At 41.1% G+C, this 57,671-nt stretch carries 52 protein-coding genes and 1 tRNA gene (1 of these 53 running past the window's edge); 22 read left to right on the top strand and 31 right to left on the bottom strand.

The genetic code is table 11. From position 1 onward, the window contains the following. The 6 genes from BGP15_RS23715 to BGP15_RS23690 form a co-directional block, all read left to right on the top strand. Positions 1-830, top strand: the 3' portion of a protein-coding gene (locus BGP15_RS23715; protein ID WP_112376359.1) for an acyl-CoA reductase. The gene continues 184 nt to the left of window position 1, outside the view; 830 of the gene's 1,014 nt are visible here — the last part of the coding sequence; its start codon lies beyond the left edge, outside the window; its stop codon occupies positions 828-830. Between the two features lie 55 nt (positions 831-885). Then, entirely contained in the window at positions 886-1,089 is a 204-nt protein-coding gene (locus tag BGP15_RS23710) for a fructose-6-phosphate aldolase (protein ID WP_070561119.1), read from the top strand. Between the two features lie 5 nt (positions 1,090-1,094). Further along, positions 1,095-1,775 carry a cell division ATP-binding protein FtsE gene (locus BGP15_RS23705; protein ID WP_070561120.1) on the top strand — a complete coding sequence of 227 codons (681 nt, stop codon included), beginning with the start codon at positions 1,095-1,097 and terminating at the stop codon, positions 1,773-1,775. A gap of 151 nt (positions 1,776-1,926) precedes the next feature. Continuing rightward, positions 1,927-2,478 (top strand): nucleotide exchange factor GrpE, encoded by a 552-nt coding sequence (locus tag BGP15_RS23700; RefSeq protein ID WP_112376358.1) that lies wholly within the window; start codon positions 1,927-1,929, stop codon positions 2,476-2,478. 10 nt (positions 2,479-2,488) lie between these two features. Continuing rightward, entirely contained in the window at positions 2,489-3,643 is a 1,155-nt protein-coding gene (gene dnaJ, locus BGP15_RS23695; RefSeq protein ID WP_286770846.1) for a molecular chaperone DnaJ, read from the top strand. A gap of 314 nt (positions 3,644-3,957) precedes the next feature. Next, the gene (locus tag BGP15_RS23690; RefSeq protein ID WP_115049011.1) at positions 3,958-4,545 is read left to right on the top strand and encodes an outer membrane beta-barrel protein; all 588 of its coding nucleotides are present in this window, start codon (positions 3,958-3,960) and stop codon (positions 4,543-4,545) included. A gap of 66 nt (positions 4,546-4,611) precedes the next feature. On the opposite strand, the gene BGP15_RS23685 is transcribed toward BGP15_RS23690, so the two are convergent. Further along, positions 4,612-5,385, bottom strand: a complete 774-nt coding sequence (locus tag BGP15_RS23685; RefSeq protein ID WP_286770845.1) for a C40 family peptidase — start codon at positions 5,383-5,385, stop codon at positions 4,612-4,614. Between the two features lie 73 nt (positions 5,386-5,458). On the opposite strand from BGP15_RS23685, the gene BGP15_RS23680 reads away from it, so the two are divergent. Continuing rightward, the gene (locus tag BGP15_RS23680; protein WP_046672897.1) at positions 5,459-5,932 is read left to right on the top strand and encodes a universal stress protein; all 474 of its coding nucleotides are present in this window, start codon (positions 5,459-5,461) and stop codon (positions 5,930-5,932) included. A gap of 77 nt (positions 5,933-6,009) precedes the next feature. Here BGP15_RS23680 and BGP15_RS23675 read toward each other — a convergent pair whose 3' ends face one another. From BGP15_RS23675 to BGP15_RS23650, 6 genes are read right to left on the bottom strand one after another with little or no spacing between them, the layout of a single operon-like run. Then, positions 6,010-7,185 carry an RsmB/NOP family class I SAM-dependent RNA methyltransferase gene (locus BGP15_RS23675; protein WP_286770844.1) on the bottom strand — a complete coding sequence of 392 codons (1,176 nt, stop codon included), beginning with the start codon at positions 7,183-7,185 and terminating at the stop codon, positions 6,010-6,012. A gap of 7 nt (positions 7,186-7,192) precedes the next feature. After that, on the bottom strand, positions 7,193-8,476 hold the full coding sequence (locus tag BGP15_RS23670; RefSeq protein ID WP_286770843.1) for an ABC transporter substrate-binding protein: 1,284 nt from the start codon (positions 8,474-8,476) through the stop codon (positions 7,193-7,195). Then, on the bottom strand, positions 8,433-9,983 hold the full coding sequence (gene guaA / locus BGP15_RS23665; RefSeq protein ID WP_286770842.1) for a glutamine-hydrolyzing GMP synthase: 1,551 nt from the start codon (positions 9,981-9,983) through the stop codon (positions 8,433-8,435). Before guaA ends, BGP15_RS23670 begins: the two co-directional genes overlap by 44 nt. 42 nt (positions 9,984-10,025) lie before the next feature. Next, the gene (pyrF, locus tag BGP15_RS23660) at positions 10,026-10,862 is read right to left on the bottom strand and encodes an orotidine-5'-phosphate decarboxylase (RefSeq protein WP_112376356.1); all 837 of its coding nucleotides are present in this window, start codon (positions 10,860-10,862) and stop codon (positions 10,026-10,028) included. Between the two features lie 23 nt (positions 10,863-10,885). Continuing rightward, positions 10,886-11,479 (bottom strand): TlpA family protein disulfide reductase, encoded by a 594-nt coding sequence (locus BGP15_RS23655; protein ID WP_286752076.1) that lies wholly within the window; start codon positions 11,477-11,479, stop codon positions 10,886-10,888. Between the two features lie 15 nt (positions 11,480-11,494). Next, positions 11,495-12,238, bottom strand: a complete 744-nt coding sequence (locus BGP15_RS23650; RefSeq protein ID WP_286770841.1) for an RluA family pseudouridine synthase — start codon at positions 12,236-12,238, stop codon at positions 11,495-11,497. An 83-nt stretch (positions 12,239-12,321) separates the two neighbouring features. On the opposite strand from BGP15_RS23650, the gene panB reads away from it, so the two are divergent. From panB to BGP15_RS23620, 6 genes are all read left to right on the top strand, one after another. Beyond that, positions 12,322-13,137 (top strand): 3-methyl-2-oxobutanoate hydroxymethyltransferase, encoded by an 816-nt coding sequence (gene panB, locus BGP15_RS23645; protein ID WP_070561127.1) that lies wholly within the window; start codon positions 12,322-12,324, stop codon positions 13,135-13,137. Between the two features lie 6 nt (positions 13,138-13,143). Then, a complete protein-coding gene (locus BGP15_RS23640) occupies positions 13,144-13,746 on the top strand; it encodes a hypothetical protein (RefSeq protein WP_070561128.1) in 603 nt (200 codons plus the stop codon). Between the two features lie 83 nt (positions 13,747-13,829). After that, on the top strand, positions 13,830-13,982 hold the full coding sequence (locus BGP15_RS23635) for a 30S ribosomal protein THX (protein WP_070561129.1): 153 nt from the start codon (positions 13,830-13,832) through the stop codon (positions 13,980-13,982). 184 nt (positions 13,983-14,166) lie between these two features. Then, positions 14,167-15,228, top strand: coding sequence for an efflux RND transporter periplasmic adaptor subunit (locus BGP15_RS23630; RefSeq protein WP_070561130.1), 1,062 nt, complete (start codon positions 14,167-14,169; stop codon positions 15,226-15,228). A gap of 6 nt (positions 15,229-15,234) precedes the next feature. Continuing rightward, complete coding sequence (locus BGP15_RS23625; RefSeq protein WP_204991110.1) at positions 15,235-18,318, top strand: efflux RND transporter permease subunit; 3,084 nt, start codon at positions 15,235-15,237, stop codon at positions 18,316-18,318. Positions 18,319-18,325: 7 nt separating this feature from the next. Next, the gene (locus BGP15_RS23620; protein WP_286770840.1) at positions 18,326-19,627 is read left to right on the top strand and encodes a TolC family protein; all 1,302 of its coding nucleotides are present in this window, start codon (positions 18,326-18,328) and stop codon (positions 19,625-19,627) included. Between the two features lie 123 nt (positions 19,628-19,750). On the opposite strand, the gene BGP15_RS23615 is transcribed toward BGP15_RS23620, so the two are convergent. Beyond that, positions 19,751-20,017, bottom strand: coding sequence for a hypothetical protein (locus BGP15_RS23615; RefSeq protein ID WP_172462508.1), 267 nt, complete (start codon positions 20,015-20,017; stop codon positions 19,751-19,753). Positions 20,018-20,341: 324 nt separating this feature from the next. On the opposite strand from BGP15_RS23615, the gene BGP15_RS23610 reads away from it, so the two are divergent. Continuing rightward, entirely contained in the window at positions 20,342-21,067 is a 726-nt protein-coding gene (locus BGP15_RS23610) for an acyl-[acyl-carrier-protein] thioesterase (RefSeq protein WP_070561133.1), read from the top strand. An 82-nt stretch (positions 21,068-21,149) separates the two neighbouring features. Here the strand turns inward: BGP15_RS23610 and BGP15_RS23605 are convergent, their stop codons facing one another. From BGP15_RS23605 to BGP15_RS23530, 16 genes are all read right to left on the bottom strand, one after another. Beyond that, positions 21,150-21,779, bottom strand: coding sequence for a gluconate 2-dehydrogenase subunit 3 family protein (locus BGP15_RS23605; RefSeq protein WP_070561134.1), 630 nt, complete (start codon positions 21,777-21,779; stop codon positions 21,150-21,152). 19 nt (positions 21,780-21,798) lie between these two features. Continuing rightward, on the bottom strand, positions 21,799-23,232 hold the full coding sequence (locus BGP15_RS23600) for a Gfo/Idh/MocA family protein (RefSeq protein ID WP_070561135.1): 1,434 nt from the start codon (positions 23,230-23,232) through the stop codon (positions 21,799-21,801). Positions 23,233-23,251: 19 nt separating this feature from the next. After that, entirely contained in the window at positions 23,252-24,937 is a 1,686-nt protein-coding gene (locus tag BGP15_RS23595; RefSeq protein WP_070561136.1) for a GMC oxidoreductase, read from the bottom strand. A 42-nt stretch (positions 24,938-24,979) separates the two neighbouring features. Continuing rightward, entirely contained in the window at positions 24,980-26,218 is a 1,239-nt protein-coding gene (locus BGP15_RS23590) for a nucleoside permease (RefSeq protein ID WP_070561211.1), read from the bottom strand. A gap of 95 nt (positions 26,219-26,313) precedes the next feature. Beyond that, positions 26,314-27,237, bottom strand: a complete 924-nt coding sequence (locus tag BGP15_RS23585; RefSeq protein ID WP_070561137.1) for a hydroxypyruvate isomerase family protein — start codon at positions 27,235-27,237, stop codon at positions 26,314-26,316. A gap of 15 nt (positions 27,238-27,252) precedes the next feature. Next, positions 27,253-28,275 carry an FAD:protein FMN transferase gene (locus tag BGP15_RS23580; protein WP_286770839.1) on the bottom strand — a complete coding sequence of 341 codons (1,023 nt, stop codon included), beginning with the start codon at positions 28,273-28,275 and terminating at the stop codon, positions 27,253-27,255. A 12-nt stretch (positions 28,276-28,287) separates the two neighbouring features. Continuing rightward, the gene (locus BGP15_RS23575) at positions 28,288-29,601 is read right to left on the bottom strand and encodes a Gfo/Idh/MocA family oxidoreductase (protein WP_286770838.1); all 1,314 of its coding nucleotides are present in this window, start codon (positions 29,599-29,601) and stop codon (positions 28,288-28,290) included. Positions 29,602-29,627: 26 nt separating this feature from the next. Beyond that, positions 29,628-30,596 (bottom strand): formylglycine-generating enzyme family protein, encoded by a 969-nt coding sequence (locus BGP15_RS23570; RefSeq protein ID WP_286770837.1) that lies wholly within the window; start codon positions 30,594-30,596, stop codon positions 29,628-29,630. A 235-nt stretch (positions 30,597-30,831) separates the two neighbouring features. Then, positions 30,832-31,422, bottom strand: coding sequence for a hypothetical protein (locus BGP15_RS23565; protein WP_286770836.1), 591 nt, complete (start codon positions 31,420-31,422; stop codon positions 30,832-30,834). Positions 31,423-31,427: 5 nt separating this feature from the next. Beyond that, on the bottom strand, positions 31,428-32,171 hold the full coding sequence (locus BGP15_RS23560; protein ID WP_115049607.1) for a hypothetical protein: 744 nt from the start codon (positions 32,169-32,171) through the stop codon (positions 31,428-31,430). Between the two features lie 350 nt (positions 32,172-32,521). Beyond that, on the bottom strand, positions 32,522-32,785 hold the full coding sequence (gene rpmA, locus BGP15_RS23555) for a 50S ribosomal protein L27 (protein WP_046672918.1): 264 nt from the start codon (positions 32,783-32,785) through the stop codon (positions 32,522-32,524). Positions 32,786-32,829: 44 nt separating this feature from the next. Continuing rightward, the gene (gene rplU, locus BGP15_RS23550) at positions 32,830-33,141 is read right to left on the bottom strand and encodes a 50S ribosomal protein L21 (protein ID WP_028068281.1); all 312 of its coding nucleotides are present in this window, start codon (positions 33,139-33,141) and stop codon (positions 32,830-32,832) included. A gap of 160 nt (positions 33,142-33,301) precedes the next feature. Beyond that, positions 33,302-35,344 carry a M13 family metallopeptidase gene (locus BGP15_RS23545; RefSeq protein ID WP_286770835.1) on the bottom strand — a complete coding sequence of 681 codons (2,043 nt, stop codon included), beginning with the start codon at positions 35,342-35,344 and terminating at the stop codon, positions 33,302-33,304. 30 nt (positions 35,345-35,374) lie between these two features. Beyond that, positions 35,375-36,883: a bifunctional GNAT family N-acetyltransferase/carbon-nitrogen hydrolase family protein gene (locus BGP15_RS23540; protein WP_046672920.1), complete on the bottom strand. Its 1,509-nt coding sequence runs from the start codon at positions 36,881-36,883 to the stop codon at positions 35,375-35,377. A gap of 417 nt (positions 36,884-37,300) precedes the next feature. Continuing rightward, positions 37,301-37,642: a DUF3467 domain-containing protein gene (locus BGP15_RS23535; RefSeq protein ID WP_046672455.1), complete on the bottom strand. Its 342-nt coding sequence runs from the start codon at positions 37,640-37,642 to the stop codon at positions 37,301-37,303. Positions 37,643-37,678: 36 nt separating this feature from the next. Further along, complete coding sequence (locus BGP15_RS23530; protein ID WP_070561144.1) at positions 37,679-38,797, bottom strand: M42 family metallopeptidase; 1,119 nt, start codon at positions 38,795-38,797, stop codon at positions 37,679-37,681. A gap of 272 nt (positions 38,798-39,069) precedes the next feature. Here BGP15_RS23530 and lgt point away from each other — a divergent pair, with 272 nt between their 5' ends. The 4 genes from lgt (at position 39,070) to BGP15_RS23510 (ending at position 42,637) form a co-directional block, all read left to right on the top strand. Beyond that, the gene (gene lgt, locus BGP15_RS23525; RefSeq protein ID WP_120334068.1) at positions 39,070-39,885 is read left to right on the top strand and encodes a prolipoprotein diacylglyceryl transferase; all 816 of its coding nucleotides are present in this window, start codon (positions 39,070-39,072) and stop codon (positions 39,883-39,885) included. 154 nt (positions 39,886-40,039) lie between these two features. Beyond that, on the top strand, positions 40,040-41,230 hold the full coding sequence (gene trpB, locus BGP15_RS23520; protein ID WP_236560212.1) for a tryptophan synthase subunit beta: 1,191 nt from the start codon (positions 40,040-40,042) through the stop codon (positions 41,228-41,230). A 94-nt stretch (positions 41,231-41,324) separates the two neighbouring features. Then, complete coding sequence (locus BGP15_RS23515; protein WP_070561146.1) at positions 41,325-41,867, top strand: L,D-transpeptidase family protein; 543 nt, start codon at positions 41,325-41,327, stop codon at positions 41,865-41,867. A gap of 203 nt (positions 41,868-42,070) precedes the next feature. Next, positions 42,071-42,637: an AraC family transcriptional regulator gene (locus tag BGP15_RS23510; RefSeq protein ID WP_070561147.1), complete on the top strand. Its 567-nt coding sequence runs from the start codon at positions 42,071-42,073 to the stop codon at positions 42,635-42,637. Positions 42,638-42,868: 231 nt separating this feature from the next. Here BGP15_RS23510 and BGP15_RS23505 read toward each other — a convergent pair whose 3' ends face one another. From BGP15_RS23505 to BGP15_RS23475, 7 genes are all read right to left on the bottom strand, one after another. After that, on the bottom strand, positions 42,869-45,049 hold the full coding sequence (locus BGP15_RS23505; RefSeq protein ID WP_201639155.1) for a DUF4954 family protein: 2,181 nt from the start codon (positions 45,047-45,049) through the stop codon (positions 42,869-42,871). Positions 45,050-45,057: 8 nt separating this feature from the next. Beyond that, positions 45,058-46,899: a glutamine--fructose-6-phosphate transaminase (isomerizing) gene (gene glmS, locus BGP15_RS23500; protein WP_046672460.1), complete on the bottom strand. Its 1,842-nt coding sequence runs from the start codon at positions 46,897-46,899 to the stop codon at positions 45,058-45,060. A gap of 150 nt (positions 46,900-47,049) precedes the next feature. After that, positions 47,050-50,232: an efflux RND transporter permease subunit gene (locus BGP15_RS23495; RefSeq protein ID WP_286770834.1), complete on the bottom strand. Its 3,183-nt coding sequence runs from the start codon at positions 50,230-50,232 to the stop codon at positions 47,050-47,052. 64 nt (positions 50,233-50,296) lie between these two features. Beyond that, positions 50,297-51,352: an efflux RND transporter periplasmic adaptor subunit gene (locus tag BGP15_RS23490; protein WP_115049038.1), complete on the bottom strand. Its 1,056-nt coding sequence runs from the start codon at positions 51,350-51,352 to the stop codon at positions 50,297-50,299. A gap of 14 nt (positions 51,353-51,366) precedes the next feature. After that, the gene (locus tag BGP15_RS23485; protein ID WP_112376346.1) at positions 51,367-52,710 is read right to left on the bottom strand and encodes a TolC family protein; all 1,344 of its coding nucleotides are present in this window, start codon (positions 52,708-52,710) and stop codon (positions 51,367-51,369) included. 28 nt (positions 52,711-52,738) lie between these two features. Further along, positions 52,739-53,338, bottom strand: coding sequence for a TetR/AcrR family transcriptional regulator (locus BGP15_RS23480; protein ID WP_070561152.1), 600 nt, complete (start codon positions 53,336-53,338; stop codon positions 52,739-52,741). A gap of 255 nt (positions 53,339-53,593) precedes the next feature. Then, on the bottom strand, positions 53,594-54,265 hold the full coding sequence (locus BGP15_RS23475) for an NUDIX hydrolase (protein WP_075992906.1): 672 nt from the start codon (positions 54,263-54,265) through the stop codon (positions 53,594-53,596). A 185-nt stretch (positions 54,266-54,450) separates the two neighbouring features. Here BGP15_RS23475 and pfkA point away from each other — a divergent pair, with 185 nt between their 5' ends. The 4 genes from pfkA to BGP15_RS23455 all read left to right on the top strand — a co-directional run bounded on the left by pfkA (position 54,451) and on the right by BGP15_RS23455 (position 57,548). Continuing rightward, positions 54,451-55,428, top strand: coding sequence for a 6-phosphofructokinase (pfkA, locus tag BGP15_RS23470; RefSeq protein WP_376749787.1), 978 nt, complete (start codon positions 54,451-54,453; stop codon positions 55,426-55,428). 17 nt (positions 55,429-55,445) lie between these two features. Continuing rightward, positions 55,446-56,297 (top strand): hypothetical protein, encoded by an 852-nt coding sequence (locus BGP15_RS23465; protein ID WP_286770833.1) that lies wholly within the window; start codon positions 55,446-55,448, stop codon positions 56,295-56,297. Positions 56,298-56,301: 4 nt separating this feature from the next. Next, positions 56,302-57,300 carry a type I glyceraldehyde-3-phosphate dehydrogenase gene (gene gap / locus BGP15_RS23460; RefSeq protein ID WP_070561154.1) on the top strand — a complete coding sequence of 333 codons (999 nt, stop codon included), beginning with the start codon at positions 56,302-56,304 and terminating at the stop codon, positions 57,298-57,300. Positions 57,301-57,475: 175 nt separating this feature from the next. Then, positions 57,476-57,548 (top strand) — tRNA-Phe (locus tag BGP15_RS23455). The last annotated feature ends 123 nt before the right edge of the window (positions 57,549-57,671 follow it).

Here is a 57,671-nt window from a genome sequence, read left to right as displayed (position 1 = left end):
GGTTGGCTCCTTATCCAGATCTAAATTCAACGAAAATTGTAGGATTAATTCTGGCCGGCAACATCCCCTTGGTTGGCTTCCATGATATGCTATCGGTACTGATCAGTGGCTTTAGAGCCAAAATCAAAGTCTCATCGGACGACGCAGGATTGACAAGTTATGTGCTCCGCCTCCTTAAACAAATTGACCCGTCATTTACCGATGCCTTTGAAATTGTTGACAAACTAAAAGATTTCGATCTGGTTATAGCAACAGGTTCCAACAATAGCTCGCGTTATTTTGACTATTATTTTGGAACCAAACCACATATTATTCGTCGCAATAGAAATAGTGTTGCCATCATCGGTGGACAAGAATCTCCCGACCAGCTTGAATCACTGGGACACGACATCTTTGATTATTTTGGGTTAGGCTGTCGCTCTGTATCAAAGTTATTCATTCCAAAAGATTATCCAATAGCACACTTCTTCGAAGGTATCGCTGCGTTTAACAACGTGACGGAACATTTTAAATATAATAACAATTACGACTACAACAAATCCATCTATCTGATCAACGGCGACAAGCATTTTGATAATGGATTTTTATTGCTAAAGGAGGATGAGCGCACAGCTTCTCCCCTTGCTGTAGTTTATTATGAAACATACGAAACACTGGCTGAAGTTGAAAATAAACTCCAATTAGCGCAAGAAAATATCCAATGTGTTGTATCAGAAATAGCTTTAAATGTGCCCTCGCCAGTATTTCGTTTTGGAGAGAGCCAATGCCCTGCTTTGGATGATTTTGCTGACGGCGTGAATACATTGGATTTTTTATTCGCAAACCAATAAGCTTCCTTTAAATTCATAGTAAATAAATTGCATTAAAAATACTAACTTTGAAATTATGTATATCATTAAAGTAAAAGGTGTCGCCAAAATCCCTGATTATGTTCAATTAAGAGATGATGCCTTCACCTTGCTGGCATATTTTAGAGTCGACCGCCCAGATAAATCACTTGATAAGATTGGATTAGGAGAAAAGGCAGAATATATCATGCAACTGGTTAAAGAAATGCCTTTTGGGCAAATTAAAAAATTAGAATTTTAGCTTCCATGATTGAAAATAAAGTCATTACATTAAAAAACGTTGATATCTTCCAACAAAAACATTTGGTATTGTCCAATGTCAATTTAAACATTGGTAAAGGAGAGTTTATTTATCTTATCGGCCAGTCCGGCAGTGGAAAAAGTAGTTTACTAAAAATCATTTACGGCGATTTATACATCGGCAATGGTGAGGGAATGATTGCGGGCTTTGATCTTAAAAAGCTGCACGAAAATGATGTTCCCTACCTGCGTAGAAAATTGGGTATTGTATTCCAGGACTTCCATCTTTTATCCGATAGAAGCATCGAGAAAAACCTCGAATTTGCACTGAAAGCAACAGGCTGGAAAGATAAGAAAATGATCGATAGCCGGATATTGGATGTATTGGAAAAAGTTGGGCTTCGTTCCAAACTTAAGAAAATGCCACATGAGCTTTCTGGTGGTGAGCAACAACGCATTGTAATTGCCCGCGCATTACTAAATAATCCTGAAATTATTCTGGCAGATGAGCCGACCGGTAACTTAGATCCTGCGACATCAGAAGAAATCGTCTTATTATTGCGTGACATTGCCAATTCCGGAACGGCTATTTTAATGGCAACACACGATTATACCATTATCCGTAATATGCCATCCCGCATCATCAAAACTACTGATGGGGTATTACAGGACAATGTCAGTATCTAGACAGAAAACTGACATATAAAAATAAGATTCCGACAAATTGTTAGGCTTTTTTAATAAAATCTGACAAGCTGTCGGAATTTTATTGTTTGGCAAAAACTTTGACAAACGAAGCATAGAGTAAATTTTTGAATCTAATTTTAGCATTGAAGATATGAATGAGCAAGATAATTATTACGATGAAGGTCAAGATCCAGTAGAAACAAATTCTTCTGAACAACAGGAACAGCCTGCTGATAATATAGCAGAAGAACTGTCTACTGAAGAGAAATTGGCTGCAGAATTGGCAGAGGCAAAGGATAAATACATTCGTCTTTCTGCTGAATTTGACAATTATAGAAAACGTACAAGCAAAGAACGTGTTGAATTGATTCAATCAGCAGGAAAAGATGTCATCAGTAAGCTATTACCTACACTAGATGATTTTGACAGAGCGTTAACAGCCATGGAAACAGCGACAGATGTTGAATCTGTAAAAACAGGAATGGATATTGTTAACAACAAATTCAGACAAACGTTGTCGCAATTGGGGTTAAAGGAAATGGATACCATAGGCCAAGCCTTCGATCCTGAATTACAAGAGGCTATCACAGCAATTCCTGCACCCACAGCAGAATTAAAGAATAAAGTAGTTGACGTGATCGAAAAGGGGTACTACCTAGGTGACAAAGTGATCCGTCACGCAAAGGTAGTTATAGGTCAATAATATTAAGACGATGTCAAAAAGAGATTATTACGATATACTTGGTGTCTCGCGATCAGCGGACGAGAAGGAGATTAAATCAGCATATCGCAAATTAGCGATAAAATACCATCCGGATAAAAATCCTGGTGATCATGAAGCTGAAGAACAGTTTAAGGAAGCTGCTGAGGCATACGATATCTTGAGCAATCCACAAAAACGTCAACGTTATGACCAATTTGGCCATGCCGGTAATTCTGCAAGTGGTGGTTTTGGCGGTGGCGGCGGTATGAATATGGAAGACATATTCAGCCAATTTGGTGATATCTTTGGTGGAGGACATCCATTTGAAAGTTTCTTTGGCGGTGGCGGTGACCAGCGTGGCGGCCGTCGGGTAGCTCGCGGAAGCAACTTACGCATAAAAGTTAAATTAACACTCGAAGAAATTGCCAAAGGCGTCGAGAAAAAGGTAAAGGTCAACAAACAAGTGGTCTGTCATTCTTGTGACGGATCTGGTGCTAAAGATAAATCTTCGTTCCATACCTGTAAAACCTGTGGCGGATCAGGATCAGTTCGAAGAGTAACAAATACCATCTTAGGACAAATGCAAACAACAAGCACTTGCCCTACGTGTAATGGTGAAGGTGTTGAAATCACGGCAAAATGTACAACTTGTAGAGGTGAAGGACTCGAACGCGGTGAGGAAACAATTGCGATCAATATTCCTGCGGGTGTAAGTGAAGGCATGCAACTTTCCATGAGTGGAAAAGGAAATGCTGCTCCGCGTGGCGGCGTCCCAGGAGATTTAATTATCCTGATCGAAGAAGTACCACACGAAAGTCTAAAACGCGACGGACTAAATGTAATCTATGATCTATACATTAATTTCGTAGATGCGACCTTAGGCACTAGCGTGGAAGTTCCAACAATAGATGGAAAAGCGAAGATCAAAATTGAGCCCGGTACACAAGGCGGTAAAATTTTACGGTTAAAAGGAAAAGGTATTCCCGAAGTCAACTCTTATCACAAAGGGGACCAACTTGTATACGTTAATATCTGGACACCAAAAGCTGTGTCTAACGAAGAAAAAGAATTATTGAACAAACTGAAAGAATCACCAAACTTTAAACCTCAACCAGGTAAAAGTGAAAAATCATTCTTCGAGCGAATCAAAGAATATTTCGATTAAAATCGGTCTTTCAAATACAAAAAAAAGCCATTTGTCCGCTGTTGACAAATGGCTTTTTTTTATCTTCTTACTTGAAATTGACAATTAAAAACAAAAAGTCAGGCCAATATCATTATCGTTAAATAGAAACGATAAAAATAAAAATACACTAAATTTTAACGCGCTGAACCACTATCAATTACCATAATGGCAAAACATCTAGACAATCTAGTGACAAAAAATTAAAATAAGATTTCGATATTTGACTAACAAATTTAAAAAGTCAGGAAGTATTTACTGACTTATTAGAACAAACTATTTTAAATAAAAAAGACATGAAAAAAGTTTTACTAACATTGACTGCCATTGCAGGTTTAACAATAGCAGCACAAGCTCAAACTGAACAAGGAAAAATTATGGTTGGTGGTCAGGTTGGCTTCCAAACTTCTAAAGTTAAAGACACAGACTTCAAAAATAACTCATTCTCAATCAACCCAACAGTTGGTTACTTTGTAAGCGACAACTTGGCAATTGGTACAGGTATCGGTTACAACTGGAGTAAAGATGAAAGTGTTATGGACTTAAGCACAAAAAGAGACGCGTTCCAAGTTTCTCCATTCGTTAGAAAATACTCTGCTAATGGTCCATTAAGATTTTTTGCACAACTATCCGTACCAATGTCTTGGGGAAAAACTACCGTTGAAACCAATAACGTAAAAGCAGAATCAAAATTTGAGAACTACGGTGTCGAATTGGCTCCAGGTTTGGCATATTTCCCAACAAGCAAAGTCGGTATCGAACTAAAAGTTAGAGGTTTATACTATAATTATAATAATAACAAAACAGCTGATAGAGCAACAAATACATTTGGTTTAGACGCAAATTCATTAGCGCCAACTTTAGGTGTACAATTCCACTTCTAGTCAGTACGGAATTTAACAATAGGAAAGGCTATAATTACTTATAGCCTTTTTTTATGTCCTTCGCGATCATGTATACCGTTTAACAATCCGTAGTTTGTGGGTGTAACGGTTCTGTTCAGTATTAAAAATGCCCTCCGTATCCATCCGATCGACACGCACTTTCGCTGAAGCGTGAATAATCGTATCGCGATCCAGCATAATCCCTACATGGGTAATCCTTCCTTCGGCGTTATCGAAAAAAGCCAAATCCCCTACCCGTATTTCCGAAACAAAATCCACTGTCTGCCCCATCTCCGCCTGCTGGTAAGCATCGCGAGGTAATGAAAGGTCAAAGCAACTATAAATCAATTGGGAGAAACCGGAGCAATCAATTCCCCATTGTGAACGTCCACCCCATAGATAAGGAACGTCCTTATAACTTAAGGCCAATCGCACCACCTCGGTTTCAAATTGCTCTTTGGTAAAGGTATTGATACTACCTTGATACGTTAATGTCAATGGCGATAAATTGAAGGTATTCCCTGTATTTAGATAAAGCTTGGTACCATGACAGAGCTGAAATTGTGTTGTATCGGTAAAAAGAACTCCACCCTCCCGTCCAACGATAGTAGGTTTTCCACTCAGATAATGTTGCCTATCCAAGTCGTTTAATTCCTGAAACTGTCCGTTTTGAATCCAACCCAAATAGTCCGTTTCCAATAGACGTATTGAGGTCCAATCGGCCTGTTCATCAAGGATCTCAAAAAGTTCTCCAAACAATACCTGAGAAACCATTTCACTGTGGTGTGCCTGTTCTGAACGTAACGGAACGAGAGCTAGTGTACAAATACCATATTTCATGTGCTAAACAAAACAAAATCGTCAAAAATGTGATTATATATTATATGACGAAGATAAATTAATTATAGTAGAAATGGACAATACAAACTCAAAATTCAAAAGGATACTCGTCGCTGTCGACGACGAACCATGCTCAGAGAAGGCGATACTATATGCCAAAGAAATGGCCGCAGTATTTGGAGCCTCCATAGCGCTTGTCACTGTTGTTCCCCCTACTTCTCCGGCCAACTTTGGCGCGGATCCACTATTAGGTCAGCAACCTATCATTGTTCCGGAAGTATCGGAAATGGAACAGGATAATGCACAAAAATACCTTGAGAAAATAAGCCGCGAGTTTACAGGTGCAGGCGAAGTTTATCTTTTTAATCGAATCGGATCCATTAAAGAAGAAATTCTGGCGGCATCCCATGAGTGGTCCGCCGATCTTATTATTATGGGGACCAATGGACGGACTGGCTTTGACCATTTCATTTCTGGTTCCGTATCCGAGTCAGTCATTCGCAAATCAACTTGCCCTGTGCTCGTTATTCCCAGTAAATGTGACTGATACTAAATGATTTCTACATATAAAAGGCTATTTTTTCCAATGAAAAAATAGCCTTTTGCTTTTATTGCTTCTGAAAATTACCTTTTAATCAATCGCGCCACAAACATACTATCCGCTTTCTCTTCATAACCTTTCAAATAGTCCATGCGTTCGATTTCAAAACCAAAATTATCCACAATGTAATTGACAACATCTTCATTTTCCGCTTTAAAAATGGAGCAGGTTATATAAATCAAAGGCTTGCCCACCTTAACATGTCCTACTACATTACTTGCAATATTTTTTTGTAGTGCATTGAATTCGCCAATCTTAGCAGCCCGAAACTGTCTAATCATTTCTGGTGTACGCCCCCAAGTCCCCGATCCTGTACAAGGCGCATCCAATAACACCCCATCAAATCGTTCGCTCCCAAGAATTGCAAAGGTATCCTTGGTAAGATCGAGTATTTTCTTTCGGTAATGCTTTATTCCGGCACGGTCAAAACGTTCATCGAGATTTCGGAGAATACTCATGCGAACATCGGATACCAAAAGATTGACAGTCGGACAATCATCCATCAATAAGAGAGATTTGCCACCAGAAGCTGCACACGCATCCCACCAGGATTCCTTTTCAGCTGGATCCATATAATCCAACGTGCGCTGTGAAGAAAGATCCTGCACTTCTATCATCCCATCCAACACATCAAATCGCTGCAAAGATGTTCCATTATTCAAGGCAATAGTCTGATCGCCAATCATGGAATAAGGAATCTGATTGTTATCCAAAATAGCGCACACGACTTTTGTCTTTCCGCGTTTCACCCGAATATATAAATAAGGCTGGATCAACTGGCTCTCTAAAAATTGTACCATGTCGATCTCATCAGAAATATGATCCGTAAATGGAAAGAGGTCATTCAGGTTAAAAACGCCTTCTGATTCCAGAAATGCAATTTTGTCCTTCAGTGGTTGCTGGATCTTATCGCTGTACGAAGGCTCAAAAAGAGCCACCAAGGGGCTTTCGTGTTCACACAGGAATTCCGCAAGCACCAATCTACGCTGTTGTGACAGCTGCGAAGCTGCCGTTCCCAGACGAAAATAATTATAACATAAACGGGAAGTAGCCTTGCGATCGGATGATCCCATTTGCTTATTCAGCTTAAAAAAAGTAGTCAAATAACGCGAAAAGGGTTGATCCGCTTCAAAACCATCCATTGCCCGCTCAAAATTACGTATTTGCTGATGAACACGTCTTTCACTGAATTCCGCCATTCAAAGATTATTTTCTTTCAAATTTTTTGTTGTGATAAACCATCATACCCAAAGCTCTATTGGCATAGCCCCATTTTGGATAAAATTCAAATTTGTAATCGCTATTCAATCCCGAAAACTTATCCTGCGTCATTCGGCTAACATAATCTACGCCATATTTGTGGATCAATCGACCGAAATACAACGCCGCGTCATAACCTTTATAAGAAAATTCAGACGGGTCCACTTTATAAGCCGATTTATAATTTCCAATAAATTTACGGGTATCACTATCACTCTCATTCACCAAGTTGGAAGAAGTAATAGTAAGTCCATAAAAATCCATATTTTCGAAATTCTCATACGAAAGCTTAGCCATGTTTGGATGTCCATACAACTTAAATTGATTACCTGGATTCAAAAAGCGTTCGTCCATCTTATCCAATAAAGCTTTAACAAGATTCTTATTGGCTGTACCACTTACAATATGATTTGAACCGGTCAAGACAAGACTATTATCCAGTTCAGCAAGATTATAAACCGTTTTCACTTTTGCCTGTGCATTGGCTTTTGAAATTTCGCTAACAAAATTAACTAGAAACTGTTTGCTTTCATCGTCACCGGCATCGTATACTAATATTTGATCACCCGTATAGTATTGATCAGCAACATATTTCGCCAATGTCTCGGAATGTGTTCGAATAGAAGGTGTTATGGAAACCAAATTAGGTAAGCTAAATTCAGAAGCCATAGTGGCCGCCAAGGGAGAAACTTGCAGCACATTCTTATTTGCAAATGTTTGCCCAAAGCTTTTTATCTCACGTGGATACACCGGGCCCACCACAAGTACGGCATCCTTCACATTGACCGCTGTCCCCAAGGTCGCATTATAGGCAACATTGTCTCGAGAATCAATTACTTGTAAATCAAATAAAGCGCCCTCTTTGGCAATTTTGTCAAGGCCCAACTGAAACCCCTGATAAAAATCAAGTGCCAGGGAAGAACGCTGCACATCTTCTTTTGTAATTGTACCGGCAATACCACTTAACTCAAATGGCAATAGTAGTGCTATTCGATTATTCTTCACGGCGTGCCCATTGACATTTTGCACATCGCCCACTTTGGCAATCGTCGTTTCTTTGTCAACAGCCGGTTTAGTCACAGCAGTTTGCTGTTCGCCTTGACCAGAGGAAGGCGAACGCAATACTGTGCTTTTTTTGGTTGTACAGCTTGCAAGGCATAATGCTACAAGTGCCGCAACCCATATTTTATTCCCACTCAATTGTAGCGGGCGGTTTTGAACTGATATCATATACAACTCTGTTTATTCCTTTCACATGGTTGATAATTTCATTTGAAATTTTTGCCAACAGGTCATATGGTAAATGTATCCAATCCGCAGTCATTCCATCAAGAGAACCAACTGCGCGTAAGCTAACAACATGCTCGTAAGTACGCTCGTCACCCATCACGCCTACAGAACGCACTGGCAAGAAAATTGTACCAGCTTGCCATACTTTATCGTACCAGCCAGCTTCCTTCAGATTATTGATAAAGATCGCATCAGCCTCTTGTACAATACGTACACGCTCAGGCGTAATATCACCTAAAATACGAATTGCCAAACCTGGTCCAGGGAAGGGATGTCTGCTTAAAATTGCCTGATCCACTTCTAAAGCTTTTCCTACTCTTCTTACTTCATCTTTAAACAACGTTTTAAGTGGTTCTACGACTTTCAATTTCATAAAATCAGGTAAACCACCAACGTTATGGTGTGATTTGATTGTTGCTGAAGGTCCTTTCACTGAAACCGACTCGATAATATCTGGGTAAATTGTGCCTTGTCCCAACCATTTCGCTTCAATTCCCTCAGGTAATTCCTTTTGGATTTCTTTTGCAGCTTCATCAAAAACATCAATAAATGAATTACCAATGATTTTGCGTTTCTCTTCTGGTTCAGAGATCCCAGCTAATCTACCATAAAATAAATCCTTGGCATTTATTCCTTTAATATTTAACCCCATATTTTTGTAAGAATCCAATACCTGCTCGTATTCATCTTTACGAAGCAGACCATGATCTACGAAAATACAATGTAAATTTTTTCCAATTGCTTGGTGCAACAATACCGCTGCTACTGTCGAATCTACGCCCCCTGACAAAGCCATGATAACGTGATCGTCACCCAATTGTTCTTTCAAAGCGGATACTGTTGTTTCAACAAATGCGTCTGGTGTCCAATCCTGTGCACAACCACAAATGTTTACAACAAAGTTTTTTAATAAGATAGCACCATCTGTACTGTGTGTTACTTCCGGATGGAATTGTATACCATAGGTACGGGTGCCTTTTACTTGATAAGCTGCAACGCGCACTTTATCCGTACTTGCAATAATATCAAAATTTGCAGGAACTTCTTTGATGGTGTCTCCATGTGACATCCATACCTGCGATTGAATGGGTACTCCTGCCAATAATTCATTCTCGCTATTGACAAACTGCAGATTTGCACGACCATATTCACGAATTTCAGACGGCAACACTTCACCTCCTGATTTTTGAGCAATGTATTGCGCTCCGTAACAAACTCCTAAAAGTGGGAAACGATCCTGAATAGCAACAAAATCAATTTGTGGTGCATCTTCTTGTCTAACAGAATAAGGACTTCCCGAAAAGATAACACCTTTTACGGTATCGTCAAAATCTGGCAATTTATTGAACGGGTGTATCTCACAATACACATTTAGTTCTCTGACACGTCTAGCGATTAACTGTGTGTATTGAGACCCGAAGTCTAGAATTATAATTTTTTCTGGCATGCTGCAAAGGTAAGTATTACGAATGAATTATTAAATGTCAAATCAGGAAATAATGCCTGCTTTTAACAGTTCTACTTCCATTTCTTTCTGTAGAATCAGCGCTTCCTCCCGTGCCCTTTCAGCGAAATCACGTCCGTTTGAGGCATAGATAATTCCCCTTGTGCTGTTTACTAAAAGCCCGCAATCTTTGTTCATACCAAATTTACAAACATCTTCAAGCGAGCCGCCTTGTGCCCCCACTCCTGGAACCAATAAAAAATGATCTGGTGCATGTTCTCTAATTTTAATAAAGCCCTCCCCACGTGTTGCTCCGACCACATACATCAAATTGTCAGGTGTACCCCAAGTATTGACTTTATCGATCACCTGTTCGAACAATTGCAATCCTTCTTTGTTTTCAAAATTTTGAAAGTCCAGGCTACCTTCATTTGATGTCAACGCAAGTACGATTGCCCATTTATCGTTAAAATCCAAAAATGGTGTCACCGAATCCTTCCCCATATAAGGTGCGATAGTAATACTATCAAATCCAAGTCCAGACGTCTTTTCATCAAAAAATGCCATCGCATAACGTCCCGACGTATTACCGATATCGCCCCTTTTTGCGTCAGCAATACTGAAACAATCCTTTGGCAACGCAGCCCAGGTTTTTTGAAGCGACTGCCAGCCTTTAATGCCATAACATTCATAAAACGCAATATTAGGCTTATAGGCAACACATAAATCAGCTGTTGCATCTATGATAGCCTTATTAAAGCTATAGATCGGATCCTCATCATCTAAAAGATGCTCCGGGATTTTGGTGAGGTCTGTATCGAGTCCGACACATAGAAATGAGCGTTTCGCTTTTATTTGATGAATAAGTTCTGCTCTTGTCATACTATATTTAGAGATCTTAAAAATTATTTATTGATTAAATCTTGCATAAATTTGCCTACATCCGGACTTGAATAATCCGCCATACCTTCATGCCGTGTCGCGATCTTACCCGCTTTGTCCAATATTACCGTTGATGGAATCGGCCCCGAGAGCCATTCTTTTGGAATATCGCTATTTGGAAAACTAATTGGCAGGGTCAACTGCTGTTCTTTCATGAAAGCCTCAGCCTTAGCCCTGTCGCCTTCAATCTCCACAATTAAAAACACCATATTTGGGTCATCTTTATACCGCTCATAGAGTACATTGATCGAAGGCATTTCGGCACGACAGGGAGCACACCAGGTTGCCCAAAAATTAATAAAGACCACTTTTCCCTTCAGATCCGCCACCTCGATTGTTTCTCCCCGCGAATTGACAAAGGAGACATGATTGAATGAAGCCTCTGGAGCCCGCCTGTCGGATTCTTTAGTAGCTGAAACAAGCTCCAGTTTAGGGTTGAAAAAACCCAATTTCATTAAAAATTGCTGAAAATAACTTCTACTTGTTGGCCAGATCAACAAACCGATGAGCAGTACAAATACAACGTTTCCGATGATGTTTCTTGTCTTTGGACTCATTAGGCAATCCCGGTATTAAGCATCGAACTTATCCAACAGCTTCAATAAGGTCGCAAAATCCTTTGGATAAGGTGCCTCAAAAGCCATCTTAACTCCATTCAACTCAAATTCAACCTGTTTTGAATGGAGTGCAAATCGTTTTATAATAGGCTGCTCCTCTTCATCTTTGGACAATGTATATCCCCTTTTCTTAATTTGGGACAAATACACAGGTTTACCGCGATACATGTCATCCCCCACGATAGCGGCATGTTGTGTGGCGAGGTGAATACGGATTTGGTGCATACGTCCTGTAATAGGTTTACATTCCACCAAAGTATAATTCTTATAGTATTTGATCGAATTGAAGATGGTCTCGGCCGGTTTACCGTTTGCACGGTCAATAGATACGTTTTTATTGCCCTGGTTCAAGATGGGTAAATCGACAAGCAAGTCCTGAAAAGTATGTGTACCTCCTATGACCGCATGATAAACCTTATTCACTTTTCTTTTTTCAAATGCAATGGAGATTGTACGGTATGTTTCTGGATTTTTTGCAATTAGTAAAATACCCGAGGTCTCTTTATCCAGGCGGTGGCACACCTGTGCATCAGGATGATATTTCTTCGCCAAACGAAGAATATTGACCTCCCCTCCCTCACGTTCATCTAACGAAGCGACAAACGGCGGTTTATTGATAACGATCAAATTTTCATCCTCATGGATGATTAATTCTGAAAATTTGGGGAATTTAAATAGACGAGTCTCATTTTGTATCATTCTGCAAAAATACAAAACACAAGGCAGAATATTGGTCAATGTATGATAAAAAGCTTACTTTTGAACACACAATATAAGTTAAGATGTCTGTAAACAAAGAAATGAAACGAGTAAGCACAGCAATGCTGCAAGCCATGAAAGAACGTCAGGAAAAGATTTCTATGCTTACAAGCTATGATTACTCCATGGCCAAAATGGTCGATCAAGCCGGTGTTGACGTTATTTTAATTGGAGATTCTGCTGCTAACGTATTCGCTGGCTACGAAACTACCTTGCCTATCACCCTAGATAATATGATCTACCATGCCGCTGCCGTTGCTAGAGGTACCGAACGTGCCATGGTATTAGCAGATTTGCCATTTGGATCTTATCAGGGCTCCGCCAATGAGGCCTACAATGCAGCTGTACGCATGATGAAAGAATCAGGTGCGCACGCATTGAAACTAGAAGGAGGTCTTGAAATCATCGAAAACATCAAAAAAATCATTGCCGGAGGCATCCCTGTATGTGGACACCTGGGCTTGACTCCCCAATCCATCAATAAATTTGGAAATTTTGGTGTGCGGGCGAAAGAAGAACAAGAAGCCGCTAAATTAATAGACGATGCCCTCGCTTTACAGGAGGCGGGCTGTTTTGCCATTGTTTTGGAAAAGATACCTGCAAAATTAGCTAAAACAGTTACCGAAAAATTGGTGATTCCAACAGTTGGTATTGGAGCTGGACCGGATTGCGATGGACAAGTCCTTGTGGTTAACGATATGCTGGGTATGAATGCTGATTTCAAACCAAAATTTATGCGTCATTTCGCTAATTTGCACGAACAGATCACAACTGCAGTAGCTCATTATGTGGCCGAAGTAAAAGCGGTACAGTATCCGAACGAAGACGAACAATATTAGAAAAATATGCGGTTTTTGATCATTGGACTTATTATTCTTATTGCTTATCTGGTGATACGCAAAAAATTCAATCTATTTGGGTTTACCGAGGATATGTCCAGAAATTTAAAATCAGGTTTTCAGTTGATTGAAGCTTCATCTCCGGTCATCCAGGCAAATCTAAAGAAGAGCGTTTCCAACGCCATGATGGGGGTTGTCCTCATTTTGATCACCGTCTTGCTGTTCATGAAGATAAAAATTGTCCTGTTCCTGCTTCCGATTGCCTTTTTCCTGCTGGGTTATCTTTTTCTGTTCAACAACCACTTTAGTAAGCTCAAAAGCCAGCAAATCTGGTACAATGCCAAAACCAATGAAGTTTTTATTGAACAGCTCAAAGGAGAAAATTATGCTTTTAACATGTTTAAGGACATAGAAGCCGTTCAGAAAATCGAATCAATTCAAACGACCAAAGGTTTATTATACGGCTACTACCGTCTCAAGTTAAAGAACAAAATAGTAGAGATCCCCTATTTGGTCGCCGAAAACAAGCCGGTCAATAATTTATTTTTCGACACCATTAACCAAAATTTCACCATAACTGTTCAAAAACGTATTTTTCCAATCATTTAAAAATGAACAAATTGAATATCTAAAAAGAATGTGGTATATTTAGGTAATTAATAAAATTTGTTAAAACCAAAATATTTCACACTATGGGAAAAGGTGACATCAAGACCAGAAGAGGAAAAATATCGAATGGTTCTTTTGGAAAAAGAAGACCACATGTATCGAAAACTGCAATCAAGGCGGAAGTAAAACAAGAGGCTCCAAAAGAAGTCCAACCAAAAGCAAAATCAAAGAAATAGTAAACAGGAAGCTAGAAAGTTATTTCTAGCTTTTTTTATTTCCAACCATTCGCGCTCGTCCATTTCGCTGTCCATTTGCAAAGTTTTCGTGGTATTGTAAAATCCTTTTGACAACTGATATCGGCATAATAATAAACCTATATTTACCTGTTAAATGTAAAAAGTACATAAGAGACTATATCGTATGAATAAAAAATCGATCATTTACCTCCTTTTGGCCTGTGCTGTGTTTGGAGGTGGATACTTTCTGATAACTGCTAAAAAAGATAAAAAAGAAGCTGATAAGCCCAATGGAAAAAAAGATATGCCCGTCCCCGCACAGGCTATCATTGCCAAATCTTCCGTCGCCGATAGATCCATTAATCTCTCGGGAAGCATTGACGCAGAAGAGCAGGTTGAAATCAGAAGTGAAGTAAGTGGTCGAATCACCAAAATCTATTTCTCTGAAGGACAGCGCATCAAACAGGGCGAGCCCTTGATCAAGATCGATGATATTGAGCTGCAGGCACAATTAAGACAAGCGCAAACAACAAATCAGCTGAATGCCGAAAATGAACGTCGGGCCAAACTGCTGTTGCAAAAAGGAGCAATCAGTCAGGAAGAGTTTGATATTGCCAGTGCAGCCTTAAAAACCTCCTTAGCACAGATCCAGTTGATTCAGGCACAAATATCCAAAACAACCATCCGCGCCCCTTTTAGTGGCATGATTGGACTTCGGAACATTTCCGTAGGTGCCATTGTCTCATCCAGTACCCTGATTACAAATTTAGTGAAGGACAATCTTGTCAAAGTTACTTTTGCAGTGCCCGAAAAATACAGCAATATAGTTAAAATAAATATGCCCATTGAGTTCAGTGTAGCCAACGACCCAACGATCATTACAGCAAACATTTACGCTATTGAACCACAAGTATCACTTAACACCAGAACACTCACTGTCCGCGCCAGAGCGACGAACGATCAGGGCAAATTGAAAGTCGGATCCTTTGTTAACGTTATTGTGCCGATCGAAGTGGAAAACGATGCGATATCCATTCCTACAGAAGCTATTGTTCCCGTACAGGACGGAAAGAAGGTCTTTGTACTACAGCACGGCCTCGCCAAGGAAGTGAAGGTTGAAACAGGTGCACGTACCGACAAGGACATCGTTATTCTATCTGGCATCAGTGCCGGCGACACCGTTTTAACCACGGGCGTCCTGTCTTTAAAAGATGGAGCAAAAGTTAAGGTATCATTAGCTAACTAGTTGTACATGAATTTATCTGCAGTTTTTATTAAACGCCCTGTTTTAACTATTGTCGTCAATATTACCATCATCTTGTTTGGCTATATTGGTTTTAGTTTTCTGGGCGTACGCGAATACCCCTCCATTGACCCCGCCATTGTTTCTGTCAGAACAAATTATGCCGGTGCCAATCCTGATATCATTGAATCTCAGATTACCGAGCCACTAGAGAAGGCCATAAACTCGATCGATGGTATTCGTAACATCTCTTCTTCGAGTAACCAGGGATCCAGCAATATTACCATCGAGTTTGATTTAAAAAAGAACCTGGAGGAAGCCGCAAATGATGTCCGGGATAAAGTATCCCAAGCCGTCCGAAGCCTACCACAGGATATTGATGCTCCACCGGTGGTATCCAAAGCCGATGCGGATTCCGATCCCATTATTACGTTGACATTGCAAAGTGAGACACGCGACAAACTGTCGCTGAGCGACTACGCCGAAAATGTGATTTCTGAAAGGTTACAAACCATCCCCGGCGTCAGCAGCACACAGATCTATGGCCAAAAACGTTACGCCATGCGGCTATGGCTCAATCCTGACCGTATGGCTGCCTATGGTATCACTGCCTCAGATATTCGTACGGCATTAAATAATCAGAATGTTGAATTACCTTCGGGAAAAATTGTCGGAAACACAACCGAGCTCACCGTAAAAACTATAGGCAACCTGTCTACCCCCGAGCAATTCAACAACATCATTCTAAAAGCCGACAGCAGCCGTATCGTCAAGTTTACCGATATTGGTCGGGCCGAAATAGACGCTGAGAATCTCGAAACAAAAATGGTGAGTAATGGTAAACAGCTGGTCGGTATTGCCATTATTCCGCAACCAGGGACAAATTACCTTGATATTGCCAACAATTTTTATAAAATGCTCGATCAGATCAAAGAAGATCTGCCGCAGGATATTATACTCAACATCGCTTCTGATAATACGACATTCATTAAAAAATCAGTTGAAGAAGTCGCCGAGACACTCCTGATTTCGATCATACTGGTCACCCTAATTATTTATTTTTTCTTTCGCGACTGGGGCATAGCGTTACGTCCGTTATTGGATATTCCGGTATCCTTGATTGCGACATTCTTTATTATGTATATTTTTGGTTTTTCCATCAATGTACTGACGCTACTCGCTATTGTACTCGCGACGGGGCTTGTCGTCGACGACGGGATCGTTGTTACCGAAAATATCTTCAAGAAAGTTGAAGAAGGAATGTCTCCAATTGAAGCCGCGCTAAAAGGGTCTAAGGAAATATTCTTCGCTGTTATTTCCATTTCAATTACACTTGCAGCGGTATTTTTACCGGTTATATTTCTTCAGGGCTTTGTGGGAAGGCTGTTCCGGGAATTTGGTGTCGTCATCGCCTCGGCCGTATTGGTTTCGGCATTTGTTTCCCTCACCCTTACACCGATGCTCAACGCTTATCTGATCAAAGGTGGTGGCCACAAAAAGACGAAGTTTTACGATTGGACAGAACCCATGTTTGTCAAAATGAATAAAGGTTATGCCAAGGCTCTGGAAAAATTCATGAAATTCAAATGGATAAGCTTTCCAATTCTGATCCTATGTTTTATCATTATTGGTATCCTTTTCTCCTCCATTAAAAAGGAAACAGCGCCTTATGATGACAGAAGTAACATCTCCGTCAATGTAACAGGTCCTGAAGGTGCCACCTATGAATACATGGATCGCTACATGCAGGAATTGGACAAATTGGTCTACGACTCCATTCCTGAAAACAAAATCAGTTTAAACATTACCTCTCCGGGTTTCGGCGCGAGCTCAGTCAACTCCGGACGTATACGGATGACTTTGGTTGATCCTGGTGAGCGCAAAAAATCACAGGACGATATTGCCAAGGAGCTCACTAAATGGACAAAACAATACGATGCCGTACGCGTCAATGTTTCGCAAACGCCAACGATATCCATGAATCGAAGAGGTGGACTACCTGTTCAGTACATTATCCAAGCACAGAATTTTGAAAAACTTCAGGAAAAGATTCCCGAATTTATGAATGAGGTCAACAGCGATCCAGCATTCTCGACAACGGATATCAACCTGAAGTTCAACAAACCCGAACTGCATGTCGAAATTGATCGTCTGAAAGCACTTAGTCTGGGTGTTTCCGTACTTGACGTTTCACAGTCCCTCCAATTGTTGTTAAGCGGTCAACGTTTCGCCTATTTTATGCGTGATGGCAAACAATATCAGGTCATAGGCCAAGTTGAAAATGACCGTAGAGCTACACCGACAGACCTTGCTTCAATTTATGTACGTAATAACATCGGTCAGCTTATCCAGTTAGATAACGTCGTAAGCGTCAGGGAAGAAAGCAGTCCACCCCAACTCTACCACAATAACCGGTACATGTCGGCTACAGTTTCAGCTGGCTTGGCGCCAGGCATGAGCATGAGCGACGGAATTGCAGCAATGGATCGCATAAAAGAAAAGGTACTCGACCAGAGCTTCACCACCGACCTTAGTGGTGAATCACGTGACTTCGTTGAAAGTAGCTCCAATACCTTATTTGCTTTTGGTCTTGCTTTATTGCTTATATATCTAATCTTGGCGGCCCAATTTGAAAGCTTCCTCGACCCATTTATCATTATCCTGACGGTGCCTATGGCCGTTGCCGGTGCACTAATAAGTCTATGGCTATTTGATCAAACCTGGAATATCTTCAGCCAAATTGGAACGATTATGCTTATCGGTCTAGTGACCAAAAATGGTATCCTGATTGTTGAGTTTGCCAACCAAATGCGTGAAGAAGGCATGGAAAAATTTGAGGCAATTATGCACTCTGCCGAATCACGCCTCAGACCGATCCTAATGACAAGTTTGGCCATTGCCTTGGGTGCATTACCGATTGCCATGTCACTTGGAGCTGCCTCAACGAGCAGAATTGGTATGGGAGTTGTGATCGTTGGTGGTACAATATTCTCCCTTATCCTAACCTTGTTCATTATCCCGGCGATCTATTACATGTGGTCAAGACAAAAAAAACATAGACCGGAATTTGATAACATTAAAAGCTACGAATAATAAAGACATGAAGAGAAATTTCATCCTACTAGTATTACTTTACTCCATCATGTTTCAAGCTCGGGCGCAAGAAGTACTGACTTTGGAAGATGCACTGAAAACTACACTGAGCAATAACTTCAACATTCTCCTAGCTAAAAATGACAATAACATTGATATGGAGAATACCAGTTTAGGAAGCGCCGGTATGCTTCCGGCAGTAACTGGAACGTTTAACAGAAGCAACTCCATCCAGAACTCCAGACAGGTCAGAGCAGATGGTCAAATACAGCAGATCTCCAATGCAAAAAACGACAACATGTCTTATGGAGTTAACCTAAACTGGACGATATTCGATGGATTGGGTATGTTTGCCCGTCGCGATCGCTTCAAAGAAATACAACGCCAAGGGGAAGCGGAGATCAAATATCAAGTGATCACCCAACTCAGCGAAGTCATGGCAACCTATTACAATCTGGTGCAGCAAAAGCGCCTGATAAATGCACTGGATACCACCATTACCTTATCGAGATACCGCGTCACGCTGGCAGAAAATCGCCTGGAGATCGGAAAAGGCTCCAAGCTGGATCTCCTGAATGCAAAAGTCGATTTAAATACCGATCAGACAAACTTACTCAGACAGCAGGAAAGCTTCAAAAATACCAAGACTTACCTCAATCAGCTGATGACACGCGACTTGAGCCTGGATTTTCAGGTTGAAGATGAAATGAAACTTGATACGGATCTTAAACTTGGTAATCTGATCGAAATTGCCGATCGCCAAAATCCACAAATCCAGCTCGCCATCATCAACAATCGGGTGGCCGAACTCAACTTAAAAGCAGTTAAGGCCGAACGTTATCCCAAAATTGGATTAAACAGTGGTTACAACTGGAACGAATCCCACTCCTCCCTCGGTTTCTCGACAGAAAACAAAAATAGAGGTCTTACCTACGGTATATCGGCTTCCCTTAATATTTTCAATGGATTTCTTCAAAATAGAAACGAACGGATTGCTAAATTTCAGATTAAAGGTTCTGAGCTGCAGATACAACAACAAAAACAAGATATTCAGGCACAGGTCAGAACGCTGTTCCAAACCTACATCACCAATATGGAACTGGCTCATGTAGAACGGAAAAATGAGGAGCTGGCAAAAGAAAATCTAAACATCACCATGGATAAATTCCGTATCGGTACCATCACAACTTTGGAAGTAAGAACGGCGCAGTTAAACTACATCAATGTAATGACTCGGAGCTATACTGCACAATATGATGCAAAGGTATCCGAAATACGCCTAAAAGAATTAACAGGCGAAGCATACTAGAAATTTCTTTCAGCATGAGGTCCTCTTCATGAAGGAACAGGATTTTGAAGCGCTTTTCATCAGCATCTATTTTTAAAAAGCGAAAGGCTCCTTAACTAAATGAGGAGCCTTTCGTTTGTCTATTTAATAGTCTATTGCTATAATAGATTTCAGTGGTATTAACACGCCACTTTTTATCTGAATATATCTATCGGTTAACGACCATACGGTGGTCTCGATACGCTTTGGTCCGGAATCAGTCTCAAAGGCGATTTCAGTTTTGGATTTAAACTCATTTCCCAACCGAAGTGCCCCTTTCAATTTATCCATAAAAGTCGCTGTCTTATCTTCACTCGCCGGGATAAATTTAAATTGAGGAATTTCCTCTTTAGCTATTAGTTCTCCAACCATAATACTAGCATTTAATGTGTAAATTATTGTTTTGCGTTATGCTACTCTTATAACGCTTTAAAGCCAATCTTATTTTATCTCTTTCTGCCATTGGCTTATTTAAATCTACCGATTCCCATGATAAAAATCAATTAAATCCTTGAAAACTATCATTTATTTTACAATAAAAAAACGATTGTACTTTGGACACACTACTCCCCTTTGAGGGTCACCGGCAGGCCCAACAGGCATTTATAACGAGATATCTAAATATAGTGTCATTTCATTTTGAATTTATAGCCCAAATCGTTCATATTACCTATTTTTGATCAAAAAAATATGTAAATGGAAAAATCTGTTTTTGAAAAAGAGTGGGAAATTTATTTCACGCAATGCTATTCTAATGGCCGTATTCGTTTCTCCGATTTATCCAATATTCTGCAGCTTACCGCGGGAGAACACGCCAATGCTGTGGGATTCGGTTTTAAAGAAATGGCCAAACATAACCAAACTTGGGTACTTAGCCGCATACGTATAGAGATTGCACGATTGCCCAAATGGATGGACATCGTCAAGGTTAAAACTTGGATACAGGAATTAGAGGGCGCACGCTCAACACGGAATTTCGAAATTACCGTCAATGGACAGATCTATGTTACGGCAACCAGTTATTGGGCTGTCATCAATACCGTGAAGCGGAGCTCTGAAACACTCGCGATTTCCACCGAAAATTTTACCACCTATCCGGATCGTCCCGCAACACAACGGCCATTTTCAAAATTGGATATTTCCCAGACAGTCAAAAATCTTGATGAATATTGTGTTAAGCTCTCGGATCTGGATATTGTCAATCACGCCAACAATGTAAAATACCTGGACTGGTGTATGGACAGGTTGCCCATTGAGCTTGTATTGACCAATCAAATCAAATCATTAGAGATGAATTACCTGCGCGAATTACGCTATAATGATACTGTAGAGATTAATGGTGATGCGACAGATCAGGGTTACTTTATGACAGTGACCAAACAGCAGCGCATTCATTTTGCGCTGGCCATAGAAACAAAATAAAAAGGGAAAACAAGATAAGAACGCGAAACAATAAAAAAAGGGAGGCTACGGGCCTCCCTTTTTATCTTACATAGCGCATCGTTTATGCAAATGCTTTATCGCCTTTTTTGTAAGGAAGGTTACCATCAAATTTTCCCGGTATCTTCACAAAACGCAATGCTTTTGTACAACCCAGCTCCGAGTTAAAGAAACCGGTCAATGTCAATTGTTTGAACATCGTAAACCAATGTGGTGGATCGTTCTCAACATAATTATACAATTGATTTTGTTTTTCTTTATTCTTCTCCAGAATATCCTTTTGATCTTCAGCTTGCTTTTTATTAAACTCGTTTGCTTCTTTATCCAAAGCAGCTGCAACAGCCGTTCTGTCTTCCGCAGAAAGCTCCAGGAATGGTTTTCCTTTCACCTCTTTTGCCTTATCATCTAAGCTCGCAAAACCAGTTAAAAATGCCTTTTGTTGCTTCTCCGTATAACAATCGCGAACCATGACTGGGATAAAACTTCCTACCCCTGCTTCTTTCGCACCCGGAGTTGCGGTAGCTGGTAAGATTGCTTCAGCCAAGTCACCTAATAAATCAGTTGTCTTCGCTTCAAATAATGCTTGCACATCTTTGGTTGCTGAGCGTGTACAACCTTCCAAAAATAAATTAGCGCCGATAACGGTACCTCCTAAAATTAAGGCAACTCGTTGTAATGCTTCTCTTCTATTCATACTACTAAATATCTTAATTTTAGAAATTATATTTCATTTCCCAACCTTGTCTGTAATTACGTTTTACATATTGATTGACGTTGTCAAAGTTGGTGACACGCATGTTATCGTTATCCCACAACAATTTCAGGTTACGTCCAGGGTATTTACCATCAATACGTAAATCAGCACCTCTGATTGCCAGGTTAGCCATCAATAAAGCTTCTGTCAACGGACCTGCTATTTCAAAAGGTGAACTTACTTCTTTCTTGCCGTATCCAGCCTGACAAGCTTCAACCCATTGTGCGTAGTGTCCACCTTCTTGTCCTGGTACACGGGCATATTTCTGTGCCACCTGCTCTTTTCTTGAAGTCGGCAACAAGCGTGCATTCTGGCCGTAGGTATCCGCAAGGATTTTACCTTTTGTACCTACAAGTAAGATACCGTTACCACCATCACCAAAAATTTCGTTTGGACCTAATTCATCCGGGCGAGCAGGCTGAATACCACCATCCATCCAATGTAAAGTCACCGGACCATTGGTACGTGGTGTTTTAGGGAATGTTAATGTCGCATGGCTCGATGGAGGACAGCTTTCAGGGAAATATCCACGTTTGAATTCATCCACATACACCGATCCTACAGTTGCCTGTACATCCTGTACATAAGTCAATCCCAAGGTACTGAAAGGAACTTCCAACAAGTGACAGCCCATATCGCCCAATGCGCCAGTACCATAATCCCACCAGCCGCGCCAGTTGAAAGGCACCAATTTATCCACATACTCTTTATAAGGCGCTGTACCTAACCAAAGGTCCCAATCCAATTCTTTTGGAACTTCGGCCTTGCCTGTTGGCCATGCAATACCTGAAGGCCATACCGGACGATCTGTCCAACAATATACCGTATGTACATCACCGATCAGACCTGCTTCGTACCATTCACGTACAAAACGTGGTCCATCATTCGATGCACCTTGATTTCCCATCTGGGTAACCACTTTATATTTTTTAGCTGCATGCGTCAATGCTCTCGCTTCCCATACATCGTGAGTCAACGGTTTTTGAACGTACACGTGTTTACCCAATTGCATAGCTGCAAGTGCCTGAATCGCATGTTGATGATCTGGAGTTGATACAGAAACGGCTTCTATACGTTTGTGCTCCTTATCCAACATCTCACGGTAGTCTTTGTAATACTTTGCTTTCGGGTAACGTTTCAATGCACCAGCTGCACGACGGTCGTCCACATCACACAAGAAAGCAAGATCTGCTTTTCCTGAATCATGGAATGCATTGATGTCACTAAAACCTTTACCCCCTACACCAATACCTGCTACTTGTAATTTGTCACTTGGAGCTGTAAAGCCATTTCCGCCCAATACATGGCGAGGGACGATCATAAAAGCCGCAGCAGCTGTTGCCGCGCTCTTTATAAAACCTCTTCTACTCGTCTTATTTGAGTTATTTTCCATTGTTATCAATCTTTAGCTATTAGATGTTACCTTTTTTCAATTCGCTTACTGCGAAATCAACCGCACGAGCAGTAAGTGCCATATACGTCAATGAAGGGTTGACACAACCTGCAGAAGTCATACAAGCACCGTCCGTTACGAAAACATTCAATGCATCCCAAACTTGGTTGTTACCATTTAATACCGAAGTTTTTGGATCACGTCCCATGCGGGCAGTTCCCATTTCGTGGATACCTTGGCCCAAACCATATACGTTATCGTACGTATAGGTATCTTTTACGCCAATGCTTTCCAACATTTCCTTCATTTCATTTTGCATGTCGCCACGCATCTTCAATTCATTATCCTTGATCTCAGCGTCAAATGATAATACAGGTAAGCCCCATTTATCTTTTTTGCTCTTGTCAAGTGTAATTTTATTTTCGTGATATGGCAAGGTTTCTCCGAAAGCAGTAAAACCAACAGTCCAGTCACCTGGCTCACAGATCGCATCTTTCCATGCACCACCAACTTCCATCTCGGCAACAGCACCAGACCAACGTCCACGACCTGCAGCACCCTGGTAACCAAATCCACGTACATAGTCACGTTTTTTGGTATCACCTTCTACATTTACAAAACGTGGCACATACAAGCCTGTTGGTCTACGACCATATACATAGCTATCCAAATATCCATCTATTTTACCTCCGGCACCACAACGGAAATGGTGATCCATCAAATTGTGGCCCAATTCACCGCTACTGCTACCCAGACCGCCTTCCCAAACATCTGTAGCTGAGTTCATTAACACCCAAGTCGAGTTCAATGCAGATGCACAAACAAAAATTACTTTAGCGAAAAACTCATACGTTTGGTTTGTTTCAGCATCAACAATTTCAACACCTTTTGCCTTTTTCGTGTTTTTATCGTAGATAATCTTTGTTACGATAGAAAAAGGACGTAAAGTTAGATTGTTTGTTTTACGTGCTGCAGGAAGAGTTGCCGATTGCGTACTGAAATAAGCACCAAAATTACAACCCAACCAACATTGATTTTGATATTGACAATTTACACGATCATGATGCGGAACAGTAATGTTGGCTGTTCTACCCATGATGAAATGACGTTGACCACCATATTGCTTTTTCAAACGCTCAGCGAGGTCTTTTTCAACAATGTTCATCGCCATTGCTGGCATGTAATCTCCATCTGGCAAAGATGGTACACCATCTCTATTTCCGGAGATACCCGCAAATTTTTCAGCATAACTATACCAAGGGGCAATATCCTTATAACGAATCGGCCAATCCACACCGTGGCCATCTTTTAAGTTAGCTTCAAAATCCAAATCGCCCAAACGATAAGATTGTCTCCCCCACATTAAAGAACGTCCACCAACATGATACCCACGGTACCAGTCAAAACGTTTTACCTCTGTATATGGACTCTCCTTTTCATTTACCCAAAAATCCAGGTTCTTCTCATTCAACGGATAATCTCTACGCAAAACCGGATATTCTTCGATCATTTTCTGTGTACGACCGCCAGCATGAGGCCATTCCCATGGATTTTTATTTGGCGCAGTGTAATCCTTAATGTGTTCAATGTTACGACCACGCTCCAGCATAATTGTTTTCAGCCCTTTCTCTGTCAATTCTTTCGCAGCCCATCCACCACTTATCCCCGAACCGATTACAATTGCGTCATAAGTATTTGTTGCCATCTCTCTTCTAATTATTTGTTTTTAAATAGTTATTTTTTCTGTTTAGTGTGCAGCATTTGTACTGTCGATCTTTTCGTCCTTAAATAAAGCTAAAAAGATAAAAAATACAACAGCTGCGATAATTGCAGGTACAACCCAGGTATGATTCCAGAATCCTGCTAGGTCTGTTGCTTTCATTGCTTTGTATTTGTCTCCGACGTAACCCGCTACCCAGAAACCGATCAACTGTCCAACACCATATGTTGCCAGCGTGATCAAGCCCTGTGCTGCAGATTTGTATTTAACACCTGCTTTGCTGTCCGTATAAATTTGTCCCGAAACAAAGAAAAAGTCATAACAGATACCGTGCAATGCAATACCGATCAACAACATGAACGACAATTCACCTGCATTGCCATAAGCAAATAACAGGTAACGGATTACCCAAGCCAACATACCGACCAAAATTGTTTTCTTAAAGCCAAATCTTGTAAAGAAAATTGGGAGTGCCAACAAGAACAATACCTCAGATCCCTGACCAATTGTCATTTTACCAGTAGCATTTTCCAGCCCTATCTCAGAAAGAAAAGGGTTTGCATTTGAATAATAAAATGCCAATGGAATACAGATCAATACCGAAGAAATGAAAAAGATCAAGAAGTTTTTGTCTTTCAACAATTTGATCGCATCCAGACCAATGATTGATGCAAAGGACGGTTTTTCGTTTTCGTCCAGTTTAACCGGTGGAGTTTTAGGTAATGCAAAAGAAAATATACCCAATACTAAAGAAGCAACACCCGATAATAGGAAGGTATTTTTTAATGCTCCTTCAGATGCTTTTGCATCCCAAAAATAGCTAATAACTAAACCAGCAACAATCCAACCAATTGTCCCCCAGATACGTATTCCTGAAAATTGTTTTTCCGGATTGGTCAATTGCCGAAAAGAAACTGAACTAGTCAAAGCCAATGTTGGCATGTAAAGTATCATATAAGCCAAAACATACGGATAAAATGTCGACATGTCTGTTGCGCTATACATCTGATACATTAATACTGCACCGACCAAGTGTAAAACACCCAAAATACGCTCCGCATTAAAATAACGGTCTGCAATCATTCCGACAATAAAAGGCGCGATAATCGCTCCCAATGATTGTGTTGAAAATACATTGGCCTTTTCAAATTCTGTTGCATTCAAATTCTTGCTCAAGAAAGTACCTAATGTGACAAACCATCCCCCCCAAATAAAAAATTCGAGGAACATCATAAAGGATAGTTTAAATTTTATTGTTGATGAAATCATAAAAAAAATGGTGTTTTACAATACTACTAATTGGTTTTACCTGCTCAATTTAAGAAATTAAATCTAATTGTCAATAGTACACTATTAAAATATTACAAAAAGCTATCGACCTCGCGATATGCCGCCACCAAGCGATCCTCACCCTCTTTACCAGGCTTGGAAATACCATGCTCCATCCCCATGATACCCTTATATCCTTTACTATGAATGTGTTTGAATACGTTTTTATAATTGATCTCGCCCGTAGTCGGTTCTTTACGACCTGGATTATCGCCGATTTGAATATACGCAATTTCATCCCAACAACGATTCATATTTGCAATTAAATCCCCTTCGGTACGCTGCATATGATAAATATCATACAAAATTTTACAGGATGGACTATTCACGGCCTTACATAAAGCATAGGTCTCATGCGTTTGCTGCAAAAACAAATCTGGTGTATCACTTAAGGTTTCCAACACCATCACCAAACCATGTGGTTCAAAGATCTCCGCACCTTTACGCATCGCAGTAAGGATATTGCTGAACTGATTACCCCAAGGCAGTTTTCTTTCATAAAAGCCCGGTACCACAGTCAGCCATTTTGCGTTACAACGCTTGGCAGCTTCGACAGACTTCTTGCATGTTTCGACAAACTTGTCCAAATACTCCTGTTTACCCGTCGCTAAAGAAGGCATCCAGTTTTGTCCGCCATCCACAACAAATACACCCATGGTCATGCCTAACTTCGCTAATAAATCACCGATCTTCTGCTGCTCGTCCAATGTTCTACCCAAATAGCCATTATCTTCTATTCCACGGAATCCCAAATCATACATATACCGAATTTCATCCAGGAAATTATCACCTGCATGATTTTTGAACATTCCCTGATGGGGAGCATAATTTAAATTGAATGTCTTTCCTTTATCCATCGTATTTGCTGTATTTTGAGTTGTAGACGCAAAAGTCTGTCCAGCTAGTCCTGCCCCCGCGGCCAAAAGACTACCTTTAATAAAATCCGATCTCTTCATTTTATTTATAATTGATTAATTTTTAAATAATTTACCAAATCCATCCGAATAAATCGTTTCTATGGACTGATTTTTATTTTTAAAAATGACAAAAACCGCCACACCTTTCAATTTTTTGGCCTTTGTCTTAACTTGTTCGGGTTCCATGCCCATAAAATAATTATCCAGTGCATCCGCTTCCATAGCAGTCTTCGCATAGACGCTGACACTCAATATATCGGTCATGTATGGGAAACCCGAAACAGGGTCAATATGATGACCCAATTTTTTCCCTTTGTATTGAATAAACTTTTCGAAACTGCCGGCTGTTGTCAGCGCCCCTTCATTGAGCTGCGCAACAGCAGTCATCAATTCCTCCCCACTTTCACCATCGGGCTGAACAATACCAATGGAAAAGCCATGCCCACCTGGCGGAGTTCCCAAAGCCCTGATTTCACCACCTACCTCGACCATATAATTGGCAATTCCCTTACGTTCGAGATAGTCGGCCAAGACGTCTACCGTATACCCCTGTGCAATACCATTAACATCGATTTTAATCCCCTGTTTCTTTTTAATCAGCCGGTTGCCGCTGACCTTCAGGTAGTGCATTCCCACCAGTTCCTTCGCTTTTCGTACCGTCGCCGAATCCGGGGCCACCGGGCTCTTATTAGCACCAAAGCCCCATAGGTTGACCAGCGGGGCAATAGTGATATCGAATTGACCTTTCGATAATTTGTGGTATTTAAAGGAAGCATTTATCACCTTAGCCATGTGGCTATCCATCACAACAGACATTACCGTATCTGTATTGAACTTGGATATCCTCGAGTCTTTGCGGTAAATTGACATCGACAAATCGATTGCCGTTAAGATACTGTCAACTTCCGACCGCCTAACAAGACTGTCGGAAGCGAAGTAAGTGATATGGAATTGGGTACCCTGCGCGGGTCCCTCCAGCCGAATTTTATGGGGTTTCGTTGCCGGTATCTGCGCCTGTGCATCAATGCAACAAATCGTAGCAAAAAATAGAAGGCACAAATTCCACTTTAATCCCATTGGTCCAATTGCTTAAATATATAAGTTGGTGTTTTGACCAGGCATCGCTACTGGGTAAAAACCTTCTGCATCCGGAAGTAATTTTGGTTTAGCATCCCAAGCAAGTACATCTGGTCCCAATTTGATGGTCGATTTCAAGGCTTCATCCCACTTGATTACCTTACCGGTATAACAAGCGATACGTCCGATAATACCTGTCAACGTACTGTAAGCACCATATTCTGCATTATCAAATTTATATTCGCCTTTCGAAATTGCCGTAAAAAGTTCTTTATGTTCTTGCTGATACGGGTTTGGATTACCCTTCGCGTCATGGCGATAGATTTCCTTTCCCTTCCAGTCGTACAATACAGCCTGTCCACCTGCAGAAAGATAAGCACGTCCTTTTGTTGCCTGGAATTGCTCGTCTACACGGTTATGTATACCTTCGAAGTGTCTACATTGACTATAAACAACGCTGTTGTCGGCATAGGTCAATTCTAATGCAAAATTATCATAGATTTCACCATACTCTTTGCCGGTGCGGTGTGCCCTGCTACCTGTACCTTGGATCGATACCGGGTAAGCACCTTTCACCCAATTGGCGATATCAATATTATGTACGTGCTGCTCTACGATATGATCGCCACATAACCAGTTGAAATAATACCAGTTACGCATTTGGTACTCCATTTCAGTTTGCTCTGGCTTACGCGGACGCACCCATACGCCACCTGAGTTCCAATAAACTTGTCCCGAAGTAACATCACCGATTGCACCCTCGTGGATACGTTTGATCGCCTCACGGTAATTCGTTTGATAACGGCGTTGTAACCCGACTACAACATTCAATTTTTTACGTTTAGCTTCTGCAGCCACACGTAAGACCTGCTGTACACCAGGGATATCAACAGCGACCGGTTTCTCCATGAAAACATGTTTACCTTGACGGATCGCTTCCTCAAAATGCATTGGTCTAAATCCTGGAGGAGTTGCTAAAATAACAACATCGGCCAATTGAATTGCATCTTTATATGCACCGAACCCCACAAATTTGTGATTGTCACTTACATCGATCTTATCTTGCCATTTTTCCTTCAGCGTTTTATAAGTACTCTCTAAATTATCTTTAAAAGCATCTGCAAGAGCCACCACTTTAATGTTCATGCCCGAACTTAGCGCATCAAATGTAGCTCCAGTTCCGCGGCCCCCACAGCCCACTAAGGCAACTTTGATAACATCCGAACCAGCGGCATATGCACCTGATAAAGGCATTGAGCTCAACACAGCGCCCCCAGCAACTACAGCAGAAGTTTTAATAAAATCTCTTCTTTCTAGATTTTCCATAACAGTTTTATATTGATTATTTTATATTAAAAGTCTTTGATTGGCTGTTTATCGTAATAAGCCATAATCTCTTCGTGACTAGGTGGGTTGAGGGGTCTGACTAGTCTCATACCCACGAATGGGGCTTCTGGAAACCACCAGTTACTTTTTGGAATTTGTGGATCCAACTGTTTCCATACGGGATCTGAGGCACCACGCGCTGCAGAGCGCATGTCCTCGGCACCACTGTCAAAAGCACCGCCACGTACAACATGTGGATACAGGGTTGTCGGAACGACTACAGGATTAGTCAATACCTTGCCTTTACCTTCATTGTAACTATCGGCCTTATATTGATCATAAGTCCATTCGGCAACATTGCCATAAATATCATAAAGGCCCCAAGGATTCGGTTTCTTCTGTCCTACAATATGTGTTTTCTGTTCAGCATTATCTTTAAACCAGGCATAATCTGCTAATGGCGTTGCTTGATCACCGAAAAAATAAGTCGTCTTTGAACCTGCTCGAGCTGCATATTCCCACTCGGCCTCTGTTGGTAAACGGTAAAATACACCGGTACGGACATACAGCCACTTACAGAATTGAATAGCATTGTAATGGGTCATCGCTAGGGCCGGGTGCCCTTCCTTTCCAAAACCAAAAGTCATATCCAAATAAGGTTTGGTCGGTCGCGTAACGGCATCAATCTCTTTCGATACTTTACCGTCCTTACTCTTTGCGATCTCATAATCTTTATACAGAAATGGCTCAAACAGATCCCAGGTTACTTCATACTGGCCCATCCAAAATGGATCCAACTTCACCTCGTGTGCAGGTTTTTCATCCTCTTTCCCACCACTTGTAGTTCCCATTTTAAAACTACCGCCAGGGATTGCCAGCATTTTGAACGTCAGATTAGTCCCTTCAATAGGTTGTTCATAAGGTTCGAAAGCTTTCTGAGCCGTAGCGTGCACGCCGGCAAATAACAAAACAGGAATAAAGATTCTTTTTAACATATTTAGGTTTGTAATTAAAGACTAAAATATAAAATAAGGTGTATACTTTACACTTTGACACTATAACTTTTTTATTACAGTTTAATTCTTAACATAATAGTCCATTCGTAATATCGATTTAGCCAGATGCTGGCAAGTATCCAGGGTAACTTAACTAGCCTGAAAATCAAGATCAATAAAAAAGGTTTTCCATTCTCATGGAAAACCTTAATATCTTATCACAGTATGCCCCTGTCTAAAGCAGAATCTTACGACTTACCGCTTTATCGATGGTAATATAACCCGGGTAGAATACCGACTGCCCTGCGATATTGATAGAAGGTTTCACTTTTAACGTAAATATTCCCTTTTTATTCTCATCGCTTGACATTAAAAAATCCTGCAGGTCCGAATTCTTCAACAAATCATAGATATTGGTCGCTATACGCACATTGGCCACAGTAGATTCTCCGGGCTCTATTTGTAATGATTGATTGACAATCCCTTCCACAAGCTGCTGTCCACCGTAAAGAATGATATACTGAAACTTATTAATTGATGCCTTTTTGAGCGTCGGGTTGTCTATTTTAAGCCGGATAACTGCATTCAATGGAATATCTTTCCGCAAATAGGCCAACGCCAGGCTCGGTGCTGCTCCCAGGTCGATTTGATTATTCTTGATCAGTCGTTGCAATGATGTTCCGGCCAACCGAATACTATCTACCGATTCCACATCGAACTTACATTTCGCCAAATTCTCGATCTGTGCCTTTTGTCGATTCAGGCCGCAGCCGGAGATAAACAAACCCAGCAGAACCAAACATCCAAATAAAATTTTCTTGCTCATAATCCCTATTTTCCTCCAAATTTATATAAAACTCCCAGTGTAAACAATGGGTACCCTGCTTTTAAATAGGTATTACTTTTAAAACCAAATACCATACCGTTCGTATATTGCAGCTTCCATCCTTTCCCTAAGCCCATCCTTGTATAAAATACAGGTTCAATAAGCATATTGTCTTCTTTCTCTGCCGGAAGACCATCAATAGCGAAATTCTTCATCCGCATATTGCTCAACCGAATGATGGTACCGTAATCGATATCGTGCCGGTTGCCAAACAACTTTAGGGCATCCTTTTTCTCCGATGAAAAGTTTACCTGCACAAACACCTTTTCAAAATCCATATCCTTCGTTTCCACAATAGCTTGTCCCATCGTCGACGAACGCTTATCAACCACACTGGTATTGCCTAGCCCATACCCCCCGTAAACCTCAAATACACGATTATTTTTCCGACCGAAGCGTGTATAATAGCCAATCCCCGCTTCGCCCATCTTTTGCGCATAGTCTTTGATATTGGATTTATTATCCACATAGGAACCATTGGCGATGACAGCTACATGATCGGTTACGGCTACCCCCAGGTTGGCCGATACATTAGCCTTTGTATTGATATTACCGGAAACATATACCTCCCCAGCTTCTGTAAACATCGGCGCTGAAGGCACATTAGGCATGTAAATCGAACTACAGGAATAAAATGAACAGGCAAATAACCCCGCACACAAACCATATCCAAACTTGTTGTATTTCATATGTAAGTATTTATTCAATCGTGCTTGCATCCAATGGTATTCCGGAATGTTTCGCCTATTGTCTTAAAAACACCTATCCTTTATAAAAATTGTACCAAAGCTTTACATTTAACAGAAAATAACAATTTAAATAAAACCAAAACCTTAACGCACTCATTACCAACTCCGATAAATTGGCGGGGCAGCAGCGCTGCGGGCCAACGATATTGCCAACAGTGGCTCTGTGCAACGAAAGTGCAGCAAGTAGCATCCGATTTCGTTCATATTGCCCAAGGGTAGATCCACGGGAGAACAGACAAACAAAAAAAGGCATCAATTTCTTGATGCCTTTCCAATATTGTTGCAAAACCTTACGCTTGTTCTGTAGGAACTACAGATACATAAGATTTATTGTTAGCTTTTTTACGGAAAACTACTTTACCGTCTACTAAAGCGAACAATGTGTGGTCTTTACCAATACCAACGTTTGTGTCAGGATTGTGTTGTGTACCGCGTTGGCGTACGATGATGTTACCAGCGATTGCTTGTTGACCACCGAAGATTTTGATACCTAAACGCTTGCTATGTGACTCACGGCCGTTCTTAGAACTACCCGCACCTTTTTTGTGTGCCATTTCTTTATCTTAATTTAAGACTATTTGTCTGATTAAAAATTCAATTATAACGTAATACCAGTGATCTGGATTTTAGAAAATTGTTGACGGTGACCGTTTTTCTTTTTGTAGCCTTTACGACGTTTTTTCTTGAAAACGATAACTTTATCGCCTTTTAAATGAGACAAAATTTTAGCCGAAACTTTTGCACCAGCAACGCTAGGTGTACCAATGGTAAATTTACCACCGTCTTCTGCTAACAATACATTGTCAAATTCAATACTAGCGCCTTCATCTCCTTGTAAACGGTGTACAAAAAGGAACTGGTCTTTTGCAACCTTAAATTGCTGTCCTGCTATATTTACTATTGCGTACATTGTTAATTAATTAAATGTGTTATTAAATGAAGGGCAAAAGTAATCAGTTTTTATCATAATTCAAAGACAAATTTACTTTTTCATTTCCATTTAAACGTTATCAGTTGAACAGCATGACCTTAATCCGTATTAGGACAACGCTGTTCACGCCTGTTTCCGCTTACCAAACCAAAATTCTTTTCTCCGGTGCCACATACATTTTTGCTGTAGGCTGTACATTAAATGCTTTATAGAAAGCCTCCATATTGTATACGGGACCATTTACCCGAAATTGTTCGGGGCTATGTGGATCAACTTTTAAACGTAGCCGCATGCGCTCATCGCTGCTCTTTACGCGCCACACTTGCGCAAAACTCAGGAAGAAACGTTGATCTGGAGTAAAGCCATCAATCTTGTCCTGCCCCTGCCCTTGTTTGGTTAATTTAAAGGCATCATAGGCAATATTTAAACCGCCGATATCCGCCAGGTTTTCACCTAAAGTAAGCTCACCGTTTACATGTTGATTGTCCAACAGCGTAAAACCACCATATAACTTCGCTACCTGATTAGCGCGTTCCGTAAACTGTTTCGCGTCCACTGCAGTCCACCAGTCATTCAAGTTGCCGTCTTTATCATATTGGCGCCCCTGATCATCAAAACCATGAGTCATCTCGTGTCCGATAACGGCACCGATAGCGCCATAATTGATTGCATCGTCCGCGTTGGCATCAAAGAAGGGGAACTGCAAGATGCCGGCCGGAAATACAATCTCATTATACGGTGGATTGTAATAGGCATTCACCGTAGGTGTTGTCATCAGCCATTCTGCCTTGTCAACCGGTTTACCGATTTTACCCACCATTTCTTTATAAGCATGCTTTGCAGCAGACTGCAAGTTGGCATAGTAGGTATCTTTGGCTACCTCCACGTCACTATAATCTTTCCATTTCTCCGGGTAGCCGATTTTTTTGGTGAAGGCTTCCAATTTTTCAATCGCTTTCTTTTTGGTTTCAGGCGTCATCCAGTCCAATTTCTCAATGCGGTTCTTGTAGACTTTCTGCAAATTGTCGACCAATTCGAGCATTCGCTTTTTTGCTTCGGGCTTGAAGTATTCATCCACATACAACTTGCCCACAATCTCGCCAAGATTCTCGTCCGCCGAACTCACCATCAGCTTCCACCGCTCTTTCTCCTGCTTCTGACCATTCAGGGTTTTCCCGAATAATTCAAACTTGGCCTCCCGGAAACCTTTGCTCAGTGCCGTCGCAGAAGCATTCGCTAAATCTGCTTTTAGTTTTGTCTTCCAGCTATCTAAGGACTGCGACTTCAACAAATTATTTAAAGCAAGGTAAAATTTTGGCTGCTGTACCAAAATCGTGTCGGTCTTCACATCCAAGCGTTGCAGAATATCTTTCCAGTTGAGGTTTGGCGTTTGCTTCTGAAATTCCTGTACCGCAAATTTGTGGTAGTTTTTAATGGGATCCCGCAATTCTACAGGTGTGGCATGCGATTTGGCAATTTCTGTTTCCAGGCGTAGCACTTCCTCAGCCGACTTTTGGGCATTTGCCCCTTCACCGATCAGTCCGAATAACTTGACCAGATACGCGACATAGGCCTCCCGGATCTTCTTCGCTTTCTCATCCTGATCTAAATAATAACTTGCTTCAGGCAGGTTGAGTCCCCCCTGAAAAAATTGCAATGCATTCTTAGTGCTGATCCGGTCATCCGCGGCGACATAAAAGGTAAAAAGATCACCATCGCCCTCCTTAAATCCATCTGCAGCATACGCAATCAATTCATCAATACTTTTCAACCCATTGATTTTTTGAATGGCCCCTTCGATCGGTTTCGCACCCAATTTATCAATCGTCACCGTATCCATACCACTCGCATAGAAATCGCCGGCCTTTTGCTGATCTGAACCTTTTTTGTTGTCGGACTTTGCGGCCCCTTCCAAAATAGATTTCAGGTTTGCCAGATTTTCGTCGGCGAGCACATAAAAAGAGCCCCATCCTGTTTCCGATGCCGGGATCTGCGTATTTTTCATCCAGCTTCCATTCGCATATTGAAAGAAATTATCTCCTGGATTCACCGTCGTATCCATACCTGAGACATCAAAAAAATTTGTGCGGACCTCCTGAGCAGTATCGCTTTTCTTATTTGACTGACATGACATCATCATTAAGAACATGGATAGCGTCCCCCATTTGACTTTTTGTATCATATTTTAAGAGATTAAAAGCGTATTTAAATTTTACTTCAAAAGTTTCACTTCGTACAGATCCTTCCGCCTATCCTTCTTCACTTTGACAGTACCATACTCATGTAGGTCGCGCAGCGCATACAGGTCAACGTCGGCAATAAGCACCATTTCAGCATTCGGTGTCGCCTCGGCTTTGATGGCATTATTGGGAAAAGCAAAGTCTGAAGGAGTAAAAACGGCGGACTGCGAATATTGTATATCCATATTATTCACACGCGGCAAATTACCCACAGAGCCAGCAATAGCCACATAACATTCATTTTCTATCGCCCTGGCCTGCGCGCAGGTACGCACCCGGATGTACCCGTTTTGGGTATCCGTCATAAAGGGCACAAATAGAATCTGCATGCCCTGATCGGCCAAAATACGGCTCAGTTCAGGAAACTCGACATCGTAACAGATCAACAGCCCTACTTTACCACAATCGGTGTCAAATACTTTCACTTCACTACCACCCACCATACCATAGTATTTAAATTCGTTTGGCGTGATATGAATTTTTTTAAACTCATCCAGCTTACCGTTGCGATGACAGAGGTAGGAAACATTGTAGAGTTTTTTGTTTTCCATCAATGGCATGGAACCCGCAATGATATTAACGTTGTAGGATACAGCAAACTGTTGAATGCGATCGATAATCTCTGAGGTATGCTGCGCAAGCCTTTCCATCGCCAGGCGCTCGGGAAGATCGTTATAAGGGCTCATGAGCGGCGTATTGAAAAATTCCGGAAACATGATAAAATCTGTTCCATAATCACTCACGGTATCCACAAAAAACTCGATCTGATCATAAAATGCCTCCAGATTATCAAACAAGCGCATCTGCCATTGCACCAGCCCCAAACGGATCGTCTGCTTGGTGGTCGAAATGGACCGTGTCTCTGACTCATAATAAATATTATTCCATTCCAACAGGGTAGCAAACTCCATCGATTCAGCATCTTCAGGCAGATAATGCTTGAGTATTTTTTTGACATGAAAATCATTTGAAAGCTGAAAGGTCAGCGTCGGATCATAGATCTCCTTGCGTTTGACTTTCTCGATGTAAACCCGCGGACTCATTTTATCCGCATAGTTATGGTAATTGGGAATACGGCCCCCGGCAACAATACATTTGAGGTTCATCTGTTCACACAGCTCCTTACGCGCATCATAGAGACGCCGGCCGAGACGTAACGCCCGATGTGCCGGATGAACAAACACTTCTATCCCGTAAAGGGTGTCTCCATCATCACTATGCTTGGTAAACTTACCGTCATCGATAATCTCATAATAGCTATCGTAAATATTATTCTTTTTTGAATTCAGGATAATGGACAAGGCACAGGCAACGACATGTCCATCAATCTCCACACATAATTGCCCTTCGGGAAATATATCAATCAAATCCTGAATATTTTCCTTTGACCAGGTCTCACCTGCACCATCATAAGCCTGTTCCATCGATCGTTTCAAATCAACATAATCCTTCTTTGTCAAGTTCCGCACTTGAATATCCATATAAATCTCCTTTTTGAATTAGTTATCTAAATTTAGTAAAAGTAAATGCCAAGTCCAAAACTAACAATAGCCCACAGGCGAATATCAGATGGCATCCAACTTTATATTTTAGACAGTGCTTACTCAGTGATTGTTCAGTGCTCGTTCAGTGCTTGCTCAGTGTAGACTGAATATGCACTGACTTATTACTGTCTAAACATTGATTAAGAAATATTAATAGGCACTACCTGATATGCAGATGTTTCAATTTTAATTAGATCTTGATGATCTTATCCCTTAACAGGTAGTTAGGGCAATCGTTTTTTTCGTACATGAACCCAATTGGAGCATCGGAAAGACTTTGCTGAAATCAAGGACATAAAAAAAGCGCCAATGTTCAATTGGCGCTTTTGATATCTCAATGATAGCTGCAATCAACTATGCTTGACCTTGTGGCGTTCCAAAAGGGAATGCAACTGTAGGATCACCACCTTGTTGAGGTTGTTCAGCAACACCTAAGTCCATTTTAATTGGGCCATTTAATGCTTCGAAACGGTTCACGTTATCAACCAATGCACCTAACAAGCGTTTTGCATGCTCTGGAGTCAAAACGATTCTTGATTTCACTTTTGCTTTTGGCACTCCTGGCATCACACGGATAAAGTCAACCACAAATTCAGTATTAGAGTGAGTGATAATCGCAAGATTTGAGTAGGTTCCTTCTGCTACTTCTTCTGTCAACTCGATGCTCAATTCGTTTTGATTTTGGTTATTTTCCATAATAATTCTAATGATAAGTTAATATATTCTTAAATTCTACTTTGTAAATGTTCTAAAATCTTGTCCGTTCTCAATATTCAATAATGTTTCGTAGATCAACCGGATCACGTTATCCACATCTTCCTTGTGCACCATCTCCACTGTTGTGTGCATATAACGGAGTGGTAAAGAAATCAATGCAGACGGTACACCACCATTGCTATAGGCAAATGCGTCCGTATCAGTTCCTGTAAAACGAGAAGAAGCCTGACGCTGGAAAGGAATATTATTCTTCTCAGCAACTTTAACCAACAGTTTATTCAGATTAATCTGAACCGCTGGAGCGTAGGACAATACCGGACCTTTACCTGAAAATAGATCGCCCTGTGTGATCTTATTGATCATCGGAGTTTGCGTATCATGTGTCACATCAGTTACGATGGCGACATTCGGTTTGATACGATCTGCAATCATTTCGGCACCGCGTAAACCAATCTCTTCTTGCACCGAATTTACGATATATAATCCAAATGGCAATTTCTTTTTATTCTCTTTTAGCAAACGAGCAACCTCAGCGATCATAAAACCACCAGCACGATTGTCCATAGCCCGCCCAACATAATAACGGTCGTTAAGGATAGAGAATGTATCTTCGTATGTAATGACACAACCGACATGTATTCCCAAGGCTTCAACCTCTTCTTTGGTACTACAGCCACAGTCCAAAAAGATATTTTTCAGCGAAGGATTTTCTTCTTTCTCTCCCGAACGCGTATGAATTGCAGGCCAGCCGAATACAGCTTTGACAATGCCCTTTTCCGTATGAATATTCACGCGCTTAGACGGCGCAATCTGGTGATCTGAACCACCGTTACGTATTACATAGATCAGTCCGTCTTTGGTAATGTAATTGACAAACCAAGAAATCTCATCCGCATGAGCCTCTATAACGACCTTATACTCCGCTTTTGGATTGATTACCCCTACAGCTGTACCGTAGTTGTCAACGAATGTATCATCAACATAAGGCTTCAAATAATCCAACCACAGGCGCTGTCCTTCCCACTCAAATCCTGTAGGAGAAGCATTATTGATATATTTCTCAAAAAATGAAAGCGAATCTTTCGTCACAACCGCGTCGTGCTTCGGCTCTTTTTTCTTGTTTTTTTCTGCCATCTTTTCCTTTTCTATTTACTTTCGTCAAAATATGAAAATTTCAATGAAATGCAAAAGTAAAAATGTTTTTTGAAATATTGTTTGCGCAATTAATTTTAGGTTATACGCTCCTCTTTAAGTAAAAAGGATCCGCAAAAGACAATATTTTGTTCACGATGAATGAATTAGATCCGCAGCCCAATGATATTCTGCTTAAAAACAAATTGTAGGAATAAAAAAATGAGATTAAAGCTTATCTTTACTTCAAAGTAATTTAAAAAGCTATAAAATTTATGAATTCAATATTAAGTGCAATACATTGGAATATTGACCCCGAAATGTTCAACTTTGGCGCTTTTGCCCTTCGCTATTATGCCTTATGCTGGTTGTTAGCATTTTTTGTTTCATACGTGATCATGTTGCGTATATTCAAAAAGGAAGGCCGCACACAGGAACAGTTGGATCAGCTTTCAATTTATATTTTTCTGGGCACTTTGATCGGAGCACGATTAGGACACTGCCTATTTTACGATTTTGACTATTACAAAGATCATATACTTGAAATCTTCCTGCCATTCAAATGGGATAAAACAGGATTTCATATTACCGGCTTCGCAGGATTGGCTTCCCATGGCGGCGCCATCGGAATTATCCTCGCACTCTATTTATTCTGCAGAAAAACAAAAACCGACTTCTTGTGGTTAGCGGACCGATTGGTCGTTGTAGTCCCTATTGCCGGTGCACTTATCCGTATCGGAAATTTCTTCAATTCCGAAATTATTGGCACACCTACAGATCTACCCTGGGCTATCGTGTTCGAACGTGTAGACAATGTACCACGCCACCCTGGGCAGCTTTATGAAGCAATCGCCTATATTTTGATCTTTATTATCATTGGTTCCCTATTCAAATCAAATCCCAATCGCCAAAAAGGTCAATTATTTGGTATATTCATGGTCCTATTATTTGGTGCACGCATGGTCTTGGAACATTTTAAAATTGACCAGGAAGCTTTCGAGCAAAGTATGGCTTTAAACATGGGCCAATTACTGAGTATACCTTTTATTCTGGTGGGCTTCTACTTTATCTTCCGGAAAACCAAAGCTTAAAACAGGCCGCAATATATCCTTGTTTGCAAATACAAGATTTTACAGGCATCTTTTCTAGAAAAGATGCCTTGTTTTTTTTCTATACCTGCAAAGATTACTATATTAGGCTTCAATAAATAATATATCTTTTTACAACAAGAAACTTAAGCCTAAAATGAGTCTAACACAAGCTGCATCTGTCGAAGCAAATGAGAAGATGCTACAATACAATGGTCAATATGGAGAATTTGGCGGATCTTACATCCCACCGGTATTGGAAGAGCAATTGAATAAACTGGCTGCTTTTTTCGATAGTCATGTCCAAAAAGAAGAATTCCAGAAAGAGTTTATTGCGATCTTAAAACACTATGTCGGTCGCCCCTCACCTTTATATTACGCGAAGAATTTAAGCGAACACGTAGGTTCCAAAATCTATTTGAAGCGGGAAGATTTAAACCATACAGGTTCCCACAAGATAAACAACTGTATCGGTCAAATTCTTTTGGCTAAACAAATGGGAGCTACAGAGATCATTGCCGAAACTGGCGCCGGTCAACATGGCGTTGCAACAGCAACAGCAGCAGCATTGTTAAACATCCCCTGCAAAGTATTTATGGGCGAAATCGATGCTGCGCGGCAGGCCCTGAACGTCAAACGCATGGAATTGTTGGGCGCCGAAGTTGTAACGACCAACTTGGGTAGCCGTACGTTAAAGGATGCAGTAGACGCGGCCTTGATGTATTACGTCGAAAATCCCACATCCTATTATCTATTGGGATCACATGTTGGCCCACATCCCTATCCAAAAATGGTCGGCTATTTTCAAAGCGTTATCGGTAAAGAAGCACGCCAGCAGATTCTTGATCAGGAAGGGCGCCTTCCCGACAGCATCTTTGCCTGTGTAGGTGGCGGGTCAAATGCGATTGGCTTATTTTCGGGTTTTCTCGATGATCATGCCGTCGAAATTCATGGTGGTGAAGGTGGTGGCACCGGGACTTATCCAAAAACAGCAGCGACACTTTCTTTTGGTAAACCAACTGTATTCCAGGGGACATTTTCATACTGTCTGGTCGATGATGAAGGTAATCCGATCCCCTCAACCTCGGTATCTGCAGGCCTTGATTACCCAGGAATATCGCCGCAACATGCCCAGCTAAAAGATAGCAATCGTGCAAACTATCATCCCGTGACTGACACCGAGGCGATTGATGCCTACAAGTTGCTTTCCCGACTGGAAGGTATTATTCCGGCCATTGAATCGTCTCATGCTGTTGCCCTTGCGGTGAAATTGCTCAAAGACAAAAACCAAGTCGCTATTGTGAACCTTTCGGGACGTGGCGACAAAGATGTTGACCGCGAATTCTAGACGGTAACATCAAAATACATGAGTAGACCGAGTGCCGAGCCCTAGGTTATGCACTCGGTCTAAACATTTTATCCATTAGCTAACGATCGCCAAGATGAAACGACCTAGAAAACGTCGAATAGTTTTAAAAACAGTCATCAGCCTCCTCGTCTTACTTTGCCTGGGCCTGATAGGTTATAATCTTTATCCCGAACCAACGTTGGATCGGCATGCGAAAGTGGACAAACTGATTGTCTATAAATCTAAAAGGACACTATTGGCCTATAGCAAGGGAAAGCTCCTAAAATCATATCGTATTTCACTAGGCGGTCAACCTGTGGGCGACAAAGAATTTGAAGGTGATTTAAAAACACCCGAGGGTCTTTATACGATCAACGATAAAAATCCATATAGCGACTATCACAAAAACCTAGGTGTCTCCTACCCGAATGAACAAGATATCGCCCATGCCAAAAGTTTAGGAAAAGATGCCGGTGGCGACATCAAGATCCACGGACTCCGAAACGGACTAGGCTTTATCGGTAAATTGCAACGCCACATGGACTGGACTTTCGGTTGTATGGCACTTACAAACTCGGAGATTGACGAGCTTTTTGACGCTGTTCCAATAGGCACAACTATTGAAATAAAGCCCTAGCGGAAATAAAGCCTTGACTGAAATAAACGCTTAGCATCCGTCCCTTTACACTCATCTGTAGGCGATCTAACCCTTCCGTCCTATTTTTCCCCACTGCCTATTTTCAAAATACTACAAGATAAACCCTAAATATTACAACCCCATGTCTAATAAATTAGCGATTTTTGAGTTTACATGAGTAACTTGTATTTAAAATAATTCTTATGAAACTTGCAATAAAGAATATGGTATGCAATAGATGCATAATGGTTGTTGAAAATGAACTGGCGAAGCTCAATCTCCATGTTAAGCATATTTCTTTGGGCCAGGTGGAAATTGAAGAAGAACTGACCAAAGCGGAGAGCAAGCAACTTGCTGAAAATTTTTCGGAACTTGGGTTTGAACTTATTGACGATAAAAGAACCGTCATCATCGAACAGGTAAAACATGTGGTGTTGGATCTCATCCGTAATCAACATAACGACACCAGCCTTAATCTTTCCGAAATCATCAGCAAGAAAGTGCACCATGATTACAACTACATCTCCAATCTATTTTCGGATGTTGAAGGGATCACCATCGAAAAATACTTCATCGGCCAGAAAATTGAATATGTCAAAGAGTTATTGGTTTACGATGAGCTGACATTAAGTGAGATTGCCTATAAACTCAATTACTCCAGTGTTGCCTATTTAAGTAATCAATTCAAAAAAGTAACCGGATTGACGCCAAGCCACTTTAAACAGATCAAAGACAATAAACGTAAGCCGCTCGATAAAATCAACGAGTAAAGGCGTGGAACGACAAAAGCAAGCTTCATAGCAGCCTCGGCCGCCAGGATTAGAAAACAGACAAAAAACAGAAGCAACTGGTCAAAGAAAAGAAGCAGCAGGCCAAATGAAGAAGTGACAAATCAAAGAAAAGAAGCAGCTGCCCAAAGAAGAGCAGGTCAAAAAAGCAACTGGTCAACAAAAAGAACAGCAGGTCAAAAAAGAAAAGGCTTCCGAGCGGAAGCCTTTCTTTTAAAATTGCCCTTTCAAATTAGCAACCCTTATCTTGAATATCTCTAATTCTTTTTGTTGTTGATTGATAAAAGAATTGTCCTCCAGTTTTCCGACCACAATATCACGTTCTTCATCATTGGCATAGACCATGTTTTTGAACTGATTTTTGTAGTCTTTGGCCCGGGATTTATAAATCTGTTCACCAATCCAGATCCGGTGCCCAAGCGCCTGATCCAACAAAGATACAATTTTATCTGTTGATAAAACCATACCTTCCAAATTTAAGACTTCGATTAAAGACAAGAGTGCATGTTCACGTTTATCTAGGGGGTAATCTTTACTTTTATCATGATAGAATTCATGAATATCATCCCACGAATCTATCTTTTTTGATTTGATATCATCTAAGAAAGTGTGCAGGGCGTTGCTTTCGATCAGCTGTCCACCGATATTCTCCCAGTTCGTACGCGATCGACCCGTTAAGGAGGCCATAATATCCTGCAGTGACATACCTTCCTCGAGGGCATCCATCAGGTGCAGTACACCATAATACTTAATAAACGAACGATATAAGTGATAAGCCTCGCCAACCTTCTGAATAACAGTCGGTCTGCGTGAATTTTCGGCCCCTTGCAACACGATGGTCTGATCTTTTAGGTCCATGTTGTTGGCAAGCAGTGCCCGACCGGCAACAATACGTTCACGCTCATCCTTCCCTGCTGCAGTGTGAAGGCTGTCTGCAACGGCCAAGGCCAGCATATCCATCCCTTCAAACATTTCATTCACCGTATCCGGTGCCAACATATCGTATTCAAAATATTGATTTTTGAAATGTCGATTGTCCCGCGCCGCATACTTATTGGCATTCCGTACCAATGCGTACATATTGTACATAAACCAATACCCCGGAATCAGGACCAGTTGATCATGTTGTACGTCATTGCTTACTAAGGTGAAAGGTAGCTTAATATCCAGTTCATGCAGAAAATCCCCTTTTACAATCAGGCAATACGATGCAAATCTGGAGTTGTGTTTTAGACTGACACAGAGTCCGGGCCAAAAACCACGTCCCGCGATAATTTCACCATCCGCAGCTCTGGAGTTGTGATTCGATCCTACAGTTGCTCCAGCAGCCATATTACTTTGGCCCATCACCAATGCCGCACATAAAAACGAGTTGTTATGGTGCTGTTCATGGGCTGGAAAAATCAGGGAATTTAATACTTCACAACAGGAAATTGTCGAGTTGTCACCCAAATAAGAGTTGATCAAGCGCGCACCATATTTCAATTGCGAATAGGAAGCCAAGATAAAACGTACGGCTTTAACGCCATAAAATATACGACAGCCATAGCCAATAATTCCATTAACAAGCTCACAGCCTTCACCGATCTGCGTATACGATTCCTGCGAGGAATTGACGGTTACATTTTTCAGCTTGCTGACCCCTTTGATATAAACATCAGTCCCGATCTTGACATTCTTGATCGTTAACGTATTTTTGATGACACAACGGTCGCCAATTTGGCTGTAATAGCCGCGTTGACTTCCAAATTTTTGATCCGTAAGTTCTCCAAATCGCTGCTGTAAAGCATGATCATGTCGATTGCGGGTCCAAAGGTATACATCTGCAGCCTGCATGCCATCAAAAGGGTAAACCGAGCGGGCACCATTTTCGTTGCAGAGCTCCAGCTCGATCCGTTTCTCCGACTCTTCACCGTCACGGAGGATGCCATTACCAAACTTGGCTGTACTACCGGTCTCCATTTCCTTGATCTGGCTCAACAGCACTTCATTGCCAACAATAAAGTAGGACAAGTAGCCCACATAATGAACAGCAACATCGTCACCAAAGTCCGAGCTGATGATCGTCGAATGGTACAGGCCAATGGGCAGCTGCAAATTGCGGTAATCCAGGTAACTCGGACTCAAATTGCCGATACGGACCAGACCGTAGAACTTACAGTGCTGCACCTGATTCGGATCGAAGACTGCCGATACTTTGACCTTGGTCCAGTCGCTTGACCAGTTACCGTTATGAATCAACTGTTGAATCTCCGTTTCCGTCAGATCGCGGTAGTCATTACGCGGGTTTTGCTGAAAGCGCAGGGTATATTCATCTTGTCCTGCTGGAATAAATTCATCTGGGATAAATCCATAGCCCAGCTGTTCCAAAGGTTTCTTCTTCAATACACTCATAGGCCTCCTTACTCTACAGTTACCGACTTCGCCAGGTTACGTGGTTTGTCCACATCCAATCCGAGTTCTACACCAATATAATACGATAGCAGTTGCAATGGTACAACCGAAATCAATGGCGCAATAATCTCATCGGCCTCCGGAATTTCCATAAAATCATCCGATAGATTTTCAGAAACGGTATCGCCTTTGGTAACCACCGATATGATCTTTCCCTTACGTGCTTTGATCTCCTGAATATTTGAAACAATCTTCTCGTGATAAGCATCTTTTGTAGCGATAAAAACAACAGGCAAGTTCTCATCAACCAATGCGATCGGTCCATGTTTCATCTCTGCTGCAGGGTAACCTTCGGCATGGATATAGGAAATTTCCTTGAGTTTAAGCGCACCTTCCAGGGCAACCGGGAAATTGTATCCCCTACCCAAGAAAAGAAAGTCGCGGGCATCTTTGTACTTTTTGGCAATGGTTTTAATTTTATCAACCTGCGTATCCAAAATCCACTCCACCTTTTCAGGCACTTCATTTAATTCCTTTGCGAGTTTTTGATAACGCTCTTCACTGATGGAGCCTCTTAAAGAAGCAATCTTTAAGGCAATCAGGTTCAATACAGTCAACTGTGCTGTAAATGCTTTTGTACTTGCTACGCCGATTTCTGGTCCAGCATGGGTATAGGCACCTGCATCCGAAAGTCGGGCGATAGAAGATCCAACAACATTGACCACACCCAATATAATAGCACCCTGTTTTTTTGCATTTTCCAACGCAACCAATGTATCAGCCGTTTCACCACTTTGGGAAATCGCCAAAATAACATCTCCCGGATGAATAACCGGATTACGGTAGCGGAATTCCGACGCATATTCAACTTCTACATTTATGCGGCACAATTCCTCAATAACATATTCTGCAATAAGCCCGGCATGCCAGCTGGTACCGCAGGCAACAATTACAATGCGATTGGTGTTGCTGATCTCATTGGCAAATTTTTCAATGCCGCTGAGTGTAATCTGATGTGATTGCAGATCAAGACGTCCACGCATGGAGTCAAAGATCGTTTGCGGTTGCTCAAAGATCTCTTTCAACATAAAGTGATCAAAGCCTCCTTTTTCAATAGCTGACAGTTCCAGATCCAATTTTTGGACATAAGGTGTGATGCGCTCATTACCCAGATTTTTAAGGATCAGCTCCTCCGGTGTGATAATGGCCAGTTCATAGTCATTGATGTAAACAACTTCTTTGGTATACGCTAACATCGGGGAAGCATCTGAACCCAAAAAATGTTCATTTTTACCGATACCAATTACCAAAGGACTTCCCTTACGTGCTGCAATAATACGATCCGGATGACCAGCTTCCAATACGAGGATCACATAGGCCCCGACGACCCGTTTTAAAGCAATACGGATCGCTTCTTCTAACGAGCATTCATTCTGCAATTGGATTTCTTCGATAAAGTTGACCAGAACCTCTGTATCGGTATCACTTTTAAACGTATAACCCTTATTGATTAATTCTGATTTTAAGGAAGCATAGTTTTCAATGATGCCATTATGAATCATAGCGATGCGTCCGCTATTGGAATAATGCGGATGTGCATTCCGATCAGAAGGTTCACCATGGGTAGCCCAACGGGTGTGGCCTATCCCTGTTGTCGACTGTAGATCTTTTCCGTACACAAACTCTTCCAAGTTTGCGACTTTACCTGTTTTTTTGTAAACATCGATCTGCTCACCTTTATGCAATGCCACTCCAGCACTGTCATAACCACGGTATTCTAACTTTTGTAATCCGTCAATGACGATACCATACGCCTGACGATAACCTGTGTATCCTACAATTCCACACATGTATGTCTCAATTTTAAGTGTATATTTTGTTAATGCGCCGCAATGTAATAAAAAATATTTACGCAATCGATTGATTAACCTAAAATTAACACAAAAAAGGCGGCTAATGTTTTATTAGCCGCCTTTTTCTATTGTAAAATGTATTATTTTTTAATGTTCTGCCACGTCGACATGGTCATAATCTTCCTTCATCAAGGCTTCATAATTTGTCTTTTCTTTCTTTCCAAAACGACGTTGAAGACTGTCAAATATGGAGTACACCACCGGTACAACAACCAAGGTTAAAAATAAAGAAGATAACAAACCACCAATGATAACGATCGCCAGACCTCTATTCATATCGGCACCGTCTCCAGTAGCGATTGCGATAGGAATCATACCAAATACCATGGCAATTGTCGTCATCAAAATCGGACGAAGACGCGCGTGATTGGCTGCCACCAACGCATCGTGTGTATTATCGCCAGCTTCCTTACGATGGTTGGCAAAGTCAACCAGCATGATCGCATTTTTGGCCACCAGACCAATTAACATGATGATACCCAAAATCGTAAAGATATTCAAGGTCTGATTTCCCAGCGCCAAGAACAATAGGGCTCCGATAAACGACAATGGAATCGAGAACAAGACCACAAATGGTGTGATAAAACTATCGTATAAAGCAACCATTACCAAGTATACTAGGATAATAGATGCCAATAAGGCAATACCCAAAGTACCAAAACCTTCGGTTTGGTTTTCCATATTACCACCCCAGATAAAGACGATACCCGGTTTACGCGGCAGTTTTTCAAACTGTGCCTGCCACTCTTGCGCTACGGTACCCATTGGTCTACCGATTGCCTGTCCCTGAATGGATACTGCCGGCGACTTGTCGCGACGTTCCAACAACGTAGGTCCCGAACCAAAAGTTACATTGGCAAATTGATCCAAAGAAATAGAGGCACCCTGATTATTGATAAATTTCAGATCACGTACGTTGTCGATATTGGCACGACCATTTTCCGCATAGCGGATATTGATATCGTACTCGTTATCACCCGCTCTGTATTTGTTATCCGTATTTCCTGAAAATGCCGTCTGCATTGTCATACCCACAGTAGAGACATTCAGTCCCAAAGAGGTCATTTTATCACGGTCGATCTTCACATTGATCTCAGGGTTACCCGCTTCAGAAGTCAATTTGACACCCGCAGCCCCAGGAATCTTACGTAATTGATCTGCCGCCTTCTCTGCAAATTCCTGTGCATCTTCGACAGAAGCACCGATAATGGTCAGCTTCAATGGTGCCTGCTCCGCTCCCATGATACCCACATTGACGGTTTTGATTTTTGCACCGATCAGTTTATTTTCCAGTTCACGCTTCAGCGTCGCTGAATACACCTGTGAGTTACCCTCAAAATTTTCCTTGTCGAGGATCACATGGATCTCCGATTTATAACGCGAACCCGTTGTTGAAGCCATACCGTCCGAAGACTGCCCCACTGTCGTAATAATTTCTTTGACATCAGGTTTCGATTTAATGTAAGCCTCCGCTTTTTGCGTCAACAAGTTGGTCTTCTCCAGGGAAGCATCTTTATCGAGTTCTAACTGGATGAAAAACTCCTTACGGTCGATACTCGGGAAGAAGTCCGAACCAATATACCCCATACCGACCAAAAAAAACGATGCGACAAGTAAACCGATTGCCAAAAACAACGTAGCCAATTTCGTACCGACGTTCTTTAAAGCCCAGGTCAACAATCCTGCAACCCAATGTGTAAAGCTGTTCAAACCGCTTTCAAAACCATGAATAATACGACCAAAGAAAGAAGTTTTGCTCAAGTGCTCCAATTTACCGAAACGCGAGTATAACCAAGGCACTACCGTAAATGACACCAATAAGGATAATAAAGTCGAGATGATTACCGTCACACAGAATTGTGCCAGGATATTGGCCACCAAACCCGTAGACATCGCGATCGGCAGGAACACTACCACGATAACCAAGGTGATCGCCGTTACGGTAAATCCGATTTCCGAAGCACCATCATAGGCCGCACGCACCTTGTTTTTACCCATCTCCATGTGGCGGTGAATATTCTCGATAACAACGATCGCGTCATCCACAAGAATACCTACTACCAGGGATAAACCGAGTAAAGACATCAAGTTTAAGGTATAGCCCATCAAAAGCAAGCCAATAAAGGTAGCAATCAAAGATAAAGGAATCGCCACCATGGTAATCGCCGCATTACGTAGACTTTGTAAGAAGAACAACATGATAAAGCCCACCAATGCAATGGCAATCATTAAGTCATGGATCACGTTATCGGCTGCATTCAAGGTAAATTCTGAAGAGTCATTGGCAACCAGAATTTTAATATTCTGTGCAGCATAATCCTTCTCTACACCAGAAATTACTTTTCCGTCTTTATCGTGTACCGCAATGGTTTTCTTGACCGCTTCGGACACCGCTACCGCATTTGCATCAGACTGTTTAAAGACCTGCAATAAGATTGTATTCTGACGGTCCAGGCGGGCTACTTTTTCAATCTCTTTGATACCATCCCGCACATCGGCGATATCGCGCAGATAAATCTGCACCCCTGCCGGCGTTGTGATCGGGAGGTTACGCAGCTCCTCGATCGAAGTTACTTTACCCGAAAGACGGATGGTTGTCCGGTTATCACGAGTACTGACGTTACCTGTCGGGAAATCGAGATTGGATGATGCTACAATTTGCTGTACTTGCGAAATTGTCAGTCCATAACCTTCAATTTTCTTCGAGTCTACAGAGATCTGGATTTCACGTTCCTCACCACCGATCAGGTCCACTTTGGCAACACCATTGATCCGCGCAAAGACCGGCTGGATTTTATTGTCCAAAAGATCGTAGAGTTCTTTTTCCGATAAGTTGGACGTGACGGCCAAACTCATGATGGCCACATCATCCAGGGAGAATTTGGAGAGTGAAGGTGTCTTTACATCATCCGGCAGATCGTTGATCACGGCATTGATTTTCCGTTGAGCATCCGTAAGCAGGAAGTTGACATCCGCACCGTTGTTGAGGGTAATCATGACAATCGATACCCCTTCCAGGGAAGTCGACTCCACTTTTTTGATACTTTCCAAGGATGAAATGGCATCCTCTATTTTTTTCGTCACCGAACTCTCCACCTCTGCAGGTGAAGCTCCCGGATAGACCGTCTGTACCGTAATGACGTTAATTTCAAATTTAGGGACCAATTCATAGCCCAATCGCGTATAAGAAAACAACCCGCCTAATGTCAGTATTATAAATAATACGATAATTATACTGGGGCGTTTTATCGATATTTCGGTAATTTTCATTCGAATAATTTATTTTTAATAGCTATGCAACCGAGGTTCCATCTGCTACCGATTACAGTATGCTCTATTTAATAATCTCTACAGGGCTTTGGTCAAATAGATTGATCTGACCCGAAACAATCACTTGATCCCCATTTTGCAAACCACCTAAGATCTCGATGTAATCACCAAAGTTTCTGCCTGATTTGACGTTTGTTTCGATGGCTTTACCGTTTTTCAGCACAAAGATCTTGTTGTCGCTCACACTACCCACAAAGGCATTACGAGGTACGATCAACGTATTGCTAGCAACACCTTCACCGAAGATGGCTGTACCGTACATACCAGCACGCAATTGGTTCGATGCATTATTTACCTCGATTTCCACCGGGAAGTTTAAGCTACCATCCGATTTAGGCGCAATAAAAGTTACTTTACCTGTAAAGCGTTGGTCTGCATATACACTCGCTGTCACATCAACAGATTGACCGATCCTTAAGGTAGCCACATTCTTTTCGTCCACATTGACACGCAATTTCAAGGTGGCAACATTGACAATATCGAAGGCTGCAGCGCCCACATTTAGGTAAGTACCCGGTTCGATTTTACGTGCATTGACGATACCCGAAACCGAAGTTTTGATGGTCACATCGCCAGCATTCAATTTAGACGCTTTTAAGTTATTTTTCGCATTCTCAAATTGCAATTTCACCTGGTCTAACTGTTGTTTGGTTACACCACCTGTAGAGAAGGCACTTTCAAAGCGATGCAGATCGGCCTGCGCATTGGTAAATGCAGCCTGCGCATTCGCTACGTTCACATTCAGTTTATCGCCCTCGATGATCGCCAAAGTCTGCCCGGCGCTCACATGAGAACCTTCATCAACCAATACTTTCACCACTCTACCTGCAGTTTCAGCTGAAACAGTTACTTCTTGTTTCGGAGAAAATGTTCCGTTAGCCGTATAACGTAAGTCCATGGAAGATACTTTTGCCGTATCGATACGCACTGCAATAGCCACATTTTTCTTTGCTACCTCTGCAGTTTCGGCCTCATTTTTCTTTTTATTTTTATTTAACACAAAAAATATTCCTGCTAGACCAGCAGCAATAATAAGTAAGGTAATAATTCCGCGTTTCATATTGTATTAGTCAATTATTCTTTAATTAGTGATTTAAGATTTCCATTCGCTTTGATCAGCTGCACTTCAGCAATTTTATAATCGAGCAAAGAGGTATTTAAATTATTCTGGGCATCTGCATAGGCATTTTCCGCATCCAAAAGATCGGTCAATGTTGCCAGACCATTTTTGTAATTGTTGTTAGTATCTTCCAGCACTGATTTTGCCAAATCCACGTTCTTACGGTTTGACTCAATTGTTAACAAAGAATTTTTAATCTGAACCTTGGAGTTTTCTGCTGCCAGATTCAGTGCCAATTTTGTATCCGCGATATCAACCTGCAACTTATCGATATCGATCTGTGCCTGACGAACTTTAGAACGTGTGAGGAAACCATTGAAAATAGGAACCGTCAAATTAAGACCAATTCCTGAAAATCCCGACCAATTTACACCTTCAGCTTTCGAAAAGATTGGGAAAACAGGTCCCAAACCCTGACGACCGTAATTCGCAGTCAAAGATAAAGTGGGGTAGTATTTGGATGCTTCAGCTTTTTTGTTCAACTCTAGTAATTCATTTTGTTTAGTGAGCACCTGGATCTCCGTTCTACTGGACACATCAAGCGGGTCATATATGGCATCCAGAGCAACTGTTTCAAACGTTGACGCCGGCATAACAATCTGCTCCGACATCTGCATACCAATGACAAATTTTAGTGCATTCTCTTTTAATTCAACGGCATTAATCAGCTGCTGGCGAGAAGCTTTCAAATTTGTAACGGCTACATTTGTACGGTCAAGGTCAATTTTCTTCGCTAACCCATTCTTAAAAAGTCCTTCGATGACATCCCTAGTTTTGGTGGTACTTTCCAAGTTATTGTCAACCGTTTTTAACTGCAATTTGGATTGATAAACATCATAATAACTATTGGCCACCTTTTCGATCAATTGCTCATCGGTCAATGTTTTGTTGATCACATAAAATTCGCGTGTCGTCTTGGCAGCTTTCAGTCCAGTAAATACAGTTTGATTAAATAGCTGTTGGTTTAAGCTTATCGAATTTGTCGATTGCCATTTTTGTCCAAAAGCAGCCATTACTGTGGTTCCCGGTTGGCCCACAAGCTCTCCTGGTAAAGCGACCTTTTGAATCATTGGATTGTAAGTGATACCACCGTTAAAATTGACCTGTGGTAATGCACCCGATTTAACTTCCGCAATTTTATGTTCGGCATTTACGACATCGAGACCTGCCTTTTTCGCATCAGCCTTGTTCTGCAAAGCAAATTTAATCGCATCACTTAAGCTCAATTGTTGCTGTGCATGACTCTGGAAAACCATCGTACCTAATAATAGGCTGGCTAGTATTCTGATTGTTTTCATTCCTAATTTATTTATCCTAATTTTATATCTACTTTTTATTTATACCATTAAAAAAGAGCTTGGTAGCCAGCTTTTGCTTTTGCAGCACTTCATCAAAACGATCCTGATTTGGAATTCCTGAAATGATATCGGAGATATTGCACATCAGGGATAAACTTTTCATCAATTCCACATAGATTTCGGCCGTTTCATAGAGATGCTCCCCATCGATTTCACCTTTTTCGGCACCGATCTCAAGGATCTCAAACAAGGCTTTCACATCACGGTCGTGTAGGCACTGGAAAAAATCCTGCATGGAAAGTCCCTTGATCCATTCCAGATTTTCATTCATGTGCAACATATAGTATTTCCGGACAAATGCATCGCGCAGTTCCAAAATTTTAATGATCAGCTCGTAGGTGGTGCCCACATGCACAGCCACCATCTTCTCCTCCTCTTCCCTATATTCATCCGTCAAACGCACAATCACATCCCGTATAAGTGCATTCTTTTCCGAATAATAGTAATACAAATTCGCTTTGGTAATTTTTATATCCTCCGCAATTTCATTCATCGTAGTCTTACTAAAACCGTAATGCATAAAGCGTCTTATCGCCGCATGAATGATTTGATCTTTTCTATCTTCCATTCTTCAAAAAACTCCTTTCTACTTTCTGACTTTTATCAAAAATTGTTCAAAAATATAAAAAGTAACATGTTGGACAAAATAAATTTTGAAATTGTATTAATTTTGATATTAACCTGACAACAAAACCTTCATGACTTCGCAGAACCAACAGCAATGAAAGTAAACTGAATGTTCTTTCTGGCCAATAAGATCATACACTTTCAGAAAAAAAAAGGCAAACTCGAAAGTTTGCCTTTTATTATACGAACAGATCTATTAGAATGCGACCGTGTTCTGAAAATGTTTTAAAAACTTTCGTTTATCCAATTTATAGAGCCTTGCTGCACGATAGGCTACTCCAGTCTGCACTTCGTCGAGCTCTTTTAGAAAGCCATAATTCTGCATTTTCTTTCTAAAATTGCGTTTATCGAGTGGTTTATTCAAAATTCCCTCATACACCAGCTGTAGCTGGGTGAGTGTAAATTTTTCAGGCAGCAGCTCAAAAGCAATCGGCTTATAGGCGAGGCGGCGCTGTAACCGCTCCAGACAGAGGTCCAAAATCTGCTTATGGTCAAAGGCCAGTTCAGGTACATTCCGAACGGGGAACCATTTTGCCTGCTTCATATAGTTTGTAACAGGTTTGGTTTTCAATTTGGTATTATCCAGCTGCACGAGGGCGTAATACGCCACTGTCAGAATACGTCCCTTTGGATGCCGTTTTAATCCGGCAAAGGAATGCAGCTGATCCATAAATACATCTTTCAAACCTGTATTCTCATACAAAATTCGTTTTACGGCATCTTCCATCTCTTCGTCATTATCCACGAAAAAACCTGGCAATGCCCACCAATCCTTAAACGGATATTCATTTCTTTCGGCCAAAAGAACTTTTAATTCTCCTTCGTGAAAGCCTAATATGACACAGTCAACGGTAAAATTACTATACAAAACTTCTAAATTTATTTATGTGCAATATACTGAGCTAAATTTAGCGGTTACTAATCATCGGGTTATCTGTAACAATTATACGCTTCCTAAACGTGATGCGCAAAAAAATATTGAAAAATTTATTCAAAGTGTAGAATATACACTATAAAAATCTTATATTCGTAAAACCTAAAATATAGCGTGTGATAAAAGAAATTAAAAAAATAGGTGTATTGACGTCAGGAGGTGATGCTCCTGGCATGAATGCCTGTATTCGTGCTGTCGTTCGAACAGCATTACATAAAGGATTGCAAGTAACGGGTATTTATCAAGGATACCAAGGTTTGATCGACGCAAATTTCATCGAAATGGATACGCGTTCGGTCAGCAATATTATACAACGTGGTGGTACAATATTAAAAACCGCGCGTTGCATGGAGTTTAAGACGCCCGAAGGCCGTCGAAAAGGCTATGACAATCTTATCGCTGCCGGCGTGGACGCCTTGGTGGTCATTGGTGGTGACGGTACCTTTACAGGTGCTAACTTCTTCTCCAAAGAATTTGAAATACCTATTATAGGTATTCCGGGTACGATAGACAACGACCTTTACGGTTCTGATTATACGATTGGCTACGATACAGCCAACAATACTGTCATCGAAGCGATTGATAAAATCAGAGATACTGCGGCGTCACATGAACGTCTTTTCTTTGTTGAAGTGATGGGCCGTGATTCAGGCTGTATCGCCTTAAATGCGGGTATTGCTGGCGGAGCCGAAGCCATTTTACTTCCAGAGAAAGAAACGGCCATTGATGATTTAATTAGTCATTTAGAAGACGGTGCCATTAAGAAGAAATCGTCATCCATTGTTATTGTCGCAGAGGGCGACCAAAATGGTGGTGCTTATTATGTCGCAAAAAAAGTAAAAGAAAAGTTTGATCATTACGACACGAAAGTTAGTATATTAGGGCATTTGCAACGGGGTGGTTCTCCGACGAGTTTCGACCGCGTGCTTGCGAGTAGATTGGGCTTTGCTGCTGTCAATGAATTATTGGCCGGAAACACACGAGTTACTGTTGGGCTCCGTGGTAATGAAATCAAGACAACTCCAATTGAAGAAGCAATCAGCAATAAGGAAATTAAACTTAGCCCTGATTTATTGGAGATGGCTGAGATTTTATAATCATAATTTAAACAGACATGATAGCAGTAGTATATAGTGGGTCGCGATTTTCAGACTGGCGGTTGGCTGATAAAGGTCGGATCACGACAGGGTTCCGCATGAACGGGATCAATCCTTATCTTCAGGATGAGCGCTCCATACTACAGCATTTGCATAAAAACACCAATCTGATCAACAATGCCGAAAAAATCAGAAGGATTTATTTTTTTGGTGCCGGATCGTCGTCGAAGGAACGTAAGGATAAAATAAAAAATGTCCTGGAGCGTTTTTTCGTCAATGCACGTGTACGGGTTGATCATGATGTCATTGCTTCGGCTATTTCGACTTTCGGCGACGAAAGAGGAATTATTGGCATCATTGGCAGTGGATCAAATGCAGCTTACTATACAGGGAAAAAAATCATTGACAACAATTATGGTCTAGGTTATATTCTGGCTGATGAGGGGGCAACAAACTGGAATAGCCAGCAGCTGCTCAAGCATTACATGACAGATACCTTACCTATTGATCTGCGGGATAAACTGGAAAGAGAATTTAACATCGACAAGAAAACCATTTTGGAAAAGGTGTATATAGCGCCACAGCCGACAAATTTTCTGAATTCATTTACCGACTTTGTCCTCGATAATAAGGATCATCTGTTCATCAGTCAATTGGTTAAAAATGGGCTCCGTACGTTTATCAAAACCTACATCAAGCCCTTAATGAAAGAATATCCGGATAGTGATGTTAACTTTACGGGTTCAGTAGCGTTTAATTATGAGCACTTACTTCGGGAAGTTGCTACAGAGGAATTTAATATCAGTATTGGTACCGTTGTAAAGGAACCGATACACAATTTAATTAAATATTATATCAATAAAAATTAAGAATATGAAAATTGGAATTAACGGATTTGGCCGTATTGGTCGTTTAGCATTCAGAGCGGCTATCAATCGTCCAGAAATTGAAATTGTTGGTATCAATGACTTAGTTGAACCAGATTATATGGCTTATATGTTGAAATATGATTCAACACATGGCAAATTTGACGGTTCAGTAGAAGTAAAAGACGGTAACTTGGTTGTTAACGGAAAAACTATCCGTGTTACAGCTGAGAAAGATCCGGCAAACTTAAAATGGAATGAAGTAGGTGCTGAAGTAATCATCGAATCTACAGGTTTCTTCTTGACACAAGAGTTGGCTCAAAAACACATCGATGCAGGTGCTAAAAAAGTGGTGATGTCTGCTCCTGCGAAAGACGACACCCCTACTTTCGTCATGGGTGTAAACCACAAAGAATTGAAAGCTGATCAACACATCGTTTCAAACGCTTCATGTACAACAAACTGTTTAGCGCCTATCGCTAAAGTATTAAACGATAAATTTGGTATCGTTGAAGGTTTGATGACAACAGTACACGCGGTTACAGCAACACAAAAAACGGTAGACGGTCCTTCAGTAAAAGACTGGAGAGGTGGTCGTGGTGCATACCAAAACATCATCCCTTCATCTACAGGTGCTGCTAAAGCAGTAGGTTTGGTTCTTCCTGAATTGAAAGGTAAATTGACCGGTATGTCATTGCGCGTTCCTACTGCAGACGTTTCTGTTGTTGACTTAACAGTACGTTTGAACAAAGGTGCTTCATACGAAGAAATCAAAACTGCGATGAAAGAAGCTTCTGAAGGCGAATTGAAAGGTATCTTAGGTTATACAGAAGATGAAGTTGTTTCTTCAGATTTCTTAGGTGATGCACGTACATCAATCTTCGATGCAAAAGCAGGAATTTCATTGAATGATAACTTCGTTAAAGTTGTATCTTGGTATGACAACGAATGGGGATATTCAAACAAAATCGTTGACTTGGTATTAGAAGTTGGTAAATTATCGTAATCAACTCGACCAATATCCAATAAAGGGGCTATTCTTGTAGAATAGCCCCTTATTTTTTTTCCTTAAAAATCAGCAGGTTGGCGTTTAAACGCAAAAAAAAGCGCTTTTAGCTTTCGTAATTCAAATAATCCGTCTATCTTTGCATCATCAATAAGGCAGACAGCTCAATTGAAAAGGTGCCATAGCTCAGTTGGTAGAGCAAAGGACTGAAAATCCTTGTGTCGCTGGTTCGAATCCAGCTGGCACCACCGAAAAGGAAGAACGCAAGGTTCTGACAGATTGAAAGAATAATAATTCCAATGCGAAAATAGCTCAGCTGGTAGAGCACAACCTTGCCAAGGTTGGGGTCGCGAGTTCGAATCTCGTTTTTC

It is taken from the genome of Sphingobacterium sp. 40-24 (assembly GCF_001899705.1).
In the GTDB taxonomy this organism is placed as follows: domain Bacteria; phylum Bacteroidota; class Bacteroidia; order Sphingobacteriales; family Sphingobacteriaceae; genus Sphingobacterium; species Sphingobacterium multivorum.
The sequence above is the reverse complement of the archived record's forward strand: the minus strand, read 5'-3'. Positions and strand labels throughout refer to the sequence as shown.

What these genes read in the sequence shown, in the direction of transcription:
- BGP15_RS23710 (WP_070561119.1), top strand. Translation starts at nt 886, where the DNA reads ATGTATATCATTAAAGTAAAAGGTGTCGCCAAAATCCCTGATTATGTT.
- BGP15_RS23705 (WP_070561120.1), top strand. Translation starts at nt 1,095, where the DNA reads ATGATTGAAAATAAAGTCATTACATTAAAAAACGTTGATATCTTCCAA.
- BGP15_RS23700 (WP_112376358.1), top strand. Translation starts at nt 1,927, where the DNA reads ATGAATGAGCAAGATAATTATTACGATGAAGGTCAAGATCCAGTAGAA.
- dnaJ (WP_286770846.1), top strand. Translation starts at nt 2,489, where the DNA reads ATGTCAAAAAGAGATTATTACGATATACTTGGTGTCTCGCGATCAGCG.
- BGP15_RS23690 (WP_115049011.1), top strand. Translation starts at nt 3,958, where the DNA reads ATGAAAAAAGTTTTACTAACATTGACTGCCATTGCAGGTTTAACAATA.
- BGP15_RS23685 (WP_286770845.1), bottom strand. Translation starts at nt 5,385, where the DNA reads ATGAAATATGGTATTTGTACACTAGCTCTCGTTCCGTTACGTTCAGAA.
- BGP15_RS23680 (WP_046672897.1), top strand. Translation starts at nt 5,459, where the DNA reads ATGGACAATACAAACTCAAAATTCAAAAGGATACTCGTCGCTGTCGAC.
- BGP15_RS23675 (WP_286770844.1), bottom strand. Translation starts at nt 7,185, where the DNA reads ATGGCGGAATTCAGTGAAAGACGTGTTCATCAGCAAATACGTAATTTT.
- BGP15_RS23670 (WP_286770843.1), bottom strand. Translation starts at nt 8,476, where the DNA reads ATGATATCAGTTCAAAACCGCCCGCTACAATTGAGTGGGAATAAAATA.
- guaA (WP_286770842.1), bottom strand. Translation starts at nt 9,983, where the DNA reads ATGCCAGAAAAAATTATAATTCTAGACTTCGGGTCTCAATACACACAG.
- pyrF (WP_112376356.1), bottom strand. Translation starts at nt 10,862, where the DNA reads ATGACAAGAGCAGAACTTATTCATCAAATAAAAGCGAAACGCTCATTT.
- BGP15_RS23655 (WP_286752076.1), bottom strand. Translation starts at nt 11,479, where the DNA reads ATGAGTCCAAAGACAAGAAACATCATCGGAAACGTTGTATTTGTACTG.
- BGP15_RS23650 (WP_286770841.1), bottom strand. Translation starts at nt 12,238, where the DNA reads ATGATACAAAATGAGACTCGTCTATTTAAATTCCCCAAATTTTCAGAA.
- panB (WP_070561127.1), top strand. Translation starts at nt 12,322, where the DNA reads ATGTCTGTAAACAAAGAAATGAAACGAGTAAGCACAGCAATGCTGCAA.
- BGP15_RS23640 (WP_070561128.1), top strand. Translation starts at nt 13,144, where the DNA reads ATGCGGTTTTTGATCATTGGACTTATTATTCTTATTGCTTATCTGGTG.
- BGP15_RS23635 (WP_070561129.1), top strand. Translation starts at nt 13,830, where the DNA reads ATGGGAAAAGGTGACATCAAGACCAGAAGAGGAAAAATATCGAATGGT.
- BGP15_RS23630 (WP_070561130.1), top strand. Translation starts at nt 14,167, where the DNA reads ATGAATAAAAAATCGATCATTTACCTCCTTTTGGCCTGTGCTGTGTTT.
- BGP15_RS23625 (WP_204991110.1), top strand. Translation starts at nt 15,235, where the DNA reads ATGAATTTATCTGCAGTTTTTATTAAACGCCCTGTTTTAACTATTGTC.
- BGP15_RS23620 (WP_286770840.1), top strand. Translation starts at nt 18,326, where the DNA reads ATGAAGAGAAATTTCATCCTACTAGTATTACTTTACTCCATCATGTTT.
- BGP15_RS23615 (WP_172462508.1), bottom strand. Translation starts at nt 20,017, where the DNA reads ATGGTTGGAGAACTAATAGCTAAAGAGGAAATTCCTCAATTTAAATTT.
- BGP15_RS23610 (WP_070561133.1), top strand. Translation starts at nt 20,342, where the DNA reads ATGGAAAAATCTGTTTTTGAAAAAGAGTGGGAAATTTATTTCACGCAA.
- BGP15_RS23605 (WP_070561134.1), bottom strand. Translation starts at nt 21,779, where the DNA reads ATGAATAGAAGAGAAGCATTACAACGAGTTGCCTTAATTTTAGGAGGT.
- BGP15_RS23600 (WP_070561135.1), bottom strand. Translation starts at nt 23,232, where the DNA reads ATGGAAAATAACTCAAATAAGACGAGTAGAAGAGGTTTTATAAAGAGC.
- BGP15_RS23595 (WP_070561136.1), bottom strand. Translation starts at nt 24,937, where the DNA reads ATGGCAACAAATACTTATGACGCAATTGTAATCGGTTCGGGGATAAGT.
- BGP15_RS23585 (WP_070561137.1), bottom strand. Translation starts at nt 27,237, where the DNA reads ATGAAGAGATCGGATTTTATTAAAGGTAGTCTTTTGGCCGCGGGGGCA.
- BGP15_RS23580 (WP_286770839.1), bottom strand. Translation starts at nt 28,275, where the DNA reads ATGGGATTAAAGTGGAATTTGTGCCTTCTATTTTTTGCTACGATTTGT.
- BGP15_RS23575 (WP_286770838.1), bottom strand. Translation starts at nt 29,601, where the DNA reads ATGGAAAATCTAGAAAGAAGAGATTTTATTAAAACTTCTGCTGTAGTT.
- BGP15_RS23570 (WP_286770837.1), bottom strand. Translation starts at nt 30,596, where the DNA reads ATGTTAAAAAGAATCTTTATTCCTGTTTTGTTATTTGCCGGCGTGCAC.
- BGP15_RS23565 (WP_286770836.1), bottom strand. Translation starts at nt 31,422, where the DNA reads ATGAGCAAGAAAATTTTATTTGGATGTTTGGTTCTGCTGGGTTTGTTT.
- BGP15_RS23560 (WP_115049607.1), bottom strand. Translation starts at nt 32,171, where the DNA reads ATGAAATACAACAAGTTTGGATATGGTTTGTGTGCGGGGTTATTTGCC.
- rpmA (WP_046672918.1), bottom strand. Translation starts at nt 32,785, where the DNA reads ATGGCACACAAAAAAGGTGCGGGTAGTTCTAAGAACGGCCGTGAGTCA.
- rplU (WP_028068281.1), bottom strand. Translation starts at nt 33,141, where the DNA reads ATGTACGCAATAGTAAATATAGCAGGACAGCAATTTAAGGTTGCAAAA.
- BGP15_RS23545 (WP_286770835.1), bottom strand. Translation starts at nt 35,344, where the DNA reads ATGATACAAAAAGTCAAATGGGGGACGCTATCCATGTTCTTAATGATG.
- BGP15_RS23540 (WP_046672920.1), bottom strand. Translation starts at nt 36,883, where the DNA reads ATGGATATTCAAGTGCGGAACTTGACAAAGAAGGATTATGTTGATTTG.
- BGP15_RS23535 (WP_046672455.1), bottom strand. Translation starts at nt 37,642, where the DNA reads ATGGAAAATAACCAAAATCAAAACGAATTGAGCATCGAGTTGACAGAA.
- BGP15_RS23530 (WP_070561144.1), bottom strand. Translation starts at nt 38,797, where the DNA reads ATGGCAGAAAAAAACAAGAAAAAAGAGCCGAAGCACGACGCGGTTGTG.
- lgt (WP_120334068.1), top strand. Translation starts at nt 39,070, where the DNA reads ATGAATTCAATATTAAGTGCAATACATTGGAATATTGACCCCGAAATG.
- trpB (WP_236560212.1), top strand. Translation starts at nt 40,040, where the DNA reads ATGAGTCTAACACAAGCTGCATCTGTCGAAGCAAATGAGAAGATGCTA.
- BGP15_RS23515 (WP_070561146.1), top strand. Translation starts at nt 41,325, where the DNA reads ATGAAACGACCTAGAAAACGTCGAATAGTTTTAAAAACAGTCATCAGC.
- BGP15_RS23510 (WP_070561147.1), top strand. Translation starts at nt 42,071, where the DNA reads ATGAAACTTGCAATAAAGAATATGGTATGCAATAGATGCATAATGGTT.
- BGP15_RS23505 (WP_201639155.1), bottom strand. Translation starts at nt 45,049, where the DNA reads ATGAGTGTATTGAAGAAGAAACCTTTGGAACAGCTGGGCTATGGATTT.
- glmS (WP_046672460.1), bottom strand. Translation starts at nt 46,899, where the DNA reads ATGTGTGGAATTGTAGGATACACAGGTTATCGTCAGGCGTATGGTATC.
- BGP15_RS23495 (WP_286770834.1), bottom strand. Translation starts at nt 50,232, where the DNA reads ATGAAAATTACCGAAATATCGATAAAACGCCCCAGTATAATTATCGTA.
- BGP15_RS23490 (WP_115049038.1), bottom strand. Translation starts at nt 51,352, where the DNA reads ATGAAACGCGGAATTATTACCTTACTTATTATTGCTGCTGGTCTAGCA.
- BGP15_RS23485 (WP_112376346.1), bottom strand. Translation starts at nt 52,710, where the DNA reads ATGAAAACAATCAGAATACTAGCCAGCCTATTATTAGGTACGATGGTT.
- BGP15_RS23480 (WP_070561152.1), bottom strand. Translation starts at nt 53,338, where the DNA reads ATGGAAGATAGAAAAGATCAAATCATTCATGCGGCGATAAGACGCTTT.
- BGP15_RS23465 (WP_286770833.1), top strand. Translation starts at nt 55,446, where the DNA reads ATGATAGCAGTAGTATATAGTGGGTCGCGATTTTCAGACTGGCGGTTG.
- gap (WP_070561154.1), top strand. Translation starts at nt 56,302, where the DNA reads ATGAAAATTGGAATTAACGGATTTGGCCGTATTGGTCGTTTAGCATTC.